General features: G+C 72.4%; 55 protein-coding genes and 5 pseudogenes (1 of these 60 cut by a window edge). 30 read left to right on the top strand and 30 right to left on the bottom strand.

Annotation, left to right across the window (positions count from 1 at the left end; translation table 11 throughout):
* Window positions 1-307 precede the first annotated feature (307 nt).
* Together BX285_RS33455 and BX285_RS33460 are read left to right on the top strand one after the other, a co-directional pair.
* Entirely contained in the window at window positions 308-706 is a 399-nt protein-coding gene (locus BX285_RS33455) for a hypothetical protein (RefSeq protein ID WP_097241147.1), read from the top strand.
* 105 nt (window positions 707-811) lie between these two features.
* A complete protein-coding gene (locus BX285_RS33460) occupies window positions 812-1,216 on the top strand; it encodes a hypothetical protein (RefSeq protein ID WP_097241146.1) in 405 nt (134 codons plus the stop codon).
* A 17-nt stretch (window positions 1,217-1,233) separates the two neighbouring features.
* On the opposite strand, the gene BX285_RS33465 is transcribed toward BX285_RS33460, so the two are convergent.
* Both BX285_RS33465 and BX285_RS33475 read right to left on the bottom strand, forming a co-directional pair.
* Window positions 1,234-1,455: a hypothetical protein gene (locus BX285_RS33465; RefSeq protein WP_121179357.1), complete on the bottom strand. Its 222-nt coding sequence runs from the start codon at window positions 1,453-1,455 to the stop codon at window positions 1,234-1,236.
* 385 nt (window positions 1,456-1,840) lie between these two features.
* Window positions 1,841-2,722 (bottom strand): NAD(+)/NADH kinase, encoded by an 882-nt coding sequence (locus BX285_RS33475; protein ID WP_220784012.1) that lies wholly within the window; start codon window positions 2,720-2,722, stop codon window positions 1,841-1,843.
* 208 nt (window positions 2,723-2,930) lie between these two features.
* Here BX285_RS33475 and BX285_RS33480 point away from each other — a divergent pair, with 208 nt between their 5' ends.
* Window positions 2,931-4,802, top strand: a complete 1,872-nt coding sequence (locus BX285_RS33480) for a glycoside hydrolase family 15 protein (RefSeq protein ID WP_097241145.1) — start codon at window positions 2,931-2,933, stop codon at window positions 4,800-4,802.
* A gap of 63 nt (window positions 4,803-4,865) precedes the next feature.
* On the opposite strand, the gene BX285_RS33485 is transcribed toward BX285_RS33480, so the two are convergent.
* The gene (locus BX285_RS33485; RefSeq protein ID WP_121179359.1) at window positions 4,866-5,489 is read right to left on the bottom strand and encodes a phosphatase PAP2 family protein; all 624 of its coding nucleotides are present in this window, start codon (window positions 5,487-5,489) and stop codon (window positions 4,866-4,868) included.
* A complete protein-coding gene (locus tag BX285_RS33490) occupies window positions 5,482-6,891 on the bottom strand; it encodes a diacylglycerol kinase family protein (protein ID WP_121179360.1) in 1,410 nt (469 codons plus the stop codon). Before BX285_RS33490 ends, BX285_RS33485 begins: the two co-directional genes overlap by 8 nt.
* Before the next feature lie 350 nt (window positions 6,892-7,241).
* On the opposite strand from BX285_RS33490, the gene BX285_RS33495 reads away from it, so the two are divergent.
* Complete coding sequence (locus BX285_RS33495; protein ID WP_121179361.1) at window positions 7,242-8,579, top strand: S28 family serine protease; 1,338 nt, start codon at window positions 7,242-7,244, stop codon at window positions 8,577-8,579.
* A 21-nt stretch (window positions 8,580-8,600) separates the two neighbouring features.
* Here BX285_RS33495 and BX285_RS33500 read toward each other — a convergent pair whose 3' ends face one another.
* Both BX285_RS33500 and BX285_RS38870 read right to left on the bottom strand, forming a co-directional pair.
* Window positions 8,601-8,897, bottom strand: a complete 297-nt coding sequence (locus BX285_RS33500) for a hypothetical protein (RefSeq protein ID WP_097241141.1) — start codon at window positions 8,895-8,897, stop codon at window positions 8,601-8,603.
* Between the two features lie 483 nt (window positions 8,898-9,380).
* A complete protein-coding gene (locus BX285_RS38870) occupies window positions 9,381-9,548 on the bottom strand; it encodes a hypothetical protein (protein ID WP_259470987.1) in 168 nt (55 codons plus the stop codon).
* Window positions 9,549-9,585: 37 nt separating this feature from the next.
* On the opposite strand from BX285_RS38870, the pseudogene BX285_RS38875 reads away from it, so the two are divergent.
* Window positions 9,586-9,819, top strand: a pseudogene (locus BX285_RS38875) (phosphatase PAP2 family protein); the annotation flags it as partial.
* 243 nt (window positions 9,820-10,062) lie between these two features.
* Here BX285_RS38875 and BX285_RS33510 read toward each other — a convergent pair.
* Both BX285_RS33510 and BX285_RS33515 read right to left on the bottom strand, forming a co-directional pair.
* The gene (locus BX285_RS33510) at window positions 10,063-10,809 is read right to left on the bottom strand and encodes a response regulator transcription factor (RefSeq protein ID WP_398901736.1); all 747 of its coding nucleotides are present in this window, start codon (window positions 10,807-10,809) and stop codon (window positions 10,063-10,065) included.
* A gap of 7 nt (window positions 10,810-10,816) precedes the next feature.
* Window positions 10,817-12,244 carry a sensor histidine kinase gene (locus BX285_RS33515; protein WP_147465279.1) on the bottom strand — a complete coding sequence of 476 codons (1,428 nt, stop codon included), beginning with the start codon at window positions 12,242-12,244 and terminating at the stop codon, window positions 10,817-10,819.
* 133 nt (window positions 12,245-12,377) lie between these two features.
* Here BX285_RS33515 and BX285_RS33520 point away from each other — a divergent pair.
* Window positions 12,378-12,887: pseudogene (locus tag BX285_RS33520) on the top strand (alpha-L-arabinofuranosidase); the annotation flags it as partial.
* 49 nt (window positions 12,888-12,936) lie between these two features.
* Here BX285_RS33520 and BX285_RS33525 read toward each other — a convergent pair.
* Window positions 12,937-13,422, bottom strand: coding sequence for an NUDIX domain-containing protein (locus tag BX285_RS33525; RefSeq protein WP_097241138.1), 486 nt, complete (start codon window positions 13,420-13,422; stop codon window positions 12,937-12,939).
* Between the two features lie 180 nt (window positions 13,423-13,602).
* The gene (locus tag BX285_RS33530) at window positions 13,603-14,181 is read right to left on the bottom strand and encodes a TetR/AcrR family transcriptional regulator (RefSeq protein WP_121179363.1); all 579 of its coding nucleotides are present in this window, start codon (window positions 14,179-14,181) and stop codon (window positions 13,603-13,605) included.
* A gap of 190 nt (window positions 14,182-14,371) precedes the next feature.
* On the opposite strand from BX285_RS33530, the gene BX285_RS33535 reads away from it, so the two are divergent.
* Window positions 14,372-14,797: a DUF4267 domain-containing protein gene (locus BX285_RS33535; RefSeq protein ID WP_121179364.1), complete on the top strand. Its 426-nt coding sequence runs from the start codon at window positions 14,372-14,374 to the stop codon at window positions 14,795-14,797.
* 29 nt (window positions 14,798-14,826) lie between these two features.
* On the opposite strand, the gene BX285_RS33540 is transcribed toward BX285_RS33535, so the two are convergent.
* The 4 genes from BX285_RS33540 to BX285_RS33555 all read right to left on the bottom strand — a co-directional run bounded on the left by BX285_RS33540 (window position 14,827) and on the right by BX285_RS33555 (window position 19,563).
* A complete protein-coding gene (locus BX285_RS33540) occupies window positions 14,827-15,411 on the bottom strand; it encodes a hypothetical protein (protein ID WP_097241135.1) in 585 nt (194 codons plus the stop codon).
* 40 nt (window positions 15,412-15,451) lie between these two features.
* A complete protein-coding gene (locus BX285_RS33545) occupies window positions 15,452-15,919 on the bottom strand; it encodes a hypothetical protein (protein WP_121179365.1) in 468 nt (155 codons plus the stop codon).
* A 148-nt stretch (window positions 15,920-16,067) separates the two neighbouring features.
* A complete protein-coding gene (locus BX285_RS33550) occupies window positions 16,068-17,318 on the bottom strand; it encodes a threonine/serine exporter family protein (RefSeq protein ID WP_121179366.1) in 1,251 nt (416 codons plus the stop codon).
* A gap of 196 nt (window positions 17,319-17,514) precedes the next feature.
* Complete coding sequence (locus BX285_RS33555) at window positions 17,515-19,563, bottom strand: putative Ig domain-containing protein (protein ID WP_398901741.1); 2,049 nt, start codon at window positions 19,561-19,563, stop codon at window positions 17,515-17,517.
* Window positions 19,564-20,191: 628 nt separating this feature from the next.
* On the opposite strand from BX285_RS33555, the gene BX285_RS33560 reads away from it, so the two are divergent.
* Window positions 20,192-20,731 carry a carboxymuconolactone decarboxylase family protein gene (locus BX285_RS33560; protein WP_097241132.1) on the top strand — a complete coding sequence of 180 codons (540 nt, stop codon included), beginning with the start codon at window positions 20,192-20,194 and terminating at the stop codon, window positions 20,729-20,731.
* A gap of 8 nt (window positions 20,732-20,739) precedes the next feature.
* Window positions 20,740-21,741 carry a hypothetical protein gene (locus tag BX285_RS33565; protein ID WP_259470950.1) on the top strand — a complete coding sequence of 334 codons (1,002 nt, stop codon included), beginning with the start codon at window positions 20,740-20,742 and terminating at the stop codon, window positions 21,739-21,741.
* 48 nt (window positions 21,742-21,789) lie between these two features.
* On the opposite strand, the gene BX285_RS33570 is transcribed toward BX285_RS33565, so the two are convergent.
* Window positions 21,790-22,221 carry a cupin domain-containing protein gene (locus BX285_RS33570; RefSeq protein ID WP_097241131.1) on the bottom strand — a complete coding sequence of 144 codons (432 nt, stop codon included), beginning with the start codon at window positions 22,219-22,221 and terminating at the stop codon, window positions 21,790-21,792.
* A gap of 53 nt (window positions 22,222-22,274) precedes the next feature.
* Between BX285_RS33570 and BX285_RS33575 the strand changes: the two genes are divergently transcribed.
* The 4 genes from BX285_RS33575 (at window position 22,275) to BX285_RS33590 (ending at window position 25,445) form a co-directional block, all read left to right on the top strand.
* Complete coding sequence (locus BX285_RS33575) at window positions 22,275-23,309, top strand: GlxA family transcriptional regulator (protein ID WP_121179367.1); 1,035 nt, start codon at window positions 22,275-22,277, stop codon at window positions 23,307-23,309.
* 9 nt (window positions 23,310-23,318) lie between these two features.
* Window positions 23,319-24,260 (top strand): hypothetical protein, encoded by a 942-nt coding sequence (locus tag BX285_RS33580; RefSeq protein ID WP_147465280.1) that lies wholly within the window; start codon window positions 23,319-23,321, stop codon window positions 24,258-24,260.
* A complete protein-coding gene (locus BX285_RS33585; RefSeq protein ID WP_121179369.1) occupies window positions 24,149-25,048 on the top strand; it encodes a hypothetical protein in 900 nt (299 codons plus the stop codon). The genes BX285_RS33580 and BX285_RS33585 overlap by 112 nt, the downstream gene beginning before the upstream one ends.
* 124 nt (window positions 25,049-25,172) lie before the next feature.
* Window positions 25,173-25,445 (top strand): hypothetical protein, encoded by a 273-nt coding sequence (locus tag BX285_RS33590; protein ID WP_097241127.1) that lies wholly within the window; start codon window positions 25,173-25,175, stop codon window positions 25,443-25,445.
* Here BX285_RS33590 and BX285_RS33595 read toward each other — a convergent pair.
* The 4 genes from BX285_RS33595 to BX285_RS33610 form a co-directional block, all read right to left on the bottom strand.
* A complete protein-coding gene (locus tag BX285_RS33595; RefSeq protein WP_121179370.1) occupies window positions 25,402-25,956 on the bottom strand; it encodes an AAA family ATPase in 555 nt (184 codons plus the stop codon). The genes BX285_RS33590 and BX285_RS33595 overlap by 44 nt on opposite strands.
* Window positions 25,953-27,137 (bottom strand): protein-L-isoaspartate O-methyltransferase, encoded by a 1,185-nt coding sequence (locus BX285_RS33600; protein WP_259470951.1) that lies wholly within the window; start codon window positions 27,135-27,137, stop codon window positions 25,953-25,955. Before BX285_RS33600 ends, BX285_RS33595 begins: the two co-directional genes overlap by 4 nt.
* Window positions 27,134-27,262 (bottom strand): hypothetical protein, encoded by a 129-nt coding sequence (locus tag BX285_RS38880; RefSeq protein ID WP_257033239.1) that lies wholly within the window; start codon window positions 27,260-27,262, stop codon window positions 27,134-27,136. Before BX285_RS38880 ends, BX285_RS33600 begins: the two co-directional genes overlap by 4 nt.
* Before the next feature lie 532 nt (window positions 27,263-27,794).
* A complete protein-coding gene (locus tag BX285_RS33610) occupies window positions 27,795-28,298 on the bottom strand; it encodes an ATP-binding protein (RefSeq protein WP_220784013.1) in 504 nt (167 codons plus the stop codon).
* Window positions 28,299-28,321: 23 nt separating this feature from the next.
* Between BX285_RS33610 and BX285_RS33615 the strand changes: the two are divergent.
* A pseudogene (locus BX285_RS33615) lies at window positions 28,322-28,534 on the top strand (enoyl-[acyl-carrier-protein] reductase FabV); the annotation flags it as partial.
* Here BX285_RS33615 and BX285_RS39655 read toward each other — a convergent pair.
* Both BX285_RS39655 and BX285_RS33630 read right to left on the bottom strand, forming a co-directional pair.
* Complete coding sequence (locus BX285_RS39655) at window positions 28,483-28,788, bottom strand: zinc ribbon domain-containing protein (RefSeq protein ID WP_398901748.1); 306 nt, start codon at window positions 28,786-28,788, stop codon at window positions 28,483-28,485. The pseudogene BX285_RS33615 and the gene BX285_RS39655 overlap by 52 nt on opposite strands.
* Before the next feature lie 5 nt (window positions 28,789-28,793).
* Entirely contained in the window at window positions 28,794-29,336 is a 543-nt protein-coding gene (locus BX285_RS33630) for a hypothetical protein (RefSeq protein ID WP_121179373.1), read from the bottom strand.
* A 275-nt stretch (window positions 29,337-29,611) separates the two neighbouring features.
* On the opposite strand from BX285_RS33630, the gene BX285_RS33640 reads away from it, so the two are divergent.
* From BX285_RS33640 to BX285_RS33660, 5 genes and pseudogenes are all read left to right on the top strand, one after another.
* Window positions 29,612-30,298, top strand: coding sequence for a DUF6000 family protein (locus BX285_RS33640; RefSeq protein WP_220784014.1), 687 nt, complete (start codon window positions 29,612-29,614; stop codon window positions 30,296-30,298).
* A 77-nt stretch (window positions 30,299-30,375) separates the two neighbouring features.
* Window positions 30,376-30,651, top strand: coding sequence for a hypothetical protein (locus tag BX285_RS33645; protein WP_097241125.1), 276 nt, complete (start codon window positions 30,376-30,378; stop codon window positions 30,649-30,651).
* A gap of 7 nt (window positions 30,652-30,658) precedes the next feature.
* Window positions 30,659-30,934: pseudogene (locus tag BX285_RS33650) on the top strand (transposase); the annotation flags it as partial.
* 156 nt (window positions 30,935-31,090) lie between these two features.
* Window positions 31,091-31,870 (top strand): class I SAM-dependent methyltransferase, encoded by a 780-nt coding sequence (locus tag BX285_RS33655; RefSeq protein WP_097241124.1) that lies wholly within the window; start codon window positions 31,091-31,093, stop codon window positions 31,868-31,870.
* A gap of 323 nt (window positions 31,871-32,193) precedes the next feature.
* Window positions 32,194-32,289, top strand: a pseudogene (locus BX285_RS33660) (IS5/IS1182 family transposase); the annotation flags it as partial.
* Between the two features lie 100 nt (window positions 32,290-32,389).
* On the opposite strand, the gene BX285_RS33670 reads toward BX285_RS33660, so the two are convergent.
* Window positions 32,390-32,851, bottom strand: coding sequence for a nucleotidyltransferase family protein (locus BX285_RS33670; protein WP_121179374.1), 462 nt, complete (start codon window positions 32,849-32,851; stop codon window positions 32,390-32,392).
* Between the two features lie 452 nt (window positions 32,852-33,303).
* Complete coding sequence (locus BX285_RS33675; protein WP_121179375.1) at window positions 33,304-35,958, bottom strand: WD40 repeat domain-containing protein; 2,655 nt, start codon at window positions 35,956-35,958, stop codon at window positions 33,304-33,306.
* Between the two features lie 431 nt (window positions 35,959-36,389).
* Here BX285_RS33675 and BX285_RS33680 point away from each other — a divergent pair, with 431 nt between their 5' ends.
* Together BX285_RS33680 and gltX are read left to right on the top strand one after the other, a co-directional pair.
* The gene (locus BX285_RS33680) at window positions 36,390-37,481 is read left to right on the top strand and encodes a vWA domain-containing protein (protein ID WP_121179376.1); all 1,092 of its coding nucleotides are present in this window, start codon (window positions 36,390-36,392) and stop codon (window positions 37,479-37,481) included.
* Between the two features lie 152 nt (window positions 37,482-37,633).
* Window positions 37,634-39,010, top strand: coding sequence for a glutamate--tRNA ligase (gene gltX / locus BX285_RS33685; RefSeq protein ID WP_259470980.1), 1,377 nt, complete (start codon window positions 37,634-37,636; stop codon window positions 39,008-39,010).
* Window positions 39,011-39,068: 58 nt separating this feature from the next.
* On the opposite strand, the gene BX285_RS33690 is transcribed toward gltX, so the two are convergent.
* Both BX285_RS33690 and BX285_RS33695 read right to left on the bottom strand, forming a co-directional pair.
* A complete protein-coding gene (locus BX285_RS33690) occupies window positions 39,069-42,137 on the bottom strand; it encodes a hypothetical protein (RefSeq protein WP_121179378.1) in 3,069 nt (1,022 codons plus the stop codon).
* A 193-nt stretch (window positions 42,138-42,330) separates the two neighbouring features.
* Window positions 42,331-43,080: a flavodoxin family protein gene (locus BX285_RS33695; RefSeq protein WP_121179379.1), complete on the bottom strand. Its 750-nt coding sequence runs from the start codon at window positions 43,078-43,080 to the stop codon at window positions 42,331-42,333.
* 133 nt (window positions 43,081-43,213) lie between these two features.
* Between BX285_RS33695 and BX285_RS33700 the strand changes: the two genes are divergently transcribed.
* The 8 genes from BX285_RS33700 to BX285_RS33735 all read left to right on the top strand — a co-directional run bounded on the left by BX285_RS33700 (window position 43,214) and on the right by BX285_RS33735 (window position 49,392).
* A complete protein-coding gene (locus tag BX285_RS33700; RefSeq protein WP_097241119.1) occupies window positions 43,214-44,119 on the top strand; it encodes a LysR family transcriptional regulator in 906 nt (301 codons plus the stop codon).
* Window positions 44,120-44,343: 224 nt separating this feature from the next.
* Window positions 44,344-45,324 carry an LD-carboxypeptidase gene (locus BX285_RS33705; RefSeq protein ID WP_097241193.1) on the top strand — a complete coding sequence of 327 codons (981 nt, stop codon included), beginning with the start codon at window positions 44,344-44,346 and terminating at the stop codon, window positions 45,322-45,324.
* Between the two features lie 94 nt (window positions 45,325-45,418).
* Window positions 45,419-45,820, top strand: a complete 402-nt coding sequence (locus tag BX285_RS33710; RefSeq protein ID WP_147465281.1) for a hypothetical protein — start codon at window positions 45,419-45,421, stop codon at window positions 45,818-45,820.
* Window positions 45,821-46,122: 302 nt separating this feature from the next.
* Window positions 46,123-46,539, top strand: a complete 417-nt coding sequence (locus BX285_RS33715) for a hypothetical protein (protein WP_121179381.1) — start codon at window positions 46,123-46,125, stop codon at window positions 46,537-46,539.
* Between the two features lie 149 nt (window positions 46,540-46,688).
* Window positions 46,689-47,732, top strand: coding sequence for a S8 family serine peptidase (locus BX285_RS33720; RefSeq protein WP_220784015.1), 1,044 nt, complete (start codon window positions 46,689-46,691; stop codon window positions 47,730-47,732).
* Complete coding sequence (locus BX285_RS33725) at window positions 47,729-47,968, top strand: hypothetical protein (protein ID WP_143685931.1); 240 nt, start codon at window positions 47,729-47,731, stop codon at window positions 47,966-47,968. Before BX285_RS33720 ends, BX285_RS33725 begins: the two co-directional genes overlap by 4 nt.
* A 196-nt stretch (window positions 47,969-48,164) precedes the next feature.
* Window positions 48,165-49,010, top strand: coding sequence for a hypothetical protein (locus BX285_RS33730; RefSeq protein WP_183107324.1), 846 nt, complete (start codon window positions 48,165-48,167; stop codon window positions 49,008-49,010).
* Window positions 49,011-49,089: 79 nt separating this feature from the next.
* On the top strand, window positions 49,090-49,392 hold the full coding sequence (locus tag BX285_RS33735) for a hypothetical protein (RefSeq protein ID WP_097241098.1): 303 nt from the start codon (window positions 49,090-49,092) through the stop codon (window positions 49,390-49,392).
* Between the two features lie 167 nt (window positions 49,393-49,559).
* On the opposite strand, the gene BX285_RS33740 is transcribed toward BX285_RS33735, so the two are convergent.
* Complete coding sequence (locus tag BX285_RS33740) at window positions 49,560-49,919, bottom strand: hypothetical protein (RefSeq protein ID WP_097241097.1); 360 nt, start codon at window positions 49,917-49,919, stop codon at window positions 49,560-49,562.
* Window positions 49,920-49,969: 50 nt separating this feature from the next.
* Window positions 49,970-50,833 carry an alpha/beta fold hydrolase gene (locus BX285_RS33745; protein WP_121179382.1) on the bottom strand — a complete coding sequence of 288 codons (864 nt, stop codon included), beginning with the start codon at window positions 50,831-50,833 and terminating at the stop codon, window positions 49,970-49,972.
* Window positions 50,834-50,882: 49 nt separating this feature from the next.
* Between BX285_RS33745 and BX285_RS33750 the strand changes: the two genes are divergently transcribed.
* The gene (locus BX285_RS33750) at window positions 50,883-51,488 is read left to right on the top strand and encodes a TetR/AcrR family transcriptional regulator (protein ID WP_121179383.1); all 606 of its coding nucleotides are present in this window, start codon (window positions 50,883-50,885) and stop codon (window positions 51,486-51,488) included.
* A 75-nt stretch (window positions 51,489-51,563) separates the two neighbouring features.
* Here BX285_RS33750 and BX285_RS33755 read toward each other — a convergent pair whose 3' ends face one another.
* From BX285_RS33755 to BX285_RS33765, 3 genes are all read right to left on the bottom strand, one after another.
* Window positions 51,564-51,908: a hypothetical protein gene (locus tag BX285_RS33755; protein ID WP_259470952.1), complete on the bottom strand. Its 345-nt coding sequence runs from the start codon at window positions 51,906-51,908 to the stop codon at window positions 51,564-51,566.
* 492 nt (window positions 51,909-52,400) lie between these two features.
* Window positions 52,401-53,564: a hypothetical protein gene (locus BX285_RS33760; RefSeq protein WP_097241095.1), complete on the bottom strand. Its 1,164-nt coding sequence runs from the start codon at window positions 53,562-53,564 to the stop codon at window positions 52,401-52,403.
* Between the two features lie 157 nt (window positions 53,565-53,721).
* Window positions 53,722-54,826, bottom strand: partial view of an esterase family protein gene (locus BX285_RS33765; protein WP_097241094.1) — the 3' portion only. It continues 74 nt past the right edge of the window; the window shows 1,105 of its 1,179 coding nt (coding positions 75-1,179); its start codon lies beyond the right edge, outside the window; its stop codon occupies window positions 53,722-53,724.

Consider the following 54,826-nt stretch of genomic DNA (forward strand, 5'->3'; position numbering starts at 1 on the left):
GCTGGTCCCGCCCCTTCGTCCGCACACCAGGGTGCCGGTCACGAGGGGGACGGGGAACGACGTTGACCGGACGTTGGCCTGACACTCGCGGGCCCCGCCGCCCGGACCGTCCCTTTCCTCCCCCCTCCCCGGAGCGCCCGCCGTACGGAAGTGTCCGGTCAACGACGGGTCAACGTCGTGGTGGGCCGACACGTCCGACGGCAAGGATGGACGCCGAACCGCCCGCCACCACGCGGCAGTCGGCACCACCGGTGGTACGGCCGGCTCGCAACGGATCGTTCCTTCCGTCCGAATCGAAGGGGAAGACATGCAGTTCAAGTCGGGGCGTCGAGTCGCCTCCCTCGCCGCGGTGACCGCGCTGACCGTCACGGGGCTGGGGCTCGCCTCGGGAACCGCGTCCGCCGCGACCGGAGTCGACTCCAACTCCGCGCACGGCGTGGAGATCACGGGCTGGCACACGTCGGACGAGAACCCGTGGGTGTCCGCCCGGCTGTGCAACTACCAGAGCTCGGCGAACAGCTTCTATTTCTGGATCAGGGACACGGCGGGCCACTACGTCACCAGCCCGGGGCACGTCACCCCCGTCCTCGCGCCCGGCCAGTGTGACTACGTCTCCGGCGAGGGCTACGGCAGCACCCCGATCCAGGTCTACGCGAGGTCCGGAAGCTCCTGGACCTTCGGCACCGACCCGATCTACCTCGGCTGACAGCCGGACGGACACCGCTTCGGCCGAGCGACCCAGCCGGCCGATCCTTCACAGGAGGAAGACGTGAGAGCGAAACGACTCACGGCGCTCGGAGCTGCGGCTCTGGTGACCGCCGTCGGCCTGAACGTGGGTGTGGCCGGAACCGCAAGCGCGAACGGAGGTTGCCGCGGCCAGACGGACCCGGGCACCTACCCCGAGTCCATTCAGCTGAACCCGTGCATGGTCACGGACGGCGGATGGGTCGCCGGGGTCATCACGCCGGAGACGGACATCCAGGTGTGGTACTCGATCATGGACAAGCCGGCCTGGCAGTCAGGAGGGCCGATCTACACGGTCGTACCACCCACCAATCTGGGCATCATCGGTCCGGCCATCGGTCCCGACTGGGGCCGGAAGGTGTACAGCGGCCACATCGCCATGGCGACGAGCCACTGTTACTACCTGCGCGTGTGGTTCGTCGACGGATCGACCACGTACGGGTACGCGGAGTCTCCCGGCGCCTGTGTGTGAGCCCGGCGCTCCCGACACTAGCGGCGGCGCTTGCCGCGGTACTCCGGGCAGGGGCAGATCCTGCCGTTCGGGTACAGCTCGCCGACGTCGAAGTCGTCCCCGCTGCAGGACCCCGTGCCGTCGCGGTGGTCGGCGCGCTGGTGCTTGCAGCTCCGGCAGCCCTCGGAGGGGGTGACGAGGAAGGTCAGCACGACCATCAGGACGATCGCGCCGACGCAGAAGACCGGGAGGATCGCCATCAGGACTCCGGGGCCGGGCGCTCCCAGAACGGGAGGTCCGCTTCCGTCTGCCCGCACCGGCACTCCCCGCAGGCCCGGTCACGGTGCAGGTGCCGCTCGTGCCCGCACAGCGCGCACGGCTCGGGGCCCGCTTCCACGGCTTCCTCCTCGGGGCGGAACCCCGCGCACGGACACCCCACCGCACAGTGCCCCCGGTAGGAGGCGTGCCGCTGCCGGGAGTGCCCGCACTCCTCGCAGGCGAGCCTTCCCCACGCGTACACCGCCATCCGCCCTCCCTCGCTCTGCTCTCCGCAGACATCCTGACGCCGTCCTGACGCGGACCTGACGGCCTCTCAGGCTGCCATCTCCCCGCGCGTCGCGGTACCCCCGGGCGCGTGCGGGTGGGTCAGCCGTGCTCCGCTGAGCCGGTGAGCCGGAGCTTGCGCTGGGCCCGCTGGTAGAACGTGGTCCGGCCGAGCCGCACCACGCGGGCGGCGGCGGGCAGCATGGTCACCTCGACGACGCCGCCCGGTGCGAGCCGGCCGACCAGGAGGCCGTCGGCCTCCACCGCGAGGTCGCCGCTGTGCGGCAGGACCTCCAGTTCGAGCCGTTCGCCGCTGGAGAGGAACACCGAGCGGTTGAAGGCGGCGTGCGGAGCCACCGGGGTGATCAGCAGCCCCTCCGCGTTGGGGGAGACGATCGGCCCGCCGGCGGAGAAGCTGTACGCGGTGGAGCCGGTCGGTGTGGCGACGACCACCGCGTCGGCGGTGTAGGCCACGAAGGGCTCGCCCTGCACCCGTACGGCCACCGCCGCGGACTTGTGCCCCGGGCTGCGCAGGAGCACGACGTCGTTGAGCGCCGTCTCCTGCTGGGCGTTGCCGGTGTCCCCGGCGTCCCCGAAGCGGGCGTGGACGGCGGAGCGGGCCTCCAGCGTGAACCGCTGGGCGTCGATCGCGTCCAGCGCGGCCGGCAGCTCCGGGATGTCGACCTCGGCGAGGAAGCCCAGGCGTCCGACGTTGACGCCCAGGACCGGCGCACGGCCCCGGGTCGCCAGTCGCATGGTGCGCAGCATGGTGCCGTCCCCGCCGAGGCTGATCAGCAGGTCGGCGCTCGCGGTCAGCTCCTCGGGCCCGACCGGGATGGCCTCGCAGCCGATCCGGGCCACCTCCGTCGCCAGCCCCAGGACCTTCGTCCCCCGGGCCCGGCTCCACCGGACCACGGCGTCCACGGTGGGCGCGCAGGTGCGCTCGGGGTGGAGCACCAGCCCCACCGTGCCGATGAATCCCATTCCGGGCACCTCGATGTCGGCCAGGCCACTGTTGCTCCCTCCAGTCACGCACAGCCGCCCGCGGGCTTCAACGTCAACGTCAACGTCAACGTCAACGTCGACGGCAACTTCAAGGGCAACGTCACCGCCGGAGATCTAGCATGGACAGAGCAATGTTTCGGCTCCGGGCCCGCGTCCGGGCCCGCGCCGCAGCGGCGGGGAGGTCGACATGGCGTTCGACACCACTGGCTTCGGGCAGGCGGAAAGCTCCCGCTACCTGCCGATCTCCGAGCACGGCCTGATCGGCGATCTGCGGACGACCGCCCTGGTCGGCACGAACGGCACCATCGACTGGTACTGCTGCCCGCGCTTCGACGCGCCCAGCGTGTTCGGGGCCATCCTGGACGCCGACCGGGGCGGGTCGTTCGAGCTGGCCGCGGACGTCCCGGCGCGCACCCGGCAGTTCTACTTCCCGGACACCAACGTGCTGATCACGCGGTTCTTCGCCGCCGACGGGGTGGCGGAGATCCAGGACTTCATGCCCGTGGCCGAAGGGTCGGCTTCGTCGACGGCATCGGCATCCTCGACGGCCTCGGCCGAGGCGGCCCGGCACCGGCTGATCCGGCGGGTCGTCTGCGTCCGGGGGACCCTCCCGTTCAGGGCGCGGATCGCCCCCCGCTTCGGCTACGGCGCCGAACCGCACACCGTGCACCTGGAAGGCGACAAGGCGGTGTTCCGCGCCCCCTCGCTGACGCTCGCGCTCACCTCCACCGCCCCGCTGGAGCCGGCGACCGACGGCCGGGACGTCTGGTCGCACTTCAAGCTCCTCGAAGGCGAGTCCCACGTGTTCGCGCTCGACCAGGTCGGCGACGACGTCCCGGTCCGCTCGTGCCCGCGCGCCGAGGCCCAGGAGGAGGCGGAGGCGACCGTACGGTTCTGGCGCCACTGGCTGTCCCGCTCCCGGTACCACGGCCGGTGGCGGGAGATGGTGCACCGTTCCGCGCTGCTCCTGAAGCTGCTCACCTACGCGCCGACCGGTGCGATCGTCGCCGCACCGACCACCAGCCTGCCCGAGCGGATCGGCGGCGGACGCAACTGGGACTACCGGTACGTGTGGGTCCGCGACGCCGCCTTCTGCGTCTACGCGCTGCTGCGCCTCGGGTTCACCTCGGAGGCCGAGGCGTTCATCGGCTTCCTCTGCGATCGCCTGCGCGGCCCCGCCGCCACCGGACCGCTGCAGATCATGTACGGCATCGACGGGCGCACCGAGCTGCCCGAGTACGAGCTGCCGCACCTGGAGGGCCACCTCGGCTCCGCACCGGTGCGGGTCGGCAACGCCGCCACCGGCCAGCTCCAGCTGGACATCTACGGAGCGATGATCGACTCCGTCTACCTGTACGACAAGTGGGGCCAGCCCATCAGCAGCGACGCCTGGGAGGACATCGGCGCGGTGGCGGACTGGCTCTGCGAGCACTGGGACCAGCCCGACGAGGGGATCTGGGAGACCCGCGGGGGCCGCAGGAACTTCGTGTACTCACGGCTGATGTGCTGGGTGGCGCTGGAACGGGCGATGCGGATGGCGACCCGCCGCGGACTGCCCGCCGACCTGCCCCGCTGGCGGCAGTCCCGGGACGCGATCTATCACCAGATCATGCGGCGCGGCTGGTCGAGCGAGCGCCAGGCGTTCGTCCAGTCCCTGGACGACGGCGAGCTGGACGCGTCGCTGCTGATGATGCCGATGGCCAAGTTCCTCTCGCCCACCGACCCCAAGTGGCTCTCCACCCTGGACGCCCTCAGCAGCGGCCTGGTCTCCGACTCCCTGGTCTACCGCTACGACCCGACCACCAGCCCCGACGGCCTGCAGGGCCCCGAGGGCACCTTCTCCATCTGCTCGTTCTGGTACGTCGAGGCGCTGGCCCGGGCGGGCCGGCTGGAGGAGGCCCGGCTGGCCTTCGAGAAGATGCTCACCTACGCGAACCACGTCGGCCTGTTCGCCGAGGAGATCGGCCGCACCGGCGAACAACTCGGCAACTTCCCGCAGGCGTTCACCCATCTCTCGCTGATCAGCGCCGCCTTCAACCTGGACCGCGCCCTGGGGTGACGCGGCCACCGGGGGCTGCCCGGTCGACTGCGAGGTTCACCCGTCGGGTTCGCCCTTCGAGGCTCATCCTTCGGCGAGCTGCAGCGGTACGTGCACGACGGCCAGGGCCGCTGCCGCGGCCGCAAAGCCGAGGACGGCGCCGGCCGCGACGTCGCCCGGGTAGTGCACGCCCGTGTGGACGCGGGAGTAGCCGACGGCCACCGCCAGCGCCCCGAGCGGCACCGCCGCCGGGGGCAGCACGACGCTGACCGCGGTGGCGAAGGCCGTCGCCGACGCGGTGTGCCCGGACGGGAAGGACGCCGACTCCGGCATCGGCACCTGCCGGGACACGATCACCCGGGCCCGCTCTCGGTCGGGCCTGCGCCGGTGGACCATCCGCTTGCCGATCAGGTTCGCGGCCACCGAGGCCAGGGCGACGGCGGCGACCCCGACCACGGCCGCCTGCCGGGGCCGGCCGGGGACCAGGGCGAGGCCGGCGGCGACGGTCAGCGAGATCTTCGAGTGGTCGGCCGCGCGGGACAGTCGGCGCAGCGCCGAGTCCAGGGCCGGGGTGGGGGTGGCGGCCACGGCCGCGTACAGGGCTCCGTCGATCGCGCGCAGGTCGGTGAGCACGTCGGCAGGGGATGTCGTCCGGTGGTTCCGCTCCTTCCGCCCGTTCCGCCCGTTCCGCTCGTTCCGCTCAGTCATGGGCCTGCCCTCCGGAATCCCGTCCCCTGGAGCCGTGCTCGCCGGAGTCCCGCTCGCCGCGGTTGAACGCGAGGGCCGCGAGCAACCGCCAGTCCATCCGGGGGATGGCCGGGGCGCCGACGCCCGGGCGGTCGCGCGGCACCAGGACCCGCAGGGCGCCCGGGCGCAGCGTGCACACCACCGGTGTGGGCATCTGCAGCGCCTCGCCGTCGACGGCCACCGGGATCTCGTCCTGGTCGCGCTGAGGGTGGTCGGAGGTCACCTCGACCCGCCGCGCGGTCAGCACGGTCAGCCCGGTGGACTGCGAGCCCCGGACGGCCAGGTCCGCCGCCTGCGTCGCACTCTCCACCCGGATGCCCAGCACGCCCAGTACGCCGCCGTCGAGCCGCGACCGGCGGCCGCCGCCGTCCAGCTCGGCGGGGGAAGCGTACGGGTTGTTGCTGACCAGCAGCGCCTGTTGGCCCGAGAGCGAGGCGGGCGCGGGGTCGTCGACCCGGCCGTCGATGCGGGCGTCGACCCGCCGTACGCCCTCGCCCACCAGCAGGTCCGGCAGGAGGTTGAGCATGGTGCCCGCCTTGTCGTCGCGGTACTCGGGGCGCTGCACGATGTCCGCGTACACCCCGAAGGAGACGGTGTTGACGAAGGCCCGGCCCGCGACCTCGCCGAGGTCGACCCGCAGCTCCTCGCCGTCGGTCAGCGCGTCCAGGCAGCGCGCGGGGTCGGAGCGGTCGAGGCCGAGGTCCATGGCGAAGTGGTTGCGGGTGCCGGCGCAGATCACCAGGAACGGCAGTCCGTGCTCGGCGGCGACCGCCGCGACCAGGGCCTGGGTGCCGTCGCCGCCCGCGACGCCGAGCAGGTCGGCGCCGTCGGCCACCGCCTCGCGGGCGAGCGCGGCGACGTCGGCGTGGACGGCGGGGTCGAGCAGCACCACCCGGGCGCCGAGCCGCTCCGCCCGCTCCACCAGCCCGAAACGGCCGACCTTCCCGCCGCCCGACTTCGGGTTCATGATCAGCACCGGCCGCCGGGGCCGCGGCACCTGCTGTGGGCGCTGCGCCCGCTGGGCGTGCGCCCGGCGCAGTGCCTCCCGCGCGAGCACCAGCGCCGCGCCCCAGAGGAGGAAGAGGAGCAGCGCCGTCAGCCACAGGTCCCGGTAGACGAACAGCACCAGGACTCCGACGGGCGCCGCGACCGCGAGGAACGCCCCGAGGACCCGCACCAGTCCGCGGTACGCCACGAACCACCAGAGGCCGGCCGCCCAGACGACCAGTTCGAGGAAGCCGGCCACGATCACCACCAGGCTGCCCGAGCCCACCGCGAACAGCAGCGCGACCACGGCGCCGACCGCGGCCAGCAGCGCACACCGCGCGAGCACCCGCGCGGTCAGGCTCCGCTCGGAGCTCACCTGCCGTGTCCCGTCGATCTCGTCCTCCCCATGCTGTGTTCGTGCCTTGAGTGCCCTGAGTGCCTTGAGCCCGTGTGAGCAGCCTGCCCATTTTCCGACCCGTGAGCACCTCGGCCGCGCCGTCCCGGTGAAGGGCAGTGGGCGACGCCGGGGTTGACACGGTCGGATCGAACCCGCAGCGGAGGCCGAACCGACCGGACCGACGAGACGACGTCACCCGGGTCACCTGCCCGGGACCAGGGGCGTGCGGCTCCCTCCCAGGAGGGAGACGGGAGCCCTCTGCGGCGGGATCCGCCCCGGGCGGCGCGCCGGTTGACTGGCGGTCGACGACGATCCGGGGAGGAAGACCCATGATGCGCACGCGAATCGGACGGCTGGTGGCGCAGGCCGCGGCGGTGGTGGTGCTGGCCGGGACGGCCGTGATGCCCGCCGCGGCGGCTGCGCAGGCCGGCCCAACCGGACCGGCCGACATCCGGGCGGCCATCGAGGCGGTGCCGGGCCTGCGGATCGTGGAGGAGAAGCCGGCCGCGCCCGGGTTCCGGTTCTTCGTCCTGACGCTGCACCAGCCCGCCGACCACCGCCACCCCGAGCAGGGCGGCTTCGAGCAGCGCCTCACCCTCCTGCACCGCGGTACCGACCGCCCCACCGTGCTCTACACCAGCGGTTACGGACTCTCCACCGGCCAGTACCGCTCGGAGCCCGCCGAGCTGGTGGACGGCAACCAGGTCAGCACCGAGCAGCGGTTCTTCGGCACCTCCCGGCCCGAGCCCGCCGACTGGAACGACCTCGACATCCGGCAGGCCGCCGCCGACCACCACCACGTGATCGAGGCGCTGAAGGCCGTCTACCGGGCCCCGTGGATCTCCACCGGCGGCAGCAAGGGCGGCATGACCACCGTCTACCACCGCCGCTTCTACCCGCGGGACGTGGCCGGCTCCATCGCCTACTCCGCGCCGAACAACATCGACGACCGCGAGGACGCCGCCTACCTCGCCTTCCTGCGCACGGTCGGCACCCCCGAGTGCCGCACCGCCCTGCAGGCCGCGCAGCGCGCCCTGCTGGAGCGCCGCACCGCTCTGGTCGCCCGCTACCAGGCCTGGGCGGACGCCAGGGGTGACGGCTTCCGGCTGGTCGGCAGCGCCGACAAGGCCTTCGAGATCGCCGTCCTGCGCGCGCCGTTCATGTTCTGGCAGGGCCGGGGCCAGGCCGCCTGCCCGGCCGTACCGGCCCCGGACGCCTCCGATGACACGCTCTACGGCTGGCTCTCCGAGGTCGCCCAACTGCCGGTCTACGCCGACTCGGTGGCGAACCAGTTCGTCCCGTACTTCTACCAACTGGGCACCCAGCTCGGCTACTTCCAGGTCGATACCGACCACCTCGCCGACCTGGTCCGCTACCCCGGTGCCACCGAACCGCGCACCTTCGTCCCCCGCGACGTCCCGCTGCACTACCGGCCGCAGGCGATGCGCGACGTGGACCGCTGGGTCCGCACCCACGGCGAGCACCTGATGTTCGTCAACGGTGCCGCCGACCCGTCCGTCGCCGAACCCTTCCGCCTCGGCGACGGTTCCCGGGACTCCTGCCTCTACCAGGTTCCGGGGGGCACGCACGCAGCCCGGATCGCCCAACTGCCCACCGCCGACGCCACCGCAGCCACCGCGACCCTGCGCCGCTGGGCGGGGGTGTAGCGGGCGACACCGGGCAGGCCCCTAGGAGGTCACCACGTTGGACGCCTCGTAGATCTTGGGCTCGGTCTCGGGCATCCCGGCCTCCCGCATCAGCGGGGCGATCTTCTCCACGAACCGCTGGAACGCCTCCTTGGACTCCCAGACGTCCGTCACGTGCCAACCGTCCGGGGTGGGTCCGGCGCAGTGCGAGATGAGCCCCGGTACCGGCCAGTCCGAGCGCGACCTCACGACGCCGCGCCCCCCGGTCATCTTGTCGGTGACCTCCTCGTACTGGGCCCGGGTGCCGCCCGGAATGTCGAACACGATGATGACGGCCATGCTGAACCTCACTTTTCGATCGACTACCGCCGGTGCTACCGGCCGGGTCCAGCTGACCAGCCACGCCTGCGGTCGGCACGGGGAGCGCGGCCGTACGAGGGCTTCGCAGTCTTCGCGCGGCCCGGGGGTGGGGGCACGGGCACGGGCTGGTCGCCGTCGATGACGACTCATCGACGACAACTCATCGATGACGACTCATCGACGGCAGCTCATCGATGTCAACCCTGACGATCGTCAAGGTCGCTGCCTGGCTTTCGGGTCGGGTCCTGGCAGGCCCTGCGCTCCTACTGTCCCAGGCATGACGAGCATGACGACGAGAACGGGCAGGAAGAGGGCAGCCGGGAACGGCCCGGCCGCGGGTGTGCGGGTGGCCGGTGCGGCGGCGCTGCTGGGTACGGGCGCCGGCGTGGTCGGATGGCTGGCACCGGCCGGCGGGGGAGCGGACGGGCCGCTCCGGGTGGTCACCGGTGCGTCCGCCTCCGGCTACCGGCGGGTGGCCGGTGCGGTCGCGGACGCGCCGGAGGCCGTGGCCGGGCTCCTGGCGCCGGCCACCGAGGCCGGGTTGCTGGTGCTGGGGCTGCTGCTGGCGCTGTGCTGGTGGTCGGCGCGCGGGCGCCGGGCGGCCGGTACCGTCGCGGGAGTGGTGCTCACCGGCCTCGGCACGGTGCTCGCGTACGGGGCGAGCGAGGTGCTGAAGGTCCTGATCGACGAGGAGCGACCCTGCCGCGCCCTGCCCGGGCTGCCGGCCAGTGCTGCGGCCGACTGCCCGCCGCCCGGTGACTGGTCGTTCCCCAGTAACCACGCGACCCTGGCCGTGGCCCTGGCCACCGGTCTGGTGCTGCTGCGCCCGCGGTGGGCGTGGCTGGTCGTCCCGGTCGGCCTGGCGACGGCCGCACTGCGCGTGGCCGCCGGGGTGCACTACCCACACGACGTGGTGGCCGGGGCGGTGCTCGGCGGCACGATCACGGCGGCGGTGGTTCTCGCGCTGCTGCCGTCCGTGACGGCGGCGGTCGGCGCGCTGGGCGGGGTCCGGTTGCTCGGCACGCTGCTGCTGGCGCCGGGGCGAATACCACCCACCACCGCCGTCCCCGCCGCTGTCCCCGCCTCCGTCCCCGTGCCGGCCTCCGTACCGGTGCCTGGCGTCGGCCCGGCCTCCGTGCCCGGGTCAGCCCCGGGCGTCGGCGCCCAGCCCGGCCTCGTGGGCGAGTACGGCGGCGGCCGCCCGGTTGGCCACCCCCAGTCGCGCCAGGACGGAGCTGACGTGGGCCTTCACCGTCCCTTCCACGACGCCGATCCGGCGGGCGATCTGCCCGTTGGACAGCCCGGCCGCGACCAGGGCCAGCACGTCCCGTTCCCGGGCGGTCAGCGCGGCGACCTGTTCCCGGGCGGCGGCGCGCCGGTCGGCCGGGCCGCCCACCCCGGTGGCGGCGAGGTGGGCCACCACCCGGGCGGCCACCTTGGGTGAGAGGTAGGCGGCGCCGTCCGCCACTGCCCGGACGCCGGCGATCAGTTCCTCCGGTTCGCCGGACTTGACCAGGAACCCGTTGGCGCCGCCGCCGAGGGCCCGCAGGATGTAGTCGTCCTCGCCGAAGGTCGTCAGCATGACGATCCCGGTGGCGGCCCCGGAGCGGGTGGTCGCAGCTGCCCGGCGGATCTCTGCGGCGGCGGCGATGCCGTCCGCGCCGGGCATCCGGATGTCCAGCACGGCGACGTCCGGGCGGTGCCGCCGGACCAGTTCGACCGCCTCGCGGCCGTCCCCGGTCTCGGCGACGACCTCGATCCCCGGATCGGTCGTCAGGACGGCGCGCACGCCCGCGCGCACCATCGGCTCGTCGTCCGCGATCACCACCCGGATCGCTGCGTCGGCCGTGGCCTGGGCCGCCGGTGCCGGGGTGCCCGCTCCGCCGTTCAACGGGCGCTCACTCGACCAGGGCGTCCAGGGAGACCAGCACGTCCCCCCGGAAGCAGAGCCGGTACGCGTCCCCGGACCGGTCGTCGTCGAACGCCGCGGCCGTCATCGCGTAGTACTCGCACGTCACTCCTTCTCCCCGGGGCGGTGGATCGCCCACTGACGGATGGTACGGAACCTGGTGCTCCGGCAGGAACGGCTGCACCGTCGCCCGGTCCTGCCCGACCCGCAGCGACGCGTAGTCGGCCGGGTCCAGCACGGCGCGTCCGGCCGTGTGGACGGCCCACCCGCGCAGCACCGTGACCAGTGCCAGCGCGGTGAGCAGCGGCACCAGGACGACCGCCACCACCATCCGGACCACCCGGCGGCGGGCGTGGCGCAGTTCCCGGGCCGGCGAGACGGCCGCCGGCCCGGGCGCGGGGGAGGGGACGGACACGGCGGCGGAGCGCGGGAGGCGGGCGGACACCTCGAAGCCCCCGCCCCCGGCGCGGGGCCCGTGCTCGAAGGTGCCGCCCGCCAGGCGCACCCGCTCGGCCAGGCCGAGCAGGCCCCGGCCGCCGGTGCCCGGCACAGCCACCGGGGTGGCGGGCGGGGCGGCGGGCGGTGCGGCGGGCGGTGCGTTCACCGGGGCTGCCGTCGGGGCTGCCGGCGCGGCCGCCGTCGGGGCCACGGCCGGGGCGTCGTTGGCCACCCGGACGTGGGCGCCCTCCGGCGTGTACGTCACCCGCACGGTGACCGGCGCGCCCGCGGCGTGCTTGGTGGCGTTGGTCAGCCCCTCCTGCACCACCCGGTACGCGGCGTGCTCGGCCGCGCGCGGCATGCCGTCCGCCTCCCCGGTGACCGTGAGCCGCACGTCTAGGCCGGCCGCGGCCGCCTCCTGCACCAGCTGCGGGATGCCGGCATCCGCGGGGCCGGGGGCGGCGCGCCCCTCGGCCTCCTCGCGCAGGACGCCGATCACCTCGCCCAGACGCTCGACCGCGGCCGCCGCACCCGCCCGGATCTCCTGGGCCGCCTGCCGGTGCGGCGGGGCCAGGTCGGGTGCCAGCTTCAGTGCGCCGGCCCGCAGGGCGATCAGGCTCAGGTCATGGCCGAGGGCGTCGTGCATGTCCTGCGCGATCCGCGCCCGTTCGCGCAACCGGGCCTGCTCGGCGACCAGTTGCTGTTCGCGCTCGGCCCGCTCCGCCCGCTCCCACCCGGCCCGCACCAGTTCCTGCGACTGCCGCCAGAACCGGCCCACCATCCACGGGCCCATCCCGGCGCAGACCAGCAGGGACACGAACGACGTCCCCCGCACCGTCCACGCCGGTACGGCCACCACCGCCAGGACGCCGACGGCGACCAGCACCCCCAGCACCACCACCGCCGGCCGGGCCCGCTCCATGCGCAGGCCGGCCAGGAACGCCGCCGCGATCGCGGCCAACACCCACCAGATGGCCACCGAACCCAGCCCGACCGCGCCCGCCGCCACCGCCAGCAGCCCCCGGTCCACCCATCGCGTACTCGTCCACACCCCCCTGACCCTACGGATCACGCGGCGCCCGCCAAATCTGTCGAAAGTCATCTACTCGTCGGTCAACTACACCACCGACGTCGTCACGGTCTCGGCGCCGCAGGTCTACTTCGACCCCGGGTACGACGCGATCGACGGCGACATGACGGTGGGCGTGAACGGCGTCAACTACCTCTACTTCAAGAACAACAGGAACGGGACACTGCTGGGCGCCCGCTCCACCTCGCTCGCCCCGGGCAGCTCCACACCCTTCACCCCGGCCGTCTCACACGGCGGCACCGAGGCCCCTACCGTCGTCAAGTCCCTCACCTCCAGTACCTCCTGGATGTGGGGCGACACCTACACGCCCAACGGCGTCTTCTACTCCTGGCAGACCACCGACCTGGCGGTCGGCACCTGGACCCCGCTCGACCAGAAGACCTGCACCCAGTCGCTCAACTCCAAGCACTGCGGCATCACGACCGTCGCCACCGCCGAGTACGACAACCTGCTCGCCAAGTGGGGTGCACCGGACTGGAACCGGCTCAAGTCATACAACTTCCCGACCCGGTACCTCCGGCACTCCGACTACCCCTGCGCATCGACGCGCGCAGCCGCGCGTCGGTGTCGGCCCATCGCCCTCACGCGCCGACCAGGGTGCGCGGGTCGAAGCGTTCGTCGTCCCAGCCGTGGGTGGAGAAGCCGCGTCCGCCCGAGAAGTGGAGGGTGAGGGCGGCGTGCGCGGTCGGGAACATCGGCAGCGGCGGCGCGTCGGCCGGGGACCAGGTGACGGCGAGGTGCTTGTCCGGCTCGGTGTTCGTCAGCTCGCCGCGCCAGGTGGTGGCGAGGAACACCGACAGCAGGAACGGGCCCTTGCCGTCCCAGCCGGCCCGGACCTGGATCGTGTGCACGAGCCGCAGGTCCTCCGGGTCGGTGATCAGCCCGGTCTCCTCGCGGAGTTCGCGGGCGGCGGCCTGGTCGAGGCGTTCGCCGACCTCGACCTTGCCGCCGGGGATCGTCCACGCCGGTGTCGTGCTCCAGCTGTTCGCGGCGTAGTGGATCGTCGCTACCAGCTGCCGGGCCCGGTCATGGGCGATGACCGCCACGGCTTGGCGAAGGCTCTCCACGGTGCTACCTCCGGGAGTGTTCGGGGACGGGGACTCGGGGTACTCGGGGGACTCGGTACGGCCGGCGCGTGCTCATGTCGGCCAGGTGGTGGTCGAAGCGGGTCACACGTTCTTCCCGCCGGGCCGGTCGGCCGCTGTGGCGAGCAGCGGCAGGTAGTGGGTCATAGCGTGTACGGCCCGTCAGAGCACGGCGAGTCGGTCCACGAGCAGGTCCAGCCTCGGCTCGGTGTCCTCCGGGGGCAGCCGTCCTGCGCGGGTCAGGGTGGCCAGTCCGTGCAGGGCTGCCCAGAAGGTCTCGGTGAACAGTCCGGGGTGGATGCCGTCCCCGGCGACCTCGCCGAGGCTTTCCAGCAGGGCGGCGAAGGCGTCCTTCAGGGGTTCCGGGGTGTCCTCGTGGGCGAAGGCCAAGCCGCCGTCGAGCTCGAAGATGGCGTCGTAGACCGCCGGGTTGCGGGCGGCGAAGTCGAGGTAGGCGCGGGCGAGGGCGGCGACCCGGGCGCGCGGGCCGTCGGCGGCCGAGGTCGCCGCCCGTACCGCCGCGGCCAGCTCGGCGGCGCCCTCCAGAGCGACGGCGCCGATGATCTCGCGCTTGCCGCGGAAGTGGCTGTAGAGGACGGGCTGGCTGTACTCGATGCGCTCGGCGAGGCGGCGGGTGGTGACCGCGTCCCAGCCGTCCTGCTCGGCGAGTTCGCGGGCCGTCGCCACGATGAGGCGCTCGCGCTCCGCCCGTTCGCGCTGCTTGCGTTCCTGTACCGACATGATTCGATCCTAGCACCGCTAGACAATCGAACGGCAGTAGTACTAGCGTTGCCTTGGCATCTAGCGGCGCTAGATTTCGGCGGGGCGCCTTTCGGCGAAACCGACCCGACCTGCGGGAATGCAGCACCGCACGACTCAGCAAGCTCCACGAAGCTCACCAAGCCGACGAAGACTCGCAAGGAGAAGAACCGTGTCGCTGAAGAAGATCAACACCGTCCTGGCCGCCGCCTTCATCTTGTTCATCCTCTGGTTCGGGTCGGAGTTCATCCTCAGCCCGGAGACCACGGCGCCGGGCTTCGGCCTGCCGAGCTGGCCGTCCGGGGACGGCGGCGGCTTCCTGGTCGTCAAGGGGGTCCGCGACGTCGTCATGGCCCTGGTCCTGGGCGTCCTGCTGGTGACGGGCCAGCGCCGGGCGCTGGGCTGGGCGCTGCTGGTGGAGGCCCTGGCCGCGTACGGTGACATGGCCAACGTGCTGGCCCACCACGGCTCCGTGGCCATCGCGTTCGGCATCCACTGCCTGACCGCGACGCTGATGGTGGTCAACGGCCTGCTGATCATGCGCGAGACGCGCAAGGTCGCGGCCGCTCCGGCAGTGATCGCCCCGCAGCCGGCCTGACGGCCACCTCGGCGCCTGTCGGCGCTCGCCTAGCGCGCGGCTCCGGCCGCGCGGCGGAAGCTCCGGGCCACGTCGGCGAAGGGGAGGTCCTTCAGCACGTCGGCCGGTACCGAGGCGTAGTCCTCGCCGAACTCGGTCCGGAACTCGTCCGCGAAGCGCAGGCCCAGGCGGTAGTGCGCGCTGACGAAGTCGCCGTCCGGCAGCCGGAAGTCGTCCGGGACGCGCAGGCCGAGCCGGACCAGCACGAACCTCAGGAAGTCCACCACGCTGGGAACGGTCACCTCCCGGATCTCGTCCAGGCTGGGCACGGAAGCGGGCACGGGTGCGGTAGCGGTGACGGTGGCTGCGGGTGGCCGCCCGTTCGGCGTCACGGAGCGGGCGGACACGCGGCTGTCCCTCATCAGAACGGCCTGGACGACGGCCGCGCAGTACTCGTCCTCGAACCGGAAGGTCACCGGCCACGCCCGGTCGATCAGGAGCACGTGCAGGAGGTCGTGCTTGAGCACCCTGTCCTTCACCGTCCCGCACGGCAGGAAGTACGCGATGTCGAACACGGGGAGTGCACCCATCGACGCCGTCAGCACGTCGAGGACGCTGGAGGTCGGTTCCGCCATGGGGACAGGAAAGGCGGACCGCGCGGGGACCGTCAAGCGCTCAGCCGGAGGACGGCGGGATGCCGACGGCTGTCGGCCCGATGGCACCGGGGCCCGGCAGCTGGCGGCGGGCGGTGCGCAGGAGGTCGGCGGCCTCGCGCAGGTGCCGGCAGGCCATGGCGGGGGCGGCGGCGCAGGACGGGGGCAGCAGCCAGCGTTCGGCGGCGTGGACGGAGCCGAGCGCACCGGTCAGGGCGTGGTGGGCCGGGCGCAGTGCCGAGGACTCGGCGCTCTCGTGCACGGTGCGGGTGAGCAGGACGGCCAGGTCCTCGGTGTCCGGCCATGCACCGTCGGTGAAGTCGTGGCCCCACCAGGACAGTTGGGAGGCGCACACCTCGACCCATCTCTCCAGCCGATCCTCCCAGCTCGCGGGCCCGGTGCTCGCGGTCGCGGCGCGCGCGGGCCGGGCGGTCGGGAGCTGGGGCTGGGACTGGGACTGATGCTGGGGCGGGTTCGGGGTGATCGGCACACGGACATGATCCGCCCACGGAGTGCCGCCATGTGGGGGAATCGCGGGAATCCGTGGATGATCCGTTGCGCGACCGCGCACGCCACGCCCTGGGTCGCGCGCCCCCGAACCCGTCCGCCCGCTCGCCAGGGTCGTCCTGCCCGTACCGTCAGGCCCGCAGGTGCAGCAGGGCGGCCGTGGGCCGGGGGATGCGGCTGATCACCGAGCCGATCAGGGTGCCGACGGAGACGCCGAACACGGCCGACACGGCGGTCAGGACGGCGTGCGCCCCGTTGCCGACCTCGATCTGCGCGGTGTTGAGCAGGCCGAAGGAGCCGGGGACGACGATCCAGAAGGCCGGGAGGTAGAGCACCTGCCAGGAGGAGCCGCGCCGCAGCCAGTGCGCGACGGTGGCGGCGGCCGCGGCGGTGACCGCGCCGGCCAGGCCGCCGACCGCCGCGCCGTTGGCGGTGGTCACCGTGACCTGCACACAGGCCGTCACCGCGATCACCGCCACGATCCACGGGATGGCGGTCGGCGGGGTGTTGACGTTGATCACGACGCCGGCCACGGCGAGCGCCAGGCCCAGGCAGATCATCCACCAACTGGGCTTCGCCACCTGGGTGTTGGCCAGGGCGGAGGCGGGGACGCCGGTGGCGGTGGCGGCGGCGACCACGCCGGTGAGGAAGAGCGCCAGCTGGACGGAGCCGGACACCAGCCGGGCGGTCCCGGCGCTGGCCGCGCCCGCGGCGATCTCCGACAGGCCGGTCACCAGGAGGCCGCCCGGCAGCAGGATCGCCAGGGTGGCGACGATCGTGCGCAGCGGCCCGTCCAGCAGCGAGGCGCGGGCGGCGGCCAGGACGAGGACGGAGACCAGGAAGCCGGCGGTGACCGGTAGCAGCGGTCGCACCAGCGGCAGTCGGCGGGCCGTCATGGTGAGGCCCACCACGATCAGCGAGCCGATCGCGGTGACGAGGACGTTCACCGCCACCGGCTGCAGGTAGAGGCAGAGCCCGACCCCGACCGGCAGGATCCCCAGGTCGGCGACCCAGGCGGGCCAGCGGGCCGGCGCCCGGCGGATCGCGTCCAGGTCGCGCAGCGCCTGGTGCCCGTCGAGTCCGCCCGCGCGCAGCCGGTGCACCAGGTCGAGGACGTCGGCCGTCTGCTCGAACCGCAGCGCGGCGCCGACGGGCTCGAACGCGGCCGCGTCGTCCGCGTCCAGCGCGACGAAGAGCCCGGTGGTCAGGGCGGCGACCCGTACGTCGGGCGCCCCCAGGGCCCGTCCGAGCCCGCGCAGCTCCTCCTCCACGTCGTGGACGGGCAGGCCGCCGCTCAACAGGCCCGCACCGAGTTCGAGCAGGAGGCGGCGTCGCGGGTCGGGCGGGGAGGTGTCCCGATCCGGCGGAGATGTGCTGAACATGGCGGATATGGTCGCATGCGGTCGGTTTGCCGCCCCGGGCGGGCGCCGCTGAGGTGCGTGACGCGCAATGCCGCAGGGGCCGCAGCGCCTGCGCGCGCTGCGGCCCCCGCGGTTCCTGTGGCCCGGTGGTTCCTGTGGCCCGATGGTCCCTGTGGCCCGGTGGTCCCTGTGGCCCCTGCGGGCGTCGGGGGACCGGTCAGGAAGTGGTGAGGGAGGTGTCGTCGATGACGAAGCTGGTCTGGAGGGAGGAGTCCTCGGTGCCGGTGAACTTGACGGTGACGCTCTGGCCGGCGAAGGCGGAGAGGTCGTAGCTGCGCAGGGTGTAGCCCGCGGCCGCGTTGACGTTGCTGAAGGTGGCCAGGGTGGTGGAGCCGGCCTGGATGGTCAGCTTGTCGTAGGCGGTGGAGCCGGACTCACCCGTGTCGATGTGCAGGTAGAAGCTGAGGGTGGCCCGGCAGCCGGACGGGATGGTGACGGTCTGGGCGAGCGTGTCGGTGTGGCTGGAGCCGTAGCCGTCGAGCCAGGCCTTCCAGCTGCCGCCGTGCGCGGGCTCGCTGCTGCTGTTGTCGATGACGCCGCTGGTCGCCGTCCAGGGGGAGGCGCTGCCGGTCTCGAAGCCGGGGTTGCCGAGCAGCTGGGTGCCGGTGCAGCCGCCGCCGGTGCCGGTGACGGTCCAGCCGAAGGTGGTGGAGCCGCTGGCGCCGGTGGCGTCGGTGGCGGTCACCGTCGCGGTGTAGCTGCCGGCCGTGCTCGCGGTGCCGGTGATCAGGCCGGTGCCGGAGTTGACGGACAGCCCGGTGGGCAGGCCGCTCGCGCTGTAGCTGAGGGTCTGGCCGGAGGCGGAGTCGGTGGCGTGGATCTGCAGGCTGACCGAGCCGCCCTGGGCGGTGGTCTGGTTGCCCGGGTTGGTGACGGTGACGGTGTTGCCGCCGGTGCTGCCGTTGGTGAAGGCGGCGGTGCCGTTGGGGGTGCCGAGCCCGGTCGGGCCGTCGTAGCCGCTGCCGGCGGTGCAGAGGTAGGACGGGGAGCAGCTGCCGTTGGCGCCGCTGGTCACGTCGAACAGCGAGCCGGTGTGCGCGTACGGGTAGGAGGCCGGGGTGGTGCCGGAGGCCGGGGTGCCGGCCAGCGCGTAGACGGCGGCGATGATCGGGGACGAGGCGCTGGTGCCGCCGTAGACGTTCCAGCCGCTGCCGCCGTACGTCTGGTAGACGGCGACGCCGGTGGCCGGGTCGGCGACGGCGGAGACGTCGGCGACGGTGCGCTTGGCGCAGCCGGTGTCGTGCTGCCAGCTCGGCTTGGCGTCGTACGCGGAGCAGCCGGAGCCGGCGCCGTTGCCGCCGGAGCTGCTGCCCCACACGCTCTCGCTCCAACCGCGGGTGTTGGAGGCGCGGTTGAGGCTGGTGCCGCCGACCGCGGTGACGTACTGCGAGGCGGCCGGGTACTCGACGCCGTAGCCGGAGTCACCGGAGGAGACGGTGATGGCGACGCCGGGGTGGTTGAAGTAGCTGCTGTCCGAGCTGGGGTCGGTGGAGTCCTCGGAGCCGCCGTAGCTGTTGGAGACGTACTTGGCGCCGAGCGAGACGGCCGTGTTGACGGCGGCGCCCAGGTTGTCCATGGTCGCGCTGTCGGCTTCGACGAGGAGGATGTGGCAGTTGGGGCAGACCGCGCTGACCATGTCGACGTCGAGCGAGATCTCGCCGGCCCAGCCGCTGTCGGCGGTCGGGTAGCTGGTGCCGCCGCGCTGGTCGACCTTCTTGAAGCAGCCGTTGGCGGTGGTGCAGGCGGGCAGGTTGTACTGGGAGCGGTAGGTGGCGAGGTCGGACTCGGCGTTGGGGTCGTCGTTGGCGTCGACGATGGCGACGGTGGCTCCGGAGCCGGCCGAGGCGGGCAGCTTGTAGGCGGAGGTGAGGTCGCTGGGGCCGTAGCCGGAGGGGTTGATGTTCGGTGCCAGGCCGGGCTGCTGGGCGATGTCGGTGCGGGCCAGAGCGAGGCAGGCCATCTCACCGGGGTGGGTGGGGGCGGCGCAGAGCCGCTTGGTGGGGGCGGTCGTCGTCGCGGCGGTCGCGGTCGTCGTCGCGGTGGCGGGCTCGTTGGAGTGCGCGCCGGAGTGCGGCGCGGTGGCGGCCGCCGTGGCGCCGGGGGCGGTGACGAGCAGCCCGGTGCCGGCCATGGCCAGGGCGGGCAGGACGGCGAGGAGCTTGCGGGCTCTGGGCAGGCGCGGCCTGCCGGGGGACTTGAAGCGCAAGGATCGACCCTCCGTGGGGATGAGGGCGCGGCCGGTGCCGGCATTGGGGGGTGTGCGCCGGTACGGGCTCGGGCCCGTGCTGACGGATCGCGGCATGTGCGGGCCGGCCCCGGCGGATGGCCGCGGGCCGGCTTGGAGCTTGCGCTGGACGGGAGTTGGGGCCCCGGGGTGTTGGTGCCTGGTGCCTGGTGTTCAGTGCCTGGTGTCAGTGGCAGGACGGGACAGGACGGGACGGGACGTTCCGACGTGCCGTCCCACGACCGTGCCGGTGACCGCACCGCTCGCACGGCCCCGCCGGCGAGTTGGTGTGACCATGACGTTACTGACGGGTCGTCGACGGCCTCAAGATGGCGTTCGCAGCCTTTACCGGGCTTTGCCCATGAATTGCCCAAGGAGTGAGACGGCGACCCCCCGGGACGGGCGCGGAAGGTGGCGGCGGGGCAAGTGGGCGGGAAGGGAAGGAAGTTGCCGCCTGCCCCGGCCCTCGGCCGGGCGGACCGACTGACCACCGGATCCGACGGACCGGAGCAATCTCGAAGTTGGTGCACCGGTGTGGCTGTCACGACGATGGAGCGCTGTCCATCCTTGATGGAGCGCTCTCTATCCTTCCCCGACAAGGGAGTTCACCGTGCCGCACATCAGCATCGACAACGGTCTGCCGGGCATCAGCGGCCTGCTGACCCTGCGCCCGGACACCGCCGCCCCGCTGGGGATGCTCGCCGACGCCCTGCTGCGCAACCCCGCGCCGATGAGCCGGGGCGAGCGCGAGCTGGTCGCCGCCTACGTGTCGCGGCTCAACGGCACCCGCTTCTGTACGGGTGCCCACAGCGCCTTCGCCGCAGCGCAGTTGGAGGGCGGCGAGGAGCTGGTGGAGGCGGTCCTGGCCGACCCCGCGACCGCGCCGGTGACGGACCGGATGCGGGCCCTGCTGCGGATCGCGGCGGAGGTGCAGGGGGCGGTCGGGCCGGTCTCGAAGGAGGCGGTGGCGGCCGCCCGCGAGGCCGGCGCCGGCGACACCGAGATCCACGACACCGTCCTGATCGCGGCCGCGTTCTGCATGTACAACCGGTACGTCGACGGCCTGGCCACCGACCTGCCCGACGACCCGGAGTACTACGCCCAGGGGGCGAAGCGGATCGTCGACTCCGGCTACGGCGGCGGCAACTGAACCGCCCGGTGAGCACCTTCGCGTCGGGCCGGTCGGGCCGGTCGGGCCGGTCCGGCACACCGGCCCGCCACGGCCCGCGGCACCGTCCCTCCCGCACCTCACTGTTCGTCACCGGGGACTTCCCCGCGCGCCGCTGGCCCACCCTGCTGCTCGGCACCGCCGGCGGGCTCCTGCTGGCGTACGCCTGGAACGCGAAACTCGTCGACGACGAGATCGGTTTCAGCAGCGCCGACGCCCTGCTCGGGCACGACGCCCACGGCACGCCGATCACCGGGGTGCTCTCCGGCATCCTGTTCGCCTTCGTCTCCGGCCTGGCCGGCTCGTTCACCGCCTGCAACATCGCGGCCTTCGGCGCCGTCGGCCCGCTGGTCGGACAGACCCCGTCACGGCGCGGCCGCCTCCTGCACGTCGCCCGGCCGCTCGGCTGGATCTTCGCGGGCATGGCACCGGTGTCCGCCGCGTACGGGGCGCTGGTCGGCCTCGCCGGCACGCACATGCCGCAGTTCTCCACGGCCGCGAGCAAGGGCCTGACCCCCCGCTCGATCCAGTCGATGGCGACCTTCGGCCTGATCGGGCTCGTGATGGTCGTGCTCGGCCTGGCCGCCGTCGGCCTGATCAGGGATCCGCTGGCCGCACTGTCCCGCCGCTTCCCGAACGCACCGCTCGTCCTCGTCGGCGCCCTGATCGGTGGCTTCCTGATCGGCCGGCCGTACCCGCTCTTCCGCGACCTCTTCCGGCACGCCGCCAACACCCACAACCCGCTCTACGGCGCCGGCGCGTTCCTCCTCCAGTCGATCGGCAACATCGCGGTCATGGCCCTGCTCTTCCTCCTGCTCGCCCGCGGCACCGGCGGTCGCCTCCAACGCCGCCTCGCCGCCGACCCCACCCGGATCAGCATCCTGACCGCCGCGGCCTTCCTCGTCGCCGGCGTCTTCACCCTCGTGTACTGGGACGTCCGGATGCTGGCCAGGCTCGGGTACCTCTGGTTCCCGCCCTCGCCCTGGGGCTGACCCCGCCACCGTTGCGGGGCCGGTCACCGACCGGCCCCGCCGCCCGGTTCACGCGTCGAGGGCGTGCCCGGTCGTCGCGTCCACGTGGTCGGGGATGTCGTCGTGGCGGTCGCCAACGGTGGGCGTGCCGGTCGGCTCGAACATGAGGATCGAGGCACCGGACGGGGCGGACGGCCTGTGCTCCGTGCCCCGCGGGACGGTGAAGACCGACCCTTGCGGCAGCACGACCGTGCGCTCGACCACGGGCGCGGCGCCGGGCCCGCTGCCGGCTTCGCCCCCGGGCTCGCGTAGGGAGATGCGCAACTCCCCGTCGAGCACCAGGAAGAACTCGTCGGTGTCGTCGTGGACGTGCCAGATGTGGTCACCCTGCACCTTGGCGATGCGGACGTCGTAGTCGTTGACGCGGGAGACGATGCGGGGGCTCCACAGCGCGTCGAAGGAGGCCAGGGCCTGGCTGAGGGGGATGGGCTGGTTGCTCATGGGCCCCATCCTGGGGTGTTCCCTCCGGCCGGTGTGAGTGCTAGGAATCGCACATGACGCAAGGATCCTCGCACCGAGCTCGCGCAGCGGGCCCGCACCGGGTGGTCGTGATCGTGGACGCGAACTCGAACCCCTTCGAACTCGGCTGCGCGACCGAGGTCTTCGGCCTGCGCAGACCGGAGATCGGCCGCGAGCTGTACGACTTCCGGCTCTGCTCCCCCGAACCGCGCACCCGGATGCGGGACGGGTTCTTCACACTGACGGAAGTCGCCGACCTGGCGGCGGCCGATGACGCGGACACCCTGATCGTCCCCAACCGTCCCGACGTCGACGTGCCCCGCCGCCCCGCGGTGCTGGACGCCGTCCGGCGTGCGCACGCCCGCGGCGCGCGCCTGATCGGCTTCTGCAGCGGGGCCTTCACCCTGGCCGAGGCCGGAGTCCTCGACGGACGCAGGGCCACCGCGCACTGGCAGTGGGCGGACGCCTTCCGGGCCCGCTTCCCCTCCGTCCACCTCGAACCGGACGTGCTGTTCGTGGACGACGGCGACATCCTCACCGCCGCGGGGAGCGCGGCCGCCCTCGACCTGGGGCTCCACGTGGTCCGCCGCGACCACGGCGCCGAGGTGGCCAACGCCGTGAGCCGGCGGCTGGTCTTCGCCGCACACCGGGATGGCGGACAGCGCCAGTTCGTGGAGCGGCCCGTGCCCGACCAGCCCGACGAATCCCTGGCACCGGTGCTGGCCTGGGCGCAGGAACGGCTGGACTCGCCCCTCACCGTCCCGGACCTCGCGGCCCGGGCGGCCGTCAGCCCGGCGACACTGCACCGCCGCTTCCGGGCTCAGCTGGGCACGACCCCGCTGAAGTGGCTCACCGGCGAACGGCTCGCCCTGGCCTGCCGGTTGATCGAACGCGGTGAGCACCGCTTCGAGCTGGTAGCCCGACACAGCGGCCTCGGCACCGCCGCCAACCTGCGCACCCTGATGCGCCGCGACACGGGCATCACCCCGTCGGCCTACAAGCGCCGGTTCGGGCGCGAGGGCACGACGGGATGGAACGACGGTTCGTCGGGGTACCAGTCGGAGTACTAGGCTGACCGGGTGTCGGCCAGCTCCCAGCGTGACGAGAGACGAGCAAGCCCGTACTCCACGGGTGGTGGCGGGACCGTACTGGAACACCGTTACGGCGCCCTGCTGTTGAGTCACCTGCTGACCGGCGATCCGCTCACCGAGCTCGGAGACGACGTCACACCGCACGAGGTCGCCTTCCAGGCGAGTGATGTCAGCGCGGTGGACGACTTCGTGGTGACCGGGTTCGCGCCGGACGGTACGGAGCGCACCGTGTCGATCGGCGTGCGGCGCGATCCCTCCTTCGTTCCCAGCGACACCGCCTCGGTCGAGCTGATCGGGTCCTACCTCCGTGTCCTTCGCGACCAGGCGCCCCGGGTGGCCTCGGGGCGGTGGCAACTCGGTCTGACCGTCGCCGGTTCCAACGCTCAGGTGAAGGAGATCGCCGACCTGGCGACCATCGCCCGGGACGTCGCGGACGAACGGGCCTTCCGTTCGGCCGTGGCGTTCCCGGGACGGACCAACCAGGCCAATCGGCGCCGACTTGAGTACCTCGACGAGGTCGTCGCCGCCGCTGCACACCATGTCGGCATTGACACCGCGTCAGCGGACGGGACCGAGCTGACCTGGCGCCTCCTCAGCGCGCTCACCGTGCGGGAGCTCCGCATGGAAGGCGTCGACCAGAGCGATCGTACGCATGCCGTCGCTCGACTCCGGCACGTCACGTCAGCCGGCACGGCGGAGGCAGCGGACGCCCACCGACGGTTCCGGTCGACAACCGGAGCACGGGGCAAGCGACTTCGGCCGCCGCCCCGGACGGCAGCACATCCCTGCCTGCGCAGGAGGCCACGCCTGCCCACCCGGTGGACGACGGCGCCGAACCGATCCGGGCCGAGCTGGTCCGGGCCGAGCTGGTCCGGGACGAACAGGTCGCCCGGGAGATCAGCCACCCCTACCAGCAGGCCAAGGCCCTGATCGCCGTGGCGCGCAGGGCGGAGGCGGCGGCCGAACCCGAGCAGGCCGAACGCAGCATCGGCGCGATCACCCATCCACAACTGCGTGCCGGAGGCTTCGCCGCACTCGCCCTGACCGTAGCCGGCAACGGCGATTCCGCACGGAGCAAGAGGCTCCTCGGACAGGCCGAGCTGGCAGCCGACTCGATCGCCAACACCCCCTGCCGGGAGCAGGCCATCAGCGAGATCGCCCGTACCTGCGCGCAGGTGGGAGACCTGCCGCGGGCCGAGGCACTCGCCCGGTCCATCACCACCGAGCCGCTGCGGGCGACCACCCTGGCCGACGTCGCGTCGGTGATCGCCGCAGCCGGCGCACCCGACCGAGCCGCGTCGATCATCCACACCATCGACCAACCACGGACGAGAGCCAGGGCCCTCGCCGAGACCGTCCGGACCTGCCTCGACCTGGGCGACCAGGAGCAGGCCGAGCAGCTGGCCCGACTCATCCTCGAACCCCGCCCCCAAGCCGAGGCGCTGGCAGCCGTCGCCCATCACCTCGCCAAGGCCGGCGAACCGAGGCGCGCCGAGCAGCTTGCGCGGTCGATCGCGGACCCGTCCGAGCAGGCCCGCGCACTCGCCGCCATGGCCCCCGACCTCCCACCCGCCGACGGCCGCCGCGTCCTTGCCCACGCCCTGGTCATCGGACACTGGCAACTGTGCCTGCCGACGCTGCTCCGCCTCGAACCCGGTGCGCTCGCAGTCCTCTCCGAGGAACTGCTGGACACCACCGACCAGGCCGACCCGGCGTGAACGCCCGCCGATCGGACGTCGCGGTGAGCGCCGGGCCGGGGCCTTCGACCGGCGTACGAGGGCGTGGCCGGGGGCCGATGGCGCTGTCGGTAGGATCGGGCGCCGGTGGGAGAGGGAGGACCGCGTGGTCGAGGCAGTTCGGAGCAGCGTCGAGTGTTGGTGCTGCTCGAACGGGCTGGTCGTCTTCTCCGTCGACACCGACGGGGGGCGTGTGCTGCTGGAGTGCGAGGAGTGCATGGCCGGTCGGTGGGCGCCGCCCGGGGAAGGGGCGCCGGAGGACGGCTTCGTGACCGTGGACCTGCTGACCAGGCCGGCGAGCCTGGGCGAGATCCGGGCGAGCGGGTGGGAACGGCTCATCCGGGCCGAGGGCGAGGTTCTCGCTGGGCCGACCCGGTGATCGAGGACGGACCGCCTGCGGCCGTGCCCCGTAGGCGGCGCAGACCGAGATGCTGACCGAGCGGTCCTGGCTCCGATCGGAGCGCGCCGCGCTCCTCGGGGGTTCTCCAGTCGGCCATGGCCGCTGGGGAGAACTCGGCGGCCTGCGGGCGGGTGGCGTGTCGGCGGACGGTCTCCGCGAAGTCGACGTCCAGGTAGTAGAGGTGGCTGCGCCCCCGGTGGTCGGCGGCGAGCCGGGCCAGCATCTCCCGGTAGCGCTCGGCGGCGAGGACGCCCTCCACGACGACGTGGAAGCCGTGGTCGAGGGCATGTCGCGCGACCACGTCGATCAGGCCGATGTTGGCGCCCCCGGGGACGTCCCGCTCGCGCAGCACGGTGCGGCGCAGCAGGTCCTGGGCGACGACGGCCAGGCCACGCCCGTACGCGGTGCGCAGGCGCGCGGCGACGCTCGACTTCCCCGCGCCGCTCGGGCCGCGCACCACCACCAGCACCGTCTCCTGGCTGCCCGTCATGCCTGGCTGCACACTCCGATCGGCCAGTGCGGGCCGTCCGGGGTGTGCAGCCAGGCCCACTGCTTGTCGGGGGTGACGGTGATGCCGTAGTCGTAGCGGCTGGGGCGGCCGAGGGCGTCCCACTGGGACCAGGCGGTGAGGACCTCGTCGCCGATCGGGCGGGGGCCGCCCTGGAAGAGCAGGGCGGTGCCGTCGCCGCGGGCGGTGAGGGCCGCCCAGGAGCGGTCGCCGTCGTGGATCCAGGCGTTGACGCCGTCCTGGTCGCGGCCGGTGAGCAGCACCGCGTCCGGTACGGCGACCCGGATCGCGAACCGCAGGTGCCAGTCGTCCGCGAGCGGGGCCGGGTCGCGGTCCACCGGGCTGCGCGTCTGCGGTTCGCCGTCGCCGCGCACTGCCGCGTAGGCGACGCGGCCGGCGGGCGCGGGCGCGGGGGCGGGCGCGGGGGCGGTGCGGTCGGCCATGAACCGGGCGAGGCCCTGCACCCACCCGGCGGCGCTGCGGCCGTCCTCGGCGCGGGTGAGGGCGACGTGCCCCAGCCGGCCCCACGGGTAGACGATCCGCCCGCCCGGTCGTACGGCTTCCACCCAGCCCCAGGGGACGGCCTCCACCGCGTAGCCGGCGTGGATCCGGTCCACCGGCCGGCCGCCGGGCGGTCCGTCCCGGGTGGCGTCGCCGGTCAGCACCTCGGCGTCGACGCCCGCGGCCGCCAGCCGCCGGCGGGCGAACTCGGCCAGCCCGGCGTCGAGTTCGGTGGCGACCACCCGGCGGGGCCCGGCCCGGTGAGCGGCGAGCGCGGTGGTCCAGCCCTGCCCGGCGCCGATGTCCCAGACCCGGTGGCCGGGCTCCAGCAGGAGGCTGTCCAGCATGTCGGCGACCACGGCGGGCGCGGACAGCGAGGAGGACGGCAGGCCGCCGGTGTCGAGCCGGGTGACGGCCGGGGCGTGGATGCCGCCGTACAGCTCCTCGGCCCAGCCGCGCGGATCGGTCGCCCGGTCGAGCGGTTCGTAGGCGCGGCCGTCCCAGCGCCACAGCCGGTCCGGCGCGAACCGGTCGCGCGGCAGCACGGCCATGGCCTCGCGCACCCATGGCGAGTCGGCCGGCCACGCCCCGTCCTGCGCCATCGCCGCGTCCTGGCCCGCTCGGTGCGCGTCCAGAGCGGCGGTGTTGTGACGGCCGGTCACTTCTTCTTGTGCTTCCCGTCGCCTGGCGGCGGGGCCGGGACCTGCCCGTCCGCGTTGCCCGGCGGCGGGTCTCCCTGCCCCGGATCGGGTGCGGGCTTCTCGTGCTCACCCCTGGACGGCTGCATGCTGCTCCTTCCCGTAGGCGATGTGATCGGCTGCCCATCCTCGCGTCCCGTTCTGCCGCGCGGTAGACGGCGTGCGGGAGCACCGTCGGCGCGCCGCAGGGCCGTTGTGCGCCGAGGGATGTGCCGACGGATGGCGGGCTCGTGGCCGGGAAAGTGGTGGAACACTCCAAGACGGGATGCCGTTAACGACCGTGTCACCAGCCCCAAACGAGCTCACGGCCTCTCAGCGACTGTGATCCGGGTGGCGTAGACCCGGTGGGCCTTGCGCTCGGCCGGCCCTGCCGTGTCGGCTGCGAGGGCGGCGCTCTGCTGCAGCGCGGCGCGGTGGAGTTCGAGCGGCGCGGTGATCCGAAGCGAGTGGCCTTGGCCGCGGCGGATGGGATCCAAGGTAAGCCCAAAAAGGGGCAGCGGGATGATCTTGACGCCCTGAGTCTCGGTCTTCGGCCTACGCGGCTGGACTTCAACCCCCAGCGTGGGCCGGTCGTGAAGCGCGAGGACGAGACGGACGCCGAGCCCGAGCAGCTTCAGATCCTCAGATCGAGGGCTGCATGACGACCCGCTCGCCCTCTCCGCTCGGCTCCTCGAAGTTGGCCATGTAGCGGTTGAACAGCGTCTCATCCACGGTGACGGAGTTGGCGCCTTCCATGCTGTTGCGTCGCTCGAGGCGACGCTCCAGCGTTGTGCGGTCGGCCTTGAGGTGGACCAGTTCCCAGCGACAACCGTGGCTTTCAATCAGCGTCTTGTAGTCGTCGCGGGCGGCGCGACTCCAGAAGCTGTAGTCCACCACTACGTCGCGCCCAGCCAGCATCAGCTTGACCAGTTCCTGCCGCTGTTCGCGGCGGACCTCTTCCTTGAGCTGGTCGAATGCCTCGGCTTCCAGCACCAGGCCAGCGTCGCGCTGCCCGAGTCGTTGCCAGACCACCTCGTCGATCGACAGCCGAGCGAAACCGCGTCGCACCAGCTCCATCGCGTAGGTGGTCTTGCCCGCCCCCGGAAGACCGCACATCAGGACCACCGTGCTCATCTGCTGCGTCACGGAGCCAGGTTAGCGACAGCGTCAGATTGCGGCTCCTCGTGCTCCCGGTCACCGACGAGGTCCAGGCGGCCGTCGCCGAACGCTGGGCGGCCGCCACCACGGAGATCATCGCGGGCCTCGCCGACCTCGACTGGTTCCGCGCCGAGGTCCGGCGCCTGTACGGGTTCTCCGTCCCGGGCGTCGACTACACGGCCGCGGTGGCCACCGACGTCCCCTGGCCCACGTCGGCACCCTGACGCCCGGTGCCGCTGATCCTGCTCGGCCCCGCTCCCCTCGGGCTGCGCCGGATGTACCCCCGCCTGGTGGCCCGGGCCCGGCACGCGCGGCGGACGGCTTCGCCACCGCCACCACGGCTCCGCGCCGCGGTGCAGGTGTACGTACGTTCTCCCAGCGGCATGCGGTGCTTGGCTCTCGCCCCGCAGTGCGCGCACTCCATCGTGGTGTGGTTCGGATGGACGAGGTGGACGGTACGGCCGTGCTTGCGGCCCATCTCGATCAGGGCAGCAGTCGGCGTGTCTCCATCCAGGAACGAAGCCGATCGCGCGTCGGGCCGGGCTGCAGGTGGCCGATGAGCCACTCCAGGTGGGCTGTCAGGTTCTTGTGCCGCCGCAGCGCGCGGATCTGTTCGATGGGAAGTTCACGCCAGTCTCTGGCGAGGACTGCGGCCTCTGATGGCGAGTACGCCAGTGCGGCGAGCGTGTCGGCGCCCAGTGCCTCTGGACTCCAGTCGGAGTTCTCGTCCTCGGGACCGAGGTGGACGATCACCCATGTTCGCAGCATGAAGTCCTGCTGGAGTGCGCGTGCTGATCCCTCCACGTCGTCGCCGCGCATGCGCCTGTTCGCCAGCAGGGACAGCTCAGCCCAATGCCGACGCGCGTCGCGGGGTTGGTTGGAGTCGTAGGCGTGTTGCTGGGCGACAACGCGGACCGACTCAAGCTGCGACCGGTCGTGAGCGTCCGCAGTGAACGCCTGGAGACGTTCGATCGGCCAAGTACTCGGATCACGCTCTGGTTCTCTTTGACCCGAACCGGTGCTCACTGGCCTTCGCTCCTGGTCGTAGGGATGCCGAGACCGACGACGGTTCGTTGTTGGGAGCGCCGGTCGATCCGGGCGAGCTTATCCTCGGCGCCGGCGAGGCTGACCTTGAGTCCTTCGACCTCAAATTGTCGCGGATCTCTGCAAGCCGTGCCCGTTGGGCCGGGTCAGGCCGAAGGAGCGAGCATCTGACACAAGCTTCTCTGAACCAGCGATCGCTACTCCAGGCTCTGTGTAAATCGCTGGCAGCTGGGTCCTCGCCGGGCGAGGATGCGGCCATGCGCTGTGCCAACACCGACCCCGAGCTCATGGACCTGGTCCGACGATTCGTCGCGCCCGGCCGGCGGTACCTGTGGCTGGGTGGAAGCTTCCTGCGGTTGAGCGGGCCTGAGCGCGACCTTTTCAAGAGGGAGCTGGTCCAGGCTGCCGGGGAGATCACTCCCGCTGAGCTCGGCATCCTTTTCGAAGGCGGTTGGCGAGAGTGTAGGACTGCCTCCTGGCTGGTTGTCGTAGCCGGCAGGACCGAGTTCCGCAGCCGCATCGGCGAGCTCCTGCTGGCGAGCGGAGGCCCCTACGGCGGGTCCTACTGCATCACTCTTGCCACTTTCGGCACCAGCGCGGACGCCGATCTGGTCTGCAGATACCTTGATCGCTACTTGCCTCAACCCGACCTCGTCTACGACCGGACCTTTGCTCTCAGCACACTGCTTCACCTCGATGCCGTCCTCGGGACCGAGCGAGCATCCCGATACCTTGCCGCCGGTGGCCTGTGGCAGCAGTGGACCGACGCCACGTCGAACGTGGTGCGGGATCCGCAGGAGTACCGGCAGGTCGTGGACCAGCTCTGTTCCTTCGCCGGCGAGTGCGCTGAACTCTTCGCCAGAACGGAAACCAGGGGCTGGTCCTCCCGGCCTGACCGCTGGATGCCGACTGCTTCGGACTCCTCGGTAGAGTCTGGGCAATGACAGGAAACCAGGGGCTGATCCTCCCGGCCTGACCGCTGGATGCCGACTGCTTCGGACTCCTCGGTAGAGTCTGGGCAATGACAGGAAACCAGGGCCGTCGGCCAGAGTTCGACCAGGATGGTGGCATCGAGGACGTGACACTCCTCATCCTGGAATGGCTGGGTGGGCAGGGCGTGAATGCCATGGTCAGGATTGACGCCGAGAGGGTGGCTGATAACGCGCCGGCGTGGACGTTCGCAGCCAGCGGCGGTCCCTTGGAGCATGGCCTGCGTGCCGATGGGAGGACTGTGCAGCAGTGCATGTCCACAGCCCTCTCCCAACTGCGCGAGGCCGGGCTGTCGGTTCCGTTTTGATCCTCTTGTGCCCCATCTGCCGAAGTCCGGAGGCTGGGGCGGGCGTTGGAGTGACCACCGAACAGTGATCAACGGGATCTTGTTCCGGATCCGCACAGGAGTCCCGTGGCGGGATCTGCCGAACCGGTTCGGGAGCTGGAAAACGGCCTATGAGTGGAGCGATAGCCCGCAGTTGATCCCAGTCCTCGAACGCATCCGGGTAAAGCGCCTCGGCGGTGGGCATCCAGGTACCCGTCCCGACCGCTTGGGCGGCGATAAGGCATACAGCTCCCGCCGTAATCGCTCGCGCTGGTGCTGGAGCATGGTGAGTCTGCTCCACCGGAACGCCACGGACGGTCACCGATGATCTGCTGGTACAGGCTCAGTGAGGGTTTCCGGTCGGCGGCCCGGGACGCGGTGGCCGGGATGGAAGTGTTGACGGCGTGGCTAGGTTTGGATCATGAGCGAACGCGGGGCGGACGGCAGCGCAGGGGATGCGGACTACGGCACGATAGGCGGCGGGTACGCCACCTACCGACAGCCGGACGCAAGGATCGAGCAGGCGATCACCGCCGCCCTGGGTGGGGCGCGCACGGTGGTCAATGTCGGGGCCGGGGCGGGGTCATACGAGTCGGCGACGCTGGAGGTGACGGCGGTTGAGCCGTCCGCGTCGATGCGTGCCCAGCGCCCCGCACACCTGTCGGCCGCCGTCGATGCTGTGGCCGAGAACCTGCCGTTCGGCGACGACGTGTTCGACGCGGCGATGACCACCTTCAGCGTGCACCAGTGGAGCGACTTCAAGGCAGGGCTGCGCGAGATGCGCCGGGTGGCACGCGGCCCCGTCGTCGTGCTGACCTGCGACCCTGATCTCGTTCGGGACTTCTGGCTGTACGAGTACGCGCCGGAGGTGTTGGACACGGAGGCGCGCCGTTATCCGGTGATCGCGGACCTGACCGAGACTCTCGGCGGACACACGACGGTGACCCGGGTGCCGATACCCGTCGACTGCACCGACGGCTTCAACGAGGCGTACTACGCGCGCCCCGAGATGCTGCTCGACCCCGGTGCCCGGCAGGCGTGCTCGGCGTGGAGCTTCGTCGACGAGCAGTCGCGCGAACGATTCGCCGCGGATTTGCGGGGCGACCTGGACAGCGGAGCTTGGGACGCCCGGTTCGGCGCCCTGCGGCAACAGCCTTTCTATGACGGCTCGTTGGTTGTGATCCGGTCCGTTCCGGCCTGATACCTGCGTCGCGGTTCCGCTCGCGCCGTGACCTGAGAAGGGCCGCATGGGTTGGGTGAGTTGTGACGCTTACCTGGGCTCGTGCGGCCTGTTCCCATCCTGCCCTGTCCGGGGTCTCTCGCGGACATCTCGGTGAGTTGCTCGGAGAGTTGTCGCCACGTTGGTGGGCCCGGCGTGAGTCGGAGCTTGGTCGACAGCGGGGCGGCGAGCGGCGCCGGGCGGAGGGAGCCGGCCGCAGGCCGAAGCTGGAGTTCGTCGACCGGCTGCTGGTCACCCACCAGCAGCCGAACCGCCAGGCCAACACGCCCCGACCCCAATTTCACCCAAGGCCGTTTGACAAGGAGAGATACGAGAGCCGCAACGAGGTCGAGCGCACGATCAACCGGCTCAAGCGCTTCCGCGCCGTGGCTACGCGCTACGGTGAGCTTCTGTTCGGCGGCGACGAGGCTGGCCTCGATCGCGGCGACCTCGCCGAGCCGGCCCTGGTCCCGGGCCTCCTGGAGGCGGTCGACGAGGTGGTCATGATCCGCATGTCTGGATCAGAGAGGCAAGGACTCCTGCCGGATCATGCAGCGGGCGGGCGCCATCGGTGACGACGCGACGTGTGCCAGGGTCGACGGGGTCCGTCTGTGCCCACTCCGGAGACCCGATGCCGATCTCGACTTCCAAACCTGAGGTCGTGGCATAGCGTCGTTCGGTGATGGGCCCCCACGCTTGCGTTCGCACGAGCTCGCCGAGGGCGAGCTCGTCGGCCCAGGTGTTGTTGAAGTACTGGGTCTGGTCTGTCGTGAGCAGGACGATGTCGATATCGGAGTCAGGCCGCGCGGCATTGCGGGCGTATGAGCCGACCAGCAGCAGGCCGACGATGTCCCGGCGGGTCGTGGCCCAGCGTGTGATGCGGTCGATGACCTCCTGCACTTCGGCGACTCGTTCCTGGGAGATCTCGTTCTGGTTCGCTGATTGCTCGGTGCGATGTGTCATGTGGGCTCCTGGGTCTTTTGGGCGGCGACGATGCCCTTCGAGAGCCGGCTCATGGCCGTCGCCGTCCGCTGCGTGCCGGCCAGGGTGTCGTGGAGGGTTTGCAGCTTGGGCGGGACGGTGCAGCGCGGCGGCCGTGGACGACACGCGCAGACGGTAGGTGTACCGGGCGTGCCCGGGGTCCTCCGACGCCGGACCGCCTGGGCGGCGGTACGGCTGTCCCTGACTCGCTGCGCGGGAGGCCCGATTCCTCCCGGCCTGGACGCCGGGGCATCCTCGGGTGACTCGGTGAGACGGGCCCCCGCGATGAGCTGGGCCCGTCCCGCGATCAACTGCTCGGGCGGTGCGTGGTGCTTGCCCTGGCGTGATGATCAGGTGAGCAGGGAATCCGGCCTCCCCCGTCTCAGGACGGGGGAGGCCGTTGCCGTGCGGAGCGGTGCTGCCGGCGGACGGGGTCACGCGTCGGTTGGTGCTCCGGGGGTGAGCAGGCGGAAGACGCCGACCTCCCAGCCGAATCCGACGATCAGCCGGTCCGCCGGGGCCGTGGCCAGGGCGTGGACCGGAAAGGGCAGGACCAGGTCGGGGCCGATCGGGTCGAGGGTGGCCAGGTCCCAGGTGCGGACGGTGCCGTCGGTGGTGCCGGTGATGAGGGCGGGTCGGCCTGCGACCTGGGTGGTGGTCAGCGCGGTGGGGCCGTCGTCGGCGGTGCGCAGGGGCGGGCCGGTGAGGGCACGGGTGGTCAGGTCCCAGAGGTGGACCAGGCCGTCGTCGCTGCCCACTGCCACCACCGGGCGGCCGTCGACCAGGGCCGTTGCCAGCGTCTCGATGCAGGGAGTGTCTTCGGCCTCCGGCAGGGCGAGCGGAACCCCGAGCGGAACCCCGAGCGGGGTGCCGATCGGCGCGCCGGAGGCCAGGTCCCACAGCCGTACCGTTTCTTCGTCCGCCGTGACCGCGACCGGGCGGCCGTCGATGGTCGTGGTGGCCACCGCGATCACCTCGGATTCGTGTCCGGTCAGGGGGCCGTGCAGGTCCTCGCCGGTGGTGAGGTCCCAGAGCCGGACGTCACCCTCCGTGCTGCCGGTGACGGCGACCGGGCGGCCGTCGAGCGTCGCCGTCGCCACGGCGTCCACCTCGGCGTCGTGGGGGAGGGGGTTGCCCGGGAGGGTTCCGCTGGCCGGATCCCAGAGCCGGAGCTCGGTGTCGTGCCAGGCGGTGAGCACCACGGGACGCCCGTCGATCACCGCCGTCGCCAGCGCGCGCACCGCGTCGCCGCCGCCGTACCCGTGATCGGTGTCGTCCTCGTCGCTGTTCTCGTCGTCGTTCTCGTCGTCGTCCTCGTCGTCCTCGGCGTCGTACGTGTCCTCGTCGTACCCGTCCTCGGTGCCGTCGTCGTCGCCGTCCCCGGTGAGCGGCCGGCCCGCCTCGGCGCCGGTGGCGAGGTCCCAGAGGCGTACCGTTTCGTCCCAACTGGCGCTGACCACCACCGTGGTGCCCTCGACCGTCGTCACGGCCGTCACCGCCGTCACCGGGGCGCCGTGACCGGGCAGCGGGTGGCCGACGGGGCGGCCGTCGGTGGCCGGATCCCAGCGGTGGACCCTGCCGTCGTCGGTGCCGACGAGGACCACCGGCCGCCCGTCCGTCACGGTCAGCGCCAGCGCCCGCGTCTCGCCGAGGGGGCCGGCGAAGGCCTGGGCGGTCTGGCGTCCGGTGGCCGGATCCCAGAGCCGCACGATGCCGGTGTGGTCGCTGGTGACCACCACCGGGCCGGCCCCGGTCTGGGCCGCCGCCACCGTCTGGTCCCACGGGGTCGAGCCGGCAAGGCTCTCGCCGACCTGTGCGCCCGTCTCCAGGTCCCACAGCGTGGCCGTGCCGTCGGACCCGCCGACGACGGCCGTCGGGCGGCCGCCGACCGGCAGTACGGCCAGCGACTGCACCGCACCGGTCCCCGTGGCCAGGGGCCTCCGCAGCTGACGGCCCTTCGCGAGGTCCCACACCCGGACGGTCCCGGCGAAGTCACCGGTGACCGCGACGGTCCGGCGGCCGAGCTCCGTCGTGGCCACCGCCGTCAGCCTGCCCAGACGGGGGTTGCCGCGGCCGGCCGGCTCGCTCATCGGCCGGCCGACCGGGTCGCCGGTGGCCAGGTCCCAGACCCGGACGCTGCGGTCGTCGCCGCAGGTGACGGCCACCGTGCGACCGCGCAGCGCGCCCGTGGCGACGCCGGTCACCCAGTCGGTGTGCCCGGCCAACGGCGGGTGCAGGAGCCGGTGCGTCGTCAGGTCCCAGATCCGTACGTCCTGGTCGGTGCCGGCCGACACCGCCACCGGGCGGCCGTCCAGGTCGGCCGTCGCCACGGCGTAGACCGGCCCGGTGTGGTCGGCCATCGGCTCGCCGACCGGGTCGCCGGTGGCCAGGTCCCACAGGCGCACGGTGCCGTCGTCCCCACCGGTGACCACGACCGAGGCCCGGGCCTGGGCCGCAGCTCCCACGGCGACCGCCGACACCCCCTGCGGGTGACCGGCCACGCTCCAGCGGCAGCCGCCGAGTTGGGTGCCGCTGGCCCACTCGACGCGCCGGCGCGGGGAGCCCTCGTCGGCCACCGGCACGGCGTCGATCCGGGCCGCCAGCTCGGGCTCCCCGTACCGGGCGGCGTCCAGCGCCAGCAGCTGGCGGCGCACCGCGGGGGAGGCGTCCCGGTGCCGGTGGGCGGAGGCCTGGTACACCGCGGCGCCCAACCGCCCGAAGCCCCAGGCCTGGGGAATCAGGGCCTGTACGGTCGCCGGTTCGGCGTTCACCAGGAACCGGGCATCGGAGAAGGGGATGGACCCCAGGTAGACCTTGACGGCCTGGCGCAGGCCGGGGTCGGGCCCCTCGGCCGCGCGCAGCCACAGGGCGACGGCCTCCTCGACCTCGCCGTTCTCGGACAGCAGCGTCCCGAGCCGTTCCTCGGCCAGCTGCCGGTAGGGGTCGACCACCGACTCGACCGCGTCCCGCAGCAGGCGTTCGGCCTCCTCCCGGTCGCCGTCCGCGCGTGCCTGGTCGGCCTGGTCGATCGTCGCCGCGACGCCGACCAGGGCCTCGGCCAGGTGCGGGGGCAGCGAGGACAGGTCCACCAGCTCCGCGGGCCTGGTCCACGCCCGTGGGTCCTCACCGGCAGCCGATCCGGGGGCCAAGCCGGCGGCCGATCCGGCGGCCGATCCGGGAGCGGCGGTCCGGTCCGGTACGCCCTGCCCCGGTACGCCCTGCCCCGATACGGCCTGAGCGGGCGGCGTGTCACGCCCGGCGCGCGGACGGCGGCCGCCGCCACCGCCGAGCAACCGGCCTATCCAGCCGCGCTGTTCCTTCGATCCAGCCATCGCTCTCCCCGACTCCCGCCTCTGCACTCCGGTACCGGTCCGGGCTCACCCTACTGATCCTCCGTCAGCGATCCGACGGGGAATCCGGCCTTGTCAGTGCCTCCTCATAGAGTGGGAAGCACGTCGGAGGGAGCGCCGGAAAGGCGCCGAAAAGGCGTCACGAGAGCGTCGACACGAGGGGTAGAAGCATGTCCGCGAACAGGATCAAGCACAAGGTCAACCACGTCTCGCTGGTGGTCGACAAGTCCGGCTCGATGCGCCGGCACGAGGCCCAACTCATCCGCGTCGTGGACGAGTTCGTGAAGGGCCTGCAGGAGGAGTCGGACCGGCTCGGGCACGAGACCCGGATTAGCCTCTACGCCTTCGACCACGAGGTGCAGAACCTGGTCTGGGACATGGACGTCAAGCACCTGCCGTCCCTTCGGGGCCTCTACGGGGTCGACAACGGCGCGACGGCGCTGATCGAGGCAGCGGTCAAGTCCGTCGACGACCTGAAGAACATCTGGGAGGGGTACGGGGAGCACTCCTTCCTCCAGGTCGTCGTCACCGACGGCGAGGAGAACGCCTCCGGCTACTCGCAGAACGGCCAGATGCACACCCGCATGACCGGCAGCCAGGGCGCGAAGGTCCTGCGCACGTGGAAGGACCGCATCCACGGCGCCATGGACGACCTCCCCGACCACTGGACCTCGGCGATCCTCGTCCCCAACTCCCTGGCCAAGCGCACCGCCCAGGAGTACGGCTTCCCCGCGGGCAACATCGCGATCTGGGACGCGGACTCCAGCGAGGGCGTCGAGGAGGCCATCGGCACGGTCAAGTCGGCCGCCACCAGCTTCCTGCGCGGCCGCGAGCAGGGCGTGCGCGGCACCAGGAACCTCTTCGCCATGGGCCAGGACCTGAGCACCGCGGACGTGGCGGCCAACCTCGACGCCCTGGACTCCGGCAAGTACATCCTGATACCGGTCGACCGGCAGACGCCGATCCGCGACTTCGTCACCAGCACCGGGCACCCGTACACCACCGGCTGCGCCTTCTACGAGCTGTCCAAGCGCGAGAAGATCCAGGGCAGCAAGCAGCTCGCCGTGGCGGAGAAGGACCCGGACACCGGCCGGATGACGGGCCGCGTCTTCTCCGGCCCGGCGGCCCGCCGGCTCCTCGGCCTGCCGGACTCGGAGGTCACGGTGAAGCCGGGCGACAACCCGTCGTACACCGTGTTCGTCCAGTCGACCTCCGTCAACCGCAAGCTGGTGCCGGACACCAAGCTGCTCGTCATGCTGTAGCAGCTGCACGAGCCGGCCGCAGCAGCCGGCTGTACGCGAGGGGCGACCCGGGACGAAACCGTTCCCGGTGACGGCCCGGTCACCGCTACGCTCCGTGCATGACCGAGGCCTCCCGTCCCGTCCGTGTCCGATTCGCCCCGAGCCCCACCGGCATGTTCCACGTCGGCGGCGCCCGTTCGGCCCTGTACAACTGGGCGACGGCGCGACAGCAGGGCGGCACCTTCGTGCTGCGGATCGAGGACACCGACGCCGCCCGCAACCGCCCCGAATGGACCGCGGGCATCATCGGCGCCCTCGCCGCGATCGGCATCCACGCGGGCGACCCGGCCTTCGAGGGGCCCTACTTCCAGTCCGCGAACGCCGAACGGCACCGTGCCGCCGCCGAGAAGCTGCACGCCGCCGGCCGCGCCTACCACTGCGACTGCACCCGCGAGGAGTTGGCCGAGCGCACCGGCTCGGCGCAGCTCGGGTACGACGGCTTCTGCCGGGAGCGGGGCCTGGGCCCCGCCGGGGGGCGCGCCCTGCGCTTCCGCACCCCGGACGAGGGCGCCACCGTCGTGGTGGACCTGATCCGCGGGGAGCCCGCCTTCCCCAACTCCGCCATCGAGGACTTCGTGATCGCCCGGGGCGACGGCAGCCCGGTGTTCCTGCTCGCCAACGTCGTCGACGACCTGGAGCAGGGCATCACCCAGGTCGTCCGCGGCGAGGAGCACCTGTCGAACACGCCCAAGCAGCAGCTGCTGTGGGAGGCGCTCGGGGCGGTGCCGCCGGTCTGGGCGCATCTGCCGGTGATCGTGAACGAGAAGCGGCAGAAGCTGTCCAAGCGCCGGGACAAGGTCGCGCTGGAGGACTACCTGGCGGACGGCTACCTGCCCGAGGCGATGGTCAACTACCTGATGCTGCTGGGCTGGGGGCCGAAGGACGACGTGGAGCTGCGCCCCTACGCCGAGCTGGAGCAGTCCTTCCGGGTGGCGGACGTCAACGCCGCCTCGGCGTACTTCGACGTGGCGAAGCTGCGCTCCTTCAACGGCGAGTACCTGCGGGCGATGGGGGAGGAGGAGTTCACCGCGGCCTGCCGCCCGTGGCTCACCGCACCCGAAGTGCCGTGGGCGGCCGAGGACTTCGACCCGCAGGCCTTCGCCGTCCTCGCCCCGCTCGCCCAGTCCCGGATCGCGGTGCTCGGCGAGATCGTCCAGCAGGTCGACTTCCTCTTCCTGCCCGAGCCGGTGCGCGACGAGGCCTCCTGGGCGAAGGCGATGAAGGATGGGGACCGCTCGGCCGCCCTGCTGCGCACGGCCCGGGAACGGCTCGCCGCGACGCGGCCCTGGGAGGCCGGGGAGCTGCGGGCGGCGCTGGAGGCGGTGGCCGCCGAGCACGGGCTGAAGCTGGGCAAGGCCCAGGCGCCGGTGCGGGTGGCGGTGACCGGCCGGACGGTGGGCCTGCCGCTGTTCGAGTCCCTGGCGGTCCTGGGCCGTGACCGCACCCTGGCTCGTCTGGACGCCGCCGTACGGCGGCTGGCGATCGGGTGACTGCGGCGGGGCGCTCCTTCCGGGGCGCCCTGCCGCAGTCATCCGAACAGGAGGCCCGTCAGCCCCAGTTGCCCACCAGCGGGACGTCGCCCGGGTTGCCGAACTGCTTGCTGTAGATCACCAGGTCGGAGTTCTCGGCGGCCCCGTAGAAGGTCTGGTCACCGGGCCGGTAGACGCCGATGGTCTCCTTGCCGGTGCCGTCCCAGTCGCCCTTGACGGGAACGTCGCCGGGGTTGCCGAACCTGACGCCAGGCCGCGGGTGCTCCGTCTGGTTGGAGTCGTTCAGGTAGAAGGTCTGGGTCTGCGGGTCGTAGACGGCGACGGTGGTGGTGCCGTTGCCGTCCCAGTCGCCGACCAGCGGCTTCCAGCCCGCGTTGCCCAGCTTGATCCGGTACTTGACGGTGACGTTGTCGTCGGACAGGTAGAAGACCTGCTCGCCGGGCCGGTAGACGCCGACCGCGGTCCGTCCCTGCCCGCTCCAGTCGCCGACCAGCGGGACGTCACCGGGGATCCCGAAGGGGAAGGTGGCGGCCACGGTGGCGTTGTCGTTCGACAGCTGGAAGGTCGCCGTGTCGGGGTGGTAGACGCCGACGGTGTCGGTGCCCGGCCCGTTCCAGTGGCCGGTCAGCGGGACGGCGTTGCCGCCGCCGCCGAACACGTTCTGGCCGGTGTACCAGCCGTTGTGGGCGGCCTCGCCGAAGCTGCCGTCGGACGGCCGGTAGACGCCCACCGAGGCGGGCACCGGCGTGGGCGTGGCGTTGACCACGGCTGCGCCGATCCGCTTCTGCGCCGCGGCGGTCAGCGGCACCTTGGCCGGCTGGTCCGGGCCCAGCCAGCGGAAGTTCTGCAGGTAGACGACGCGCGGGTCCTGCGCGGCGATCCCGCGGTACTCGGCGTTGAACGCCGCGACGTCGGTGTCGGTCCGGTCGGGGAAGCAGTTGTCGGCGATGCCGGTCTGGTTGGTGGACTCCGGGAAGAGCATCAGGTGCTGGTCCGGCGAGGAGAGGAAGGTCTTCAGGTGGTCCAGCCGCCACTGCACCTCGTGCCGGCCCTTGCAGTAGTAGTCGAAGCCGACGATGTCGACGGTGGACGGGATCGGCGCGGTCTGCTCGGCGTTCCAGCGGTCGAGGCTCATGATCAGCAGCTTGTCCGGGAACGCGGCCCTGATCTGCTGGGCCTGCGTCATGACCTGGTCGGCGCTCAGACCGTGCGAGTAGGCCTCGTCCGTCATGTCGACGGCGCCGATCTTGTCGATGTTCGAACCGATGCGCTGCACCAGGTCGAGCAGGTTCTGCGCGGCGTTCGGGTTCGGGTTGACCTGCCAGTCATTGGGCGAGCGCGGGACCACCGTCTCCTGGTTGAGGTCGATCACGCAGGAGCCCGGCAGGCACTGGTCCAGGAACTCCAGACGGCGGTCCTGGTCGCGCAGGTAGTTGTTGAAGTTGGTCCACTGCGCCACCTCCGGCGCGTGGTTGGCGCCGTAGTTCGGCGAGTTCGGATCCCGGATGTCGAAGAACCCGTAGTAGCCGAGCCCGCCCAGCATGGTGACCCGCAGGTCGTCCACCGTGGTGACCTGGCCGGCCGCCGAGTGGTGGGCGCCGAGCGAGACGTAGCCGTCGCGGGGCAGCTGGGCGGCGGTGCGGCCGGAGAAGACCGTCGCGCCGTCGACCTTCACGGTCGCCTGCTGCCGGTCGCCGGTGGCCAGGGTGAGCGACACCTCGTAGGAGCCGGCCGGCCGGGCGGCGGTCGGGACGGCATTCGGCGGGACGGCGGCCAGTGCGGTCGGGGTGCCGCCCTGGAAGAGTGTCAGCCCGCCGTCGGCCTGGACGCGCAGGCCGATCGCGACGTCCTCGGCGTCCACGGCACCCGTGCCGCCCGAGGCGTTGCTGACGGCGAGCGAGGCCCAGTCCTGGCCGGCGGCGCTGTCGGCGCTCGGGGTGCTGCCGACGACCGGTGTCAGGACGGCGTGCACCGTGTAGGCGCCGGTCGGGACGTCCGAGGTGGCCGGCCTGTTCAGCCGGACGGCCGAGGTGCCCTTCGGGAACGAGAGCACGTTCGGGTGGGCCGGGCTGTTGACCTGCACCGAGCCCGCCGGCGGGTCGACGGCCAGGCCCTTGACACCCGAGACGGCGCTGTAGTTCGCCGAGACCAGGCTCGGCTGGCGGGCGCTGAGGTCCCGGTTGAGGCCGAAGTCGGCAGTGGCGTTGGGCGCGCCGTCGAAGGTGTCGACGAACGGCTTGGCGCTGCGGGTGGCCGTGGTGTCGATCCGGCTGACGTCCAGGCCGTGACCGGCGCCGTCGCCGAAGGTGGTGACGCGGTCCCCGCTGGAGAGGTAGGCGCCGAGGTAGAGGAACTCGCTGCCCGGCCAGCGGGTCACCCCGGCCGGCGCGGAGACGGTGAACGGGGTGCCGTTGACCGTCAGGGTGACGGCGCGGTCGGCGCCGGTGGAGACGGCCAGCGAGACGGCGTACTGCGCCGTGGGCGCCACCGTGCCGGTCCAGAAGGGAGTCTCGCCGCTGCCGCCGTGGAACAGGGCGAGCTTGCCGCCCGAGGTGACGGTCAGGCCGAGGTCGACGTCGCTGCCGGTGACGTAACCGTTGCTGCGGTGGCTGCGGCTCAGCACGATCGAGCCCCAGTCACTGCCGCCGGTGTCCCCGACGACCGGGTCGATGACCGTCGAGACGGTGTAGTGGCCGCTGTCGTCCGCGACGGCCGGCGCGCCGAGCATCACCGCGGAGACGCCTTTGGCGAACAGCAGCTTGTTGGGGTGATCCGGGTGGCTGGTCTGGACGAACCACTGGTCGGGCGCCACCGAGGTGTCCCAGCGGCCGGAGACCCGGGTGTAGGAGATCCCGTGCTGACCGGCGGGCGGCGACTGCCGGGCGTCGAGCCCGACGTTCAGCCCGTACAGCGGGTCGGTGTCCAGAGCCGGGTCCAGCCGGAAGGTGTCCGAGAAGGCGCGCGTGGCATCGAGGTCCACCGGCGCCGGCCCGGACCCGTCCCCGGTTGTAACGTCGGACGGCGCGGCGGCCGCCGTCACGGGCGCGAGGCCCGCCGGCAGCAGCGCCAGCGCGAGCGCCGAGGCGCCGGCCAGCAGCCCGCGGCCCAGGCGTTGAGTGGGTATCACCGAGAGTTCGTCTCCCGCTCGTCGGATCGGCGACGCGGTCCCGCGCCGCCGAAGGGAGAGCGGACACAGCGGTGTCGTACCAGCCCAGCGACCTGTCCCCCCAGCGCTGGATCATAGAGGGTGGATACGAACGGCCTCGTCGACGCCCGGCCGCCGCAGCTCCTTCTGCCTGGTCAAGCCTGGTCAGGCCTGGTCAGGCCCCGGCCGCCTCCGTTCCGGCCGCCTCCATTCCGGCCGACCGCAGGGAGGCCGACAGGGCCCGGGCCTCGTGCTCCGTCATCCGATCGGTCTCGTACGGCACGGCGTTGACCCAGCGCTGCGTCAGCCGGGCGATCCGCTCGCCGTAGCGCCGCGCGGTGATCAGGTCACCGCGCGACCCGGCCTGCTCCGGGCCCTGGTCGGCGTGGCTCTGGCTCATCAGGCCCAGCCACGAGCCCAGCCGGTTCACGTCGTCGCGCGAGCCACCGCTCCAGTTGTTGCCCGGCATGTCCCCCACGCCGATCCACTGCATCCCCAACTGCGCTGCGAAAACCGCCAGTTGCTCCAGCACCGCCAGCTTGTCGCCACTCTGCGAGGCGGACATGGTGAACCCGCCGGCCAGCTTGTCCTTCCACGCCTGCGTGACGAACGGCGTGAACGCCGCCTCCATGAACGCCTTGAACACCGCCGACACACTGCCCATCAGCGTCGGACACCCCAGCACGATCGCATCGGAGCGCTCCAGCAGCGCCAACACCTCCGCATCGTGCCAACGCCCCGCGACCACATCCTCGGCCCGCACCTCCACCAGGTGCACCCGGGCCCCCGGCACCAGCCGCGCCCCCTCGGCTAGGTGCTCGGCCAACACCCGGGTGTGTCCGTGCACCGAGTGGTAGACCACCGCCACCGTGACCGCCGGCGCCTCCTCATTGTCCACGCCGACGCCAACATCCTTGACTGCCATGCCTGTTCACTACTTCCATTGCTCGGGAACTCGCTGCTGCCCACCCATCACACCCCACGCACCCCACCGCATCAACGCCGAACTCCGACCCGCAGCGATCGGCCCCACCGATCGATCGCGCTAACCTGTTCCGGTGGACCGGATCGAGCTGGAAGCATTCGTCGTCGTCGCCGAGGAACTGCACTTCGGCCGGGCCGCCGCGCGGCTGCACCGGGGGCAGCCCACCGTCAGCGACGCCGTCAGGCGGCTCGAGAACGCCCTGGGCGGGCGGCTGTTCCACCGCACCAGCCGCCGGGTGGAACTGACCGAGCTCGGCGAGGCGCTGCTGCCCGACGCCCACGCCGCCCTCGCCCAGCTGCGCCGGTTCCAGCAGCGCGGACGCGCGCTCGCCGCCGGCGGCCGGGCGGCCACCACCCTGGTCGTCGCCCACGCCGAATACACCGGCCACCAGCTGCTGTTGCGCTGCCTGCCGCAACTGCGCGAGCGCTTCCCCGACGTGGCGATCGTGCCCGAGACCATGCCGACCACCGCCCAACTCACCGCCCTGCGCGCGGAGTCGATCGGGCTGGGCATCGGCTGGGCGACCGACGGCATCACCGGCGTCCGCGCGACCGTCCTGTCCACCGAGCGGTTCATGGCGCTCGTCCCGGACGCCCACCCCCTCGCCGGCCGCAGCGAGCTGAGCGCCGCCGAACTCTCCACCACCGGCCTGCTCACCTGGCCCCACCAGATCAACAGCGGCCTCTGCGACCGCCTCCTGTCCGCCTTCCACATCGGCGGGGCCGACCTGCGCATCATCAGGACCGCCGACAGTGTGCACGACATCGCTGCCCACGTCGCCGCCGGTACGGGCATCGGCATCACCGTCGAATCCGCCCTCGACCACCGGCCCTCCGGACTGCGCGTCATCCCCCTCACCGGCCCCTCGACCACCGCCGACCAGGTCGTCCTCACCCCCGCCGAACCGTCGGAGGCCGCCACCGCCCTACGCGACCTGCTCCTGCAGGCCGCGGGTCAGACGGCCGCCGCGAGGCGCTGAGCGGGTGGTGTTCCGCGGGCTGGGCTCATGCCCGCCGAGCACGCCTGCGCGAAGGGTCCGCATCGGGGCGGGCCGCCGGCCGGCGAAAGTCGGGTGACCCTGCCGAGGGCATCGGCGACACTGACGCCATGACTGGTTCTGCACGGCCACGACTGCCGCAACTGCCCAGACTGCCCCAACAGCCCCAACAGCCCCAACAGCCCCAACAGCCCCAACAGTCTCGACTGCCTCAACTGCTTCGACCGCGTGCCCTGGTGCCCGGGGATCTCGTCGTCATCGCCTCGCTCTCCGGTCCGTTGGAGGCCGCTCACGAGCCCAACGTCGAGCAGACGGTGGCCGTGTTCGAACGGATGGGGTTCCGGGTGCGCCGGGCGCCGCTGCTCGAAGCAGGACGCCGCCAGTGGTGGAGCGCGGCCACGCCGGCGGAGATCGCCGGGGAGCTCAACGGTCTGCTGCGTGATCCCGAGGTGCGCGCGATCGTCGCGAGTGACGGCGGACAGACGGCGCTCGGCTATCTGGACCTGATCGACGTCGAGGCGATCAGGGCCGACCCCAAGCCGATCCTCGGCTACAGCGACATCTCGCTGCTGCACCTGGTGCTCCATGCGCGCACGGGTTTGGTCGGGTTCCATGCCGACATGGCCGTCCCGGGCTTCGGCGGGCACTGGCAGTCCGCGCCCGTGGCGCGCCGAGCGGAACTCGTCGAGCTCTACGCCAGGTTGCTGACCGGGACCGAGGCGATCGGTGCGCTGCCTGCGAGCCCGACGTGGGAGTGCTGGCGTCCTGGCCGTGTCGAGGGCCCGCTGATCGGCGGGGTGATCAATCGCATCGTGCTGGCGCAGGCGACGCGTTTCGCGCTGCCGCTCGAACGGTTCGACGGTGCGGTGCTGTTCTGGGAGGAGATGGGCGGGCTGGCCTCGTACGTGTGGAGCTACCTGCAGGTGCTGCGGCACAGCGGCATCCTCGATCGGATCTCCGGCATGGTCGTGGGTGTGCCGCGCGGGATCGGCGGACTGGAGCCCGGCGCCTCCCCCACTCTGCCCGAGCTCGTCCTCGACGTCCTCGGCGACCGTGACATCCCGGTCCTGGGCAACGTCGACTTCGGGCACGCCGGCCCGAACCTGCCGATGCCGGTCGGCATCCGTGCCGGCCTCGATGCGCAGCAACGGACCTTGTCGCTGCTCGAACCGGCGGTACGGCCCTGACGGCGGCCCCGACGGCTCCGACCCGTGCAGGAGGGGCCGTGAGCACGCCGGCGGCGCGGCGGTCCTCTTGCGATCGCGGAGAAGGGTGAAGTCGTTGCGGCTCACGAAGCCGGTCACAGCAGCGGTATCGGCGGCGATCTTCGGTGCTCTCGCACTGGGCGGCCTGGCCCGGCCCGCCCAGGCCGCTGTCCGCGTCCCGTCCGCTCCGTCTGTCCCGTCCGCTCCGGATGCTGTCGTCGAGCCCAGCCCGGCGGCCGGGAGCGTGCCGTGCTGGACTTCCTTCAAGCCGTCGAATCCCCACGGCGCACCGCTGGACCAGTACGACAACAACTGTGCCAACCACGGGGACTGGGTATGCCCGCGGTGGTACGACGGCAGCGGCGGGTACCAGGACTGGGTGGGCGCGTCCAGGGTCTGGGCGCCTGCCTACTACACCGTGACGTGGCACTACAACTCCACTTACACGTACGGCTGGTACACGACGATCTTCTGCTGAGTCCCTGCCGCCAGGAGCGCCTTCCGGCGCCGGGAGGTGCCCGTTCCGCCCGCGCGCACCGAGGCCCGGCCCCACCCCGCTCCGACCGGGGTGGGGCCCGAGCGACGACACCGCCGGGAACGACGTTGACCGGCCGTTCCCCTGACACTTCGCCGCTCGACGTGGCGCTGCCACCGGCCTCCCGCTACGGTCGCCAACTGCGGTGGCGGGGAAGCTCGTTACCGGACTTCGAGCGGGAGGCAGAGGCAATGGGCAGGTTGGGCAGGTTGGGTGGACTGGGTAGGTTCAGGAAGGCTGCGGCTGTGGCGGCACTGTCGGCTGCGCTGGCCGGGGGGATGGTGACAGCCGGCGCAGCGCCCGCGTCGGCGAGCGGCTTCAACTGGGACGACCAGTTCGGTCCGACCGGCAGCGGGTGCTACTTCTGGACGACGTGGAGCGCCAACATGGTGACGCCCCACGGCTACCAGCAGACGGGCGACGCCCCGTCGAATTGGTGCATGCTGTCGGTGAGTCACATCGGGTACAACGCCGACGGGACCATCGGCTACAGCAACACCCGGGGGCCGGGCACCACCACCGGGCCCGGCAGCGAGATGGACGGCCCGAGCTGGTACTACGGCCCCTGGGGCAATGGCGGTTACATGTGCGTCATCATCGGGGTCCGGGACTACCGGCTCGACGTCGGCAGCAGGGGCCCCAGCGTGGTGTACTGCCCGTGACGTACTGCCCGTGACGTACTGCCCGTGACCTACTGCGCGTGACGTCCTGCCCGTGAGCCGAGGTCCGTGGTCGCGGTTCGTAGCGGGCGCGGTCCGCGGTGGTGCCGGCCGGACATGACGGTCGGGGCGGGCGGTCTTACCGTGGATCCATGGGCACGATCCGTGCGGGAGCCATCCCCGGCGGTGCCCGGCAGCGCCGGTTCGTCGACGCGGTCGAGACATCCGAGGCAGTCGAGACGGCGGCCGGACCGCGAGTCCTGGACGTGGCGCCGCTGGACCTGGTCGCCCTCGGCGGCCTGATGGCGCGCACCCGTGGACGGCCGGAGACGGTCGTGGGGCTCGTGGACGGCCCGGTCGCCGTCGGGCACCCCGGGCTGCGGACCGCGCGCCTGCGTGAACTGCCCGGCGACGTACCGACGCGGTGCGCCGAGCCGGGCAGCGAGCAGTGCCGGCACGGCACCTTCGTCGCCGGGATCCTGACCGGGCGGCGGGGTACGGGCGCTCCGGCGATCTGCCCCGACTGCACGGTGCTGCTGAGGTCGGTGTTCGCGGAGGGGGCGGGGTCGGCCGAGGGCGCGGGGCAGGCCGGCCTCCCGTTACGGAGCGGCCTCCCGCTGCCGACGGGCCCCGAACAGCTTGCCGCGGCCATCGTCGACACCGTCGACGCCGGTGCCAGGGTCGTCAACGTCAGTGCGGACCTGAGCTGGTCGGCGGTGCGCGAGGGCCGGTCCCTGACCGAGGCCCTGGACCACGCGGCGCGACGCGGCGTGATCGTCGTCGTCGCCGCGGGCAACCAGGGGGTGGTCGGCGGCTCGGTCCTCACCCGGCATCCGGCGGTGATCCCGGTCGCGGCCTGTGACCGCCGCGGCCGCCCGGCGCCGTACTCCAACCTGGCCGGGTCGATCGCGAGGGCGGGCCTGAGCGCACCCGGCGAGGGGATCACCAGCCTGGCCACGGCCGCCCGCCAGCCGCCGATCCGCGGCACCAGCGTCGCCGCACCCCTGGTGACCGGGGCCATCGCCCTGCTGTACTCCGAGTTCCCGCACGCCGGCGCGGCCGAGATCCGCCGGGCGCTGTGCGGCACCACCCACCCGCGCCGGGCGCTCTGGCCCGACCTGCTGGACGCCGCGCGGGCCCGGGAGCGGCTGGCCCGGTGGACCGGCGGCACACGGACGGCAAGGAGGACGGGATGAGGGACAGGACGGCCGGCGACAGGCTCCACGGCGGCTCCGGACCGCCGACCGGCGAACCGGCACGGCCGCGACCACGGGTGCGGCTGCCCGGCTTCGTCAACGAGGAGGACATCGGCCTGGGCGACGTGATCAAGCGCGCGACCGGGGCCGTGGGCATCCGCCCCTGCGGTTGCTGCGGCCGGCGCGCCGAACGGCTCAACCGGTGGGTGGGCTTCCGTGGCCGGTCGTCGCGGTGAGTTGCCCCCGACGGGATGACAGCAGTGGCGGCGGGCAGGAGAAGGGAGCGGAGCAGTGGAGGAGTCCAACACCGAGCGCACGGACGCGGGCCTCACCGTGGAATCCACTGGGCCTGTGGGGCCCGTGGAGCCTGTGGAACTCGCTGAACCCGGCGGGCCGGTCGGGCCGGTCGGGCCGTTGGGTCAGACGGTCCAGATGTCCGCCGAGGACCTGTCTCCGGCCGGCGGCTGCGGGTGCGGCTGTGGCCACGGCGACGGCTCGGCCCGGGCGCAACCCGCGTACCTCTACGCCGTGGGCCGCGTCGAGCCGCGCTTCCCGACCCTCGGGGTGGAGAAGGAGTTCGCCCAGGTCCTCGGCCGCGCGGACGTCGCGGGGCTGACCGACCGGGAAGCGCTCCAGGCTGTGCTCTCCGAACAGGAAAACCGTTACCTGGCACGGCAGTTGTGCTGGATCCTGACCATCGAGGGCCTGGAGACCTACCTCCTGCGGCCCCGCGATCCGGCGGACCTGTCACTGCTGGTCGAAGCCGTGCGGCCGCGATCCGACGGCGGCGACGTGGACGTGGTGATCGGTACGGTCGGCCCGATCGCCCCGCCCGAGGTCTGCAACGGGCTGATGGTGCCGACGGCGGTGGTCGACCAGATCTACTCCTTCGACCGTGACACGCTGCTCGCCAGCCTCCCCGTACCGAAGGGAGCCGACGCCGACCGGTTCCGCTCCGCGGCGGCCGAGGTGTTCGACCGGGTCGTCCAACTCTCGGACAACGCCGGTGCGACGGACGAGCACCGGGCGCTGAACTACCTGGCCGTCCGCTACCCGGCAATCTACGCGAGGGCGGCGGAGGCCTTCGACCGCAACCAGTCCATCACCGCCGTCGAGGTCCGCCCGTCACGGCTCGGCGGGGCCAGGACGGTCGTCGACGTGGTCTTCTCCTACACCGGCCGCGACACGGACGTCACGGAGAAGGCGTTCGCCCGGGTCGACGTGACGGAGCGGCACCCGTTCCTGGTCACCCGGCTCCAGCCCTACTACGACAGATGACACACCGGACACACGGGACACACGAAGAACAGAGGACAGAGAACAGAGGACAGAGGACACGGAGGAGGAGGCACCCGAGATGAGGACCCCAGGCTTCACCGCAGAGCAGTCCCTGGACGCCGCCGCGCCCCGCTACCGGGCGGCGGCGGCCGGTGGGGTGCGCGAACCGGGCGGCGTGGAACCGAGCCGCGTACGGCCCGCGGGCCTGAACATCCGCTGCGGGACCCGGCGCCGGGCGGGGGCGGTCCGCAGGGACTTCGCGGAGGTGATGACGGTGACCTGCGAGCCGGGTTCGTCCTCGGTCTGCGAGGACTACTGCGCACACGCCGGCGGAGGCATGTCCAGCAACCCCGACGGCTCGACCACCTGCACGGTCATGTGACGTCCGCTCCCCGGCCTCAGGGCCGGGGATTCCCACCACGGTCGGGTGACCGTCTCGGCGGGTTATCGCTTCACCACCGGGCTGAAGCCCGGTGCACTGCGATTAGTGCCGGTAGCCGGAAGCGGCGGGCTCCGGCGGGCTCCGGAGCCCGCCGCCGCGTACGGGGGTCAGGTCTCCAGGAGTTCGCGCTTCACGTCCTCGTAGTCCGCCAGCGCCCGCGGGTCGCCGCGGTGGTAGTCGGTCCAGAACCCGGGCCGCTGCCAACGGGAGTCCGCGAGGCGGGTGCGGCCGTCGGCGATCACCAGGGTCCAGCCGGGTGGCATCCGGGTGTCCACCGTCTCGAAGTCGGCGGTGTCCCAGAGCAGTCCGGGGTCGGGCGTGCCGGGGCCGAGCACGCGGATCTGGCAATCGATGTCGTGGGCGACCAGCTCCAGCACCGGGTAGACACCGCCCACCCGGATCCCGTCGTACTCCGGGACCGGGAGACCGGCCGAGGGGTGGATGATCCGCAGGCATCTGACTCTCATGGCACCGTTCCCAAGAAGGCTTCCCAGGGGGTTGAACCTACCGGGTGGCACTACTGCCCGACGGTGGAGAGGATGCGGTCGACCACCAGGTCCGGTTGGTCGGTCGGCAGTGCGTGGCCGGCGCCGGGCACGATCTCCACCCGGGCCGAGGGCACGAGCCTGCCGAGGCGGTCGGCGACCTTGCGCGAGTCGTGCATGGCGCTGCGTGCCCCGAGCAGGAACAGCGCGGGGACACGCAGACGGTGCAGCTCCTCGTCGGAGAGGATCGGAGGAACCGGGAGTGCGCGGCGAAACCCCATCGATGCGCGCATCAGGTTCATGAGTTCGGTCTCCAGGATGGCGCTGTTGCCGACCAGGCGGGCCAGCGGGGGGCGGAGCGGGCGCGGCGCTGTTGCGGCGAGGGCGCCGGCGATCAGCCAGGTGTAGAACCGGGGGCCGAAGTCGGCGAAGCCGGCGGGATCCACGAGGGTGAGGGTGGCGGTGCGGCCGGGGTGGTGGATCTGGTGGTTGAGTGCCAGCCAGCCGCCGTAGGAGCAGCCGACGAGATGGGCGTCCGTCACGTCCAGTGCGGCCAGGAGTTCGTCCAGCCAGGCAGCGCCGTCCCGGCCGGTGCAGATCGGCGCGGTTTGCACGCTCGCGCCCGGCTCGCCGACCGTGTCGACGGCGATGACCGGGTGGTGCCGGGCCAGCGTGTCGATGTACCGGTGCCACATCAGTGCGTTTCCGCCCGAGCCGGGTAGCAGCACGATCGGCTCGCCGGTCTGTGGCCCGGTTCGGTAGGCGCGGGTGGTCCCGAATGTGGTCGGAAGGTCCAGCGCCGTCCGTGGCCCCGGCCACAGTTCCGCGAGAGTGCGCTCGTAGGCGGTGCGGAATCGGTCCCCGGCCTGGTGGGTCTTGAACTGGCTGATTCGCATGATACATGTGTATCACGCAATGATACGGGTGTACCAGGGAGGTGGGGCCATGAACGCACGGGTCGATCACGAGGAACGCCGACGGCAGATCGCCGAGGCGCTGCTGCGGATCGCCGACACCCAGGGGCTGCAGTCGGCCAGCATGCGGGCGGTCGCCGCCGAAGCCGGCGTCTCCCTGCGACTGGTGCAGTACTACTTCGAGACCAAGCAAGGGCTCCTGCTGGATGCGCTGGCCAGGCTCTCCGTCCAACTCCAGGCCCGCATGGAGAACTGGATCAGGGCGGCGGGCACCCCACCGACACCGCGCGGCACCGTGACCGCGATCCTGTCGTGCATCCTGCCGACCGATCCGGAGAGCCGCCGGATCACCAGGACCTATGCGGCCTACTACGCCCTGGTGCTCAACGACCCCGAGGTGTTGGAGAAGCACGGAGCGCGGCAGCCCGAGCTGCTGGAGGGCTTCCTCGCGAAGCAGATCCGCACAGCCCAGCAGGCCGGGGAGATCGACCCCGGGAAGGACCCCGAGATCGCCGCCGCCGGACTGCTGGCCATGGTCAACGGTCTGGGCTCAAGCGTGCTGGGCGGCCAGCGCACCGGCGACGCCGCGCTGGCGATCCTTGCCCGCCATCTGGACGAACTGTTCCTGACTCCGTGAGAGACGGCGAGGGGCCCTTCCGGGATCCCGCCCAAGGGGGGAGCGGCGGCGCGGCGGGAGCCCGGGGGCGTGGGGTCAGGGGGTGTAGCTGACCCAGCCCTTGGTGACGGTGGTGTTCGGCGGGCAGTACAGCATGACGTTCAGGAAGGTGGTGTGCGGGCCGTCGGTCCGGAAGGAGCCGTCCGAGCAGTTGACGTTCACCCACCACTTGGTGGTGCCCCATGCGTCGCACGAAATGCCGTAGTACCACTGTCCGTTGAGGAATCCGATGGTCGGGGTGGAGCAGTTGAGGCCCTCGACCCGGGCCGGTGATGCCGACTGCGCCTCGGCGGCGGGCGCCGCGACGACGCCGGCCGCCGCGAACCCGGCCAGCAGACAGGCGGCGATTCCGAGCCTCTTGCTCCTGGTGTTCCTGCGCACGATGGTTCCGCCCTCGTTGTCGGTGGTGACACATGCCGCTGCGACCCGCGGCCGGGACGTGCCTCGCAGACGTACTCCGGCGAATGGTAGGGAGGGATGGTGAACCTCCGCATATGACAACGGAAAAGTCGCCACGCAGCCGCACGCTGCCGCGTCCCCCGCGCCGGGCGACGCGGCGCGCCACCCGAGGCGTACCGGGCCGCCCGCGTCACGCGAACCGCAGCCGACCCGCCCGCTCATCGGCCGAAAGCCGCTCTCCTCCGGACGGCGGAGCGGCGCGCCGCCAACCTCGCCCGCACCCTGCACGCCATCGGCCGCGCAACCGAAGCCGCCGCCCTCCGCGCCCACGCCCTTGACGGCCTCACCCACCACCTGGGCCCCGACCACCCCGACACCTGGGCCGCCCGCGCCGGCCAAGCCCTCGACCGCGACCTGGAACTCCAGTCGGTGTAGGCGGTGCGGACGGGTGCTCGGATCGGTGCGGACGGGTGCTCAGATCGTGCCGGTGATGAAGACGTCGAGGGCCTGGGTGACGGTGTCGATCTGGTTCGAGAACGACCGGCTCAGGTTGTTGGTGCCGGCGAAGTGCAGGCCGATCGGATTGCGGTTCTCGTCGTCGGTCCAGACGATCGCGCCGGAGTCCCCGGGCCCGGTGAAGGGAAGGCCGAGGCTGGAGCTCCCGGTGATGGCGATGGAGCCGGAGAAGAACGCGGAGTTCCCGCCCGGGTAGCCGACCCAGTGCGAGGCGCCGACCTCCTGGACGGTGCCCGCGGTGACCTCCGTCGTCCGGCCGCTCTTGCCGACGGCCGCGCCGACCGTCGCCGCCGCGGTGGTGGAGCTGATCGCCAGCTCGAAGGTTCCGCCCGGCCCGCGGGCCAGCACGTTGGGGCTGACATTGGCCGCGTCCGCCCAGGCCGTCGCGCAGTCGACGCTGTTGATGGGGCCGCCGAAGGTCACGGGGACGAAGCGCTCCAGGACCGCGATGAGATCGTCCGGGCAGACCCCCGCGTCACCGGTGGCGGGCTGGTCGACGCAGTCGCCGAGCCGGCCCAGGTTGCTGTTGGCGAGGATGTGGTTGCAGCTGAGGATGAGCGTCCGCTGGTCCCGCGGGGGAGTCCGGCCGGTGGTCAGACAGCCCAGCGTGCCGAAGCCGAGGGCGTTGGGGTCGCTGAGCACCGAGATCCCGCCCGGCGCGGGCCGCTGCTGGAAGTCGAACAGCTGCGCCTCGATCGGGCCGGTCACCACCGGCACCACGACCACCCTCGGTGACGCGGCGGCGCCGACCCCCATGCGGTCGACGAGCACCGCCTTGACGTCCTCGGCGGATCGGGGCTGGGCCAGGTAGACGGTCAGCGTCGGCTGCCCCGGCTCCACCGCATCGGCCTGCGGCCCGAGCTGCGACAGGGTGGCCCTGCCGATGCCGATCCCCTGGATGTTGGTCAGTTCCGTGACGTCGTCCGCGGACCGGATCCCGCTGCGCTCGTCCCCCTGGCCGCTCAGCACTTCCTCGATCGCGGCCCGCGCCTCCAGCAGCTCCGGCGGGAACTCGGCGGGGTCGAAGCCGAGGTCTTCGGGCAGGTCCCGCGGGGGCGGCAGCACGACGTCCTCACCGGACCGTGCGAAGCCTTCGGGCGGCGGCTGGCTGGGCCCTGGCATGGCAATGCTCCTCACAGATGTGCACTGAAGGCGCTACGACCATGCTCCCACCCCGGCAAGTCGTCCGCCTCCCAACGGGTGAGCCGGAGCCCGGGCGACGCGCCGGGGTGCAGCGGGACGGTCAGCCGGACGGTCATCGAGGCGGCCGACGAGGCGGTCAGCGGGGCGGGATGATCCCCGTCAGCCACTTGAAGGTCGGCACGACCAGCGGCTTCCACGTCGACGTCAGGTGCGCCCCGGTGGTCTCGGCCGGCGTGACGACGGTCGGGCTCTTCGCCGCCTGCTGCAGGGCGGTGGCGTCCTCCAGCCCGTCGCCCCGCTTGCCGGTCACGTAGAGTGCGACGTTCGGCGGGGTCGGGGCGTGGGTGAGGATGTAGAGCGGGTTGGAGGTCTCGCGCAGCTTCGGGTCCTTGGCGGTCAGCGAGCTCGGTTCGCCGGCCGGGTTGTTGTAGCCGGACATGCTGATCGCGGCGCGGTACCGGTTCGGGTGGGCGAGCGCCAGGCGCAGGGCGCAGTGGGCTCCGGCCGAGTAGCCGGACAGGGCCCAGCGGTCCGGGGTGGTGTCGGCCCGGAAGTTGTCCACGATCATCTGCGGGACGTCCCGGGAGAGCCAGGTTTCGGCGTTGACCTTGCCGGGGACGTCGGCGCAGCCGGTGTCGGTGTTGCCGAGCAGGGTGACGCGCGGTGACACCAGGATGAACGGCGTCACCTGCCCGGACTTCATCAGCGGTTCGAGCTGCTTGGTCGCGTCCATGGTGTCGCCGAACCAGGCGCTGGAGGAGCCGGGGAAGCCGACGAGCAGTTCGACCACCGGGAAGGTCTTGTCCTTGTAGGCGGGGTCGTCGTACTGCGGAGGCGTCCAGACCAGCACCTCGCCGTCGACCCCGGAGAGCCGTCCCTTGAGGTCGGCCTGCTTCACCGTCCTGGGCACGGAGTCGGAGTCGGGCGCGTGGAAGGCCTGCGGCACCTTGGGCACCGGCGCCGCGGACGGCTCACCGGGCGCGGCCGTCCGGTCCCCCGCCAGCCCCTCGTCCTTCGGCGGCACGGGTACGGCCCGCACGTGGCTGGCGGTGCCCAGCAGGTCGCCCCAGCTGTCGTACAGCTGGTTCTCGTCGTTGACGACCACGAAGACCAGCGCCACGGCGGTGAACTGGCAGAGCAGCACCGTCCCCAGGTACGAGAGCGCACGCAGCGGCCTGCGCCGCTGCTCCGCCGTCCGCTCCCGCACCCGTCCGAAGTAGGCTCCGCGGCCCAGCCATTGG

The sequence above is a fragment of the Streptomyces sp. 1114.5 genome (assembly GCF_003635085.1).
Lineage (GTDB): Bacteria > Actinomycetota > Actinomycetes > Streptomycetales > Streptomycetaceae > Kitasatospora.

What these genes read in the sequence shown, in the direction of transcription:
- BX285_RS33455 (WP_097241147.1), top strand. Translation starts at nt 308, where the DNA reads ATGCAGTTCAAGTCGGGGCGTCGAGTCGCCTCCCTCGCCGCGGTGACC.
- BX285_RS33465 (WP_121179357.1), bottom strand. Translation starts at nt 1,455, where the DNA reads ATGGCGATCCTCCCGGTCTTCTGCGTCGGCGCGATCGTCCTGATGGTC.
- BX285_RS33475 (WP_220784012.1), bottom strand. Translation starts at nt 2,722, where the DNA reads ATGGGATTCATCGGCACGGTGGGGCTGGTGCTCCACCCCGAGCGCACC.
- BX285_RS33480 (WP_097241145.1), top strand. Translation starts at nt 2,931, where the DNA reads ATGGCGTTCGACACCACTGGCTTCGGGCAGGCGGAAAGCTCCCGCTAC.
- BX285_RS33485 (WP_121179359.1), bottom strand. Translation starts at nt 5,489, where the DNA reads ATGACTGAGCGGAACGAGCGGAACGGGCGGAACGGGCGGAAGGAGCGG.
- BX285_RS33495 (WP_121179361.1), top strand. Translation starts at nt 7,242, where the DNA reads ATGATGCGCACGCGAATCGGACGGCTGGTGGCGCAGGCCGCGGCGGTG.
- BX285_RS33500 (WP_097241141.1), bottom strand. Translation starts at nt 8,897, where the DNA reads ATGGCCGTCATCATCGTGTTCGACATTCCGGGCGGCACCCGGGCCCAG.
- BX285_RS33530 (WP_121179363.1), bottom strand. Translation starts at nt 14,181, where the DNA reads ATGTCGGTACAGGAACGCAAGCAGCGCGAACGGGCGGAGCGCGAGCGC.
- BX285_RS33540 (WP_097241135.1), bottom strand. Translation starts at nt 15,411, where the DNA reads ATGGCGGAACCGACCTCCAGCGTCCTCGACGTGCTGACGGCGTCGATG.
- BX285_RS33550 (WP_121179366.1), bottom strand. Translation starts at nt 17,318, where the DNA reads ATGTTCAGCACATCTCCGCCGGATCGGGACACCTCCCCGCCCGACCCG.
- BX285_RS33570 (WP_097241131.1), bottom strand. Translation starts at nt 22,221, where the DNA reads ATGAGCAACCAGCCCATCCCCCTCAGCCAGGCCCTGGCCTCCTTCGAC.
- BX285_RS33575 (WP_121179367.1), top strand. Translation starts at nt 22,275, where the DNA reads ATGACGCAAGGATCCTCGCACCGAGCTCGCGCAGCGGGCCCGCACCGG.
- BX285_RS33595 (WP_121179370.1), bottom strand. Translation starts at nt 25,956, where the DNA reads ATGACGGGCAGCCAGGAGACGGTGCTGGTGGTGGTGCGCGGCCCGAGC.
- BX285_RS38880 (WP_257033239.1), bottom strand. Translation starts at nt 27,262, where the DNA reads ATGCAGCCGTCCAGGGGTGAGCACGAGAAGCCCGCACCCGATCCGGGG.
- BX285_RS39655 (WP_398901748.1), bottom strand. Translation starts at nt 28,788, where the DNA reads ATGGGCCGCAAGCACGGCCGTACCGTCCACCTCGTCCATCCGAACCAC.
- BX285_RS33640 (WP_220784014.1), top strand. Translation starts at nt 29,612, where the DNA reads ATGCGCTGTGCCAACACCGACCCCGAGCTCATGGACCTGGTCCGACGA.
- BX285_RS33645 (WP_097241125.1), top strand. Translation starts at nt 30,376, where the DNA reads ATGACAGGAAACCAGGGCCGTCGGCCAGAGTTCGACCAGGATGGTGGC.
- BX285_RS33655 (WP_097241124.1), top strand. Translation starts at nt 31,091, where the DNA reads ATGAGCGAACGCGGGGCGGACGGCAGCGCAGGGGATGCGGACTACGGC.
- BX285_RS33670 (WP_121179374.1), bottom strand. Translation starts at nt 32,851, where the DNA reads ATGACACATCGCACCGAGCAATCAGCGAACCAGAACGAGATCTCCCAG.
- BX285_RS33680 (WP_121179376.1), top strand. Translation starts at nt 36,390, where the DNA reads ATGTCCGCGAACAGGATCAAGCACAAGGTCAACCACGTCTCGCTGGTG.
- gltX (WP_259470980.1), top strand. Translation starts at nt 37,634, where the DNA reads ATGTTCCACGTCGGCGGCGCCCGTTCGGCCCTGTACAACTGGGCGACG.
- BX285_RS33695 (WP_121179379.1), bottom strand. Translation starts at nt 43,080, where the DNA reads ATGGCAGTCAAGGATGTTGGCGTCGGCGTGGACAATGAGGAGGCGCCG.
- BX285_RS33720 (WP_220784015.1), top strand. Translation starts at nt 46,689, where the DNA reads ATGGGCACGATCCGTGCGGGAGCCATCCCCGGCGGTGCCCGGCAGCGC.
- BX285_RS33725 (WP_143685931.1), top strand. Translation starts at nt 47,729, where the DNA reads ATGAGGGACAGGACGGCCGGCGACAGGCTCCACGGCGGCTCCGGACCG.
- BX285_RS33730 (WP_183107324.1), top strand. Translation starts at nt 48,165, where the DNA reads ATGTCCGCCGAGGACCTGTCTCCGGCCGGCGGCTGCGGGTGCGGCTGT.
- BX285_RS33735 (WP_097241098.1), top strand. Translation starts at nt 49,090, where the DNA reads ATGAGGACCCCAGGCTTCACCGCAGAGCAGTCCCTGGACGCCGCCGCG.
- BX285_RS33740 (WP_097241097.1), bottom strand. Translation starts at nt 49,919, where the DNA reads ATGAGAGTCAGATGCCTGCGGATCATCCACCCCTCGGCCGGTCTCCCG.
- BX285_RS33745 (WP_121179382.1), bottom strand. Translation starts at nt 50,833, where the DNA reads ATGCGAATCAGCCAGTTCAAGACCCACCAGGCCGGGGACCGATTCCGC.
- BX285_RS33750 (WP_121179383.1), top strand. Translation starts at nt 50,883, where the DNA reads ATGAACGCACGGGTCGATCACGAGGAACGCCGACGGCAGATCGCCGAG.
- BX285_RS33760 (WP_097241095.1), bottom strand. Translation starts at nt 53,564, where the DNA reads ATGCCAGGGCCCAGCCAGCCGCCGCCCGAAGGCTTCGCACGGTCCGGT.